Here is a 57671-nt window from a genome sequence, read left to right on the forward strand (position 1 = left end):
TTTTTTTATTTTTGGTTCGACCTTCCGAGCCCTTTAATTATCTACATCGTTTTTCCACACATGTTTTGTGAATAAAACTTACCGAACTATTGATACATCTTCAACCATAATAATGCATTGGGGCTGGGATACCCGCAGAACAGCTTGTGATGATGAGAGTACACAAAGACCGTGAAATGTTTTTAGGATATGTAAGGGCAGATAGTCTGTCCAACGCGATCTCTGCCTTAAAAAGGAAGTTTTTAATGAAATTCCCAATATAGAATGAAGTATATTTTAAGATTTCTAAAGGTATTCTATATAATATACTAATTTGCATAATCAAAACAATTCCACCGTGATCGTACCCCTTAATATTACGAGTGATCTAATGATCCACATTTTTAAAGCAATTATTCCTACTTTTTCTGAATCCACAAAAGCAAAATTGCCCTCAGAATCTGAGATTCTCACTAAGTTTATCAAGCCAGGAGCTGACTCAATAGCCTGGGATGAGTTAGTGTCCATTGATACCAAGGAGGATGTCTATTTTGATACTATCAAGCATAGAGTTGCCGCTGTTAGTTTAGTTCTTGCTGATTACAATAGAGATTCCGAATGTGAATCACTTGCAATTGACAACAAAGCAGTTTGGCCTCATATTTATGAATCTATTATTAATTTGAAACCAGCTGATATAATAGCTACTATCGGTTCTCAGGGTTTTCTTTCAATCCCATTATTCCATAGTGATGACAAGAATGGCCATTTTGAGTTTTTACGCTTACATATTTGGGATCAATCATTTGCTGGATATATCGATAAAGAGAAGACTCATATGTTTTCTATACATTGTCATCAATTTCATGCACAGAGTCACATACTTCTAGGTGAGCTAAAGAATTGTAGATTTAGCGTTATTGAATCAGCAAGTCCTACTGATCACAGTTTTTTTGAAATAGTTTGGAATAGCATTGAAAAGGTTAATCAGAAAACTTCAAATGCTATAAATACTGGTACCTTTGTTTTAGTGAATGAGACGGCAAAGGAAATGTATGCAGCAAATGATCAATATGAAATAGAAGCCGGTGAGTTTCATACATCAACGGTTTCAGATGATTGTACAACTGCAACTTTATTTCTATTCACGGGAAAAAAGGGAAAAGTTGAGCGATCTTATGTTGTAGGACCTAGCGAAATCGAAAATTCAATCGTTAACAGAAAAGAAACTATTGACCCAAAAGATATTTTAATAAAAATCAATAAAAAGCTTAGCCAAAATGAATGAGCAGACAAGGAAGTTGATATTGGATTGGATGAGAAAGATCCACATCTTGGAATATGCAAATAGATCTGAATCTATCCGGTGGAAAAACATCCATTTTTGGCTAGGGGTACCAGCTTTAGTATTGGGTGTATTGATAGCTGCGGTACCAAAACTTGACTTTTTTGCAGACGCGGTAAGTACAGTTTTAACATTAGGAGGGCTATTAATTGCTATTTTGACAGGGCTACAGACCTTTTTGAAATCCTCTGAAAAGTCCGAATCATTCCGAAAAATGTCCGTTAGATATGAAGAGTTGAGGCATAAAATTGAAGTTTTGTTACAAACTGACACCGAGAAGGAGGCTCAAGCTGGCCTTGAAAAGATTAGAAAGGAATGGGCTGCGATTGATTCGATTAATGTTTCACAAAATCATTTTAATCGTGCGAAGGGAAAAGTAAAAAAATTCGGTAAGTACCCCGAAGAGCTTAGCTTTTTGGAAAATATTTAGGTATGACGTAATGATCCTGTAAAATAATAATCGATACTTAAAAACACCAGCCATAATCATCAAGGTGTATGAGATTCCAATGGGCCATGCCATTTAGAACCTCAATAGAATAATGAATCTATTGAATGATGATCGTTTTCTTGATGTTCAAGCTCACTTATAAGCTGTTCTAGAAAGCAATTAAATTGTGAATATACAGAGGCGACCTAATACTACACAGGGTCATTAGGTTGCCTAATTCGTACTATTTCTACCTGCAATGTTAACTGGCCGTATCAAAAGCCTATAAGCTTAAGTAAACCTATTCACAAAAATTATTTCACTATAAAATTCATAATTTTAGATAATTCATCTCTAAAAAGGTTCGAAAACTGTCCCTCGTGGCCCGCAGAAAAATTAAAAAAGCCTTCAAGTCTCTGGATTTGAAGGCTTTTTTAGTTCGAATGATTTTCATGCGATTACCCCCCTTCTTGAATTAAACTTTGACTATCAAATAATTAGTGGGTTCGAAGTATTATAAGTAATAAGCTTGATACGACAGGGATCATTCTAAATTGTAGGCAACATTGCTTGTCCTTCCCGGCAACCACTGCTGAATTTAGAAAATAAAAGTTAATCATTAATTCTTAATCCAAAGTTGTTTGTCAAGCCCGAACCACTGCTGCACAAAGCTACAAATGATGCGACACAGCTTCCGTCTGCCAGGCTTTTGCCAATACCGCTGTTGGCGGTTCGTTGTTTTCTTTGCTGTCAGTTTTTATCGTTAAATAATTTTCTTGTCAAGTCAAGGTCGGTCGTGTTGTCGAATTTTATTGTTACGAAATATTTGGTCTGCCAACTTTGAGTTTTCTCTGCTTGTTTATTTGTCACAGTGTCCCATAAGGGATAAACCCTAATTCCACGTTTCCCGTCTTTTCCGTGTTGTGAGATAATTCCTTTGTCAACCAAAACTTCCTTTGGAAAAACAAACTGTCCTCACAATGATCGCCAACAATATATTTCCGCTATTATACGCTACATTTAACTGAAAACAAATTTTCATAAGATGTTATTTTAAACCTACTTAGCAAAAAAAATGATTATAACCGGGTTGCGCAAATGCGACTCTCCATATCTACTTCTTTAGATGCAGATGTTTTGCTGTATGACAGAGCTGGTTATGGAAAATCAGGATTTAATACTGAACCCGGAAATATAAGTAATTCAACGAGAGATCTTGAAACAGTGGTGGATAAAAATCCGGACATTTTATTCAACTTGAGGAGCCGCAGAAAATTAAAAGCCTTTAGCATCTAGCTAAAGGCGTGGTATATGTTTTTTAATTTTTATCACTACCCGCTTAGACGCAGGCATATTACTTTCATCTACCACATTGTTGATAGATACCAATACATTAGTCTCAGGGAAGTAAGTGACAGTATCTTTCTCCGGAATGCTATATGGCACCACCACAAACAGACGGGCTACACGTTCTACGCCATCATCATAGTTAAAGAGATCTACTTTATCTCCTTCCACTAACCCTGCTTTCTTCATATCCACAGGATTCATGAATACAACACGGCGCTCATTTTTGATACCACGATAGCGGTCTTCCAGTCCATAGATAGTAGTATTGAACTGATCATGGGTACGGGTGGTAGCCATAGCATATTCATCGTCAGCCAATTCATTCAACGGAACATCTGTTAAAGAAAATTCCGCACGGCTTTCAGATCGTGTGCTCTTGAATTTGCCTTCTCTGGGGCCATTAGGAAGATAAAATCCACCAGGATGACGTACTTTCAGATTATAGTCTTCAAAACCCGGAATACAGGCTGCTATGGCATCACGAACAGCATCATAGTTATTCTCAAAGAGATCCCAGTTCACCACCGAACGTTTGCCTAATGTAGCTTTCGCCATTCTGCAGGCGATATGCGTTTCATTCAGCAGATTATCAGATATAGGTTTTAGCATGCCACGGGAAGACTGGACAACTCCCATGGAATTCTCAGTACTGATAAATTGTGCTTCTCCGTTGACAAGATCTATATCACTACGTGATAATGTTGGCAATATCAATGCCTCTTCTCCATGCACCAGATGCCCGCGATTCAGTTTTGTAGAAACGTATACACTGAGTTTTAACTTTCTCATAGCCGCTGCCGTAAAAGTAGTATCTGGTGTGGCAGAAAGGAAGTTCCCTCCCATCCCGAAGAACACTTTCACTTTTCCTTCGTGCATGGCTTTGATAGATTTCACCACATCATAACCATGATCTCTCGGAGGATTGAATCCAAAATGCGCCTGCAGCCGGTCTAACTGTTCATTCGTAGGCTTTTCGTCGATCAGCATAGTACGATTGCCCTGCACATTGCTATGTCCGCGTACGGGACATACACCACCTCCCTGTATGCCAATACTACCTTTCAATAAAAGGAGGTTCACAATTTCCTTGAGCATGTCAACCCCATTCTTTTGCTGTGTAAGCCCCATTCCCCAACACACGATAATACGTTTTTTATCCTGCATCATTTCAGCGGCTTCGCGGATCTCATTGACGGAGACAGCTGATGCCGCCGCCAGATCTTCCATACGGTATGTCTTCAGTCGCCTGATGAATTCATCGTAGCCAACGGTATGTTTTGCAATAAAATCCCGATCGAATACCCATCCCGGCGATTTCTGCTCTGCCTCGTATAATGCCAGCTCAATGGCTTTCAGCAGTGCCATATCACCGTTGATCCTTACCTGCAGGAACAGGTCGGCCAGTTTAGCGCCATGCCCTAATACACCGTCCATATGCTGCGGATTACGGAAACCCATCAATCCCGCCTCCGGCAGCGGATTGATGGCGATGATCTGCGCGCCTTTCCGCTTCCCCTTTTCAAGAGCACTCATCATACGGGGGGCATTAGTACCAGGATTATGCCCGATGATAATGATCACATCTGTATCATAAAAATCCTCTAATGTTACGGAGCCTTTGCCCAGGCCGATCACATCCCCAAGCGCTACACCGGAAGTTTCATGACACATATTAGAGCAATCAGGCATATTGTTGGTGCCGAACTCTCTTACAAAGAGCTGGTATACAAAAGACGCTTCGTTACTGGTGCGGCCGGAGGTATAGAAGGCCGCTTCATTGGGAGAACCGAGCGCATTAAGATGCCCGGCTATTTTTTCGAAGGCATCATCCCAGCTGATAGGTTGGTAATGGGTGCCCCCCTTAGGCATGTACATAGGCTCTGTCAGACGCCCTTTTTTCCCTATCTCGTAGTCGGTAAGGGCTGCCAGTCCGGCTACAGAATTTTCGGCAAAGAAAGCGGCCGTCAGCTTTTTGGCAGTGGCTTCTTCCGCCAGGGCTTTAGCACCATTTTCACAATATTCGCCAACGGGAGACCGTTCGTCATCAGGATCGGGCCAGGCGCAGCTCGGACAGTCAAAGCCTCCTTTCTGATTCATCTTCAGTAAGGCCTTCATTCCCCTGAAGGGAATATGTTCTTCTTTAAGATCACTGAGTGCCGCCATTACGGCTGGTATACCAGCTGCCCATTGTTTGGCTGGCTTTACTTCCAGATTTAACAACTTTTCCGGATTCTCGGCTGATGGTTGTTGTTCGTGTTCCTCTTCCATGGCATGTGTAATTACATAGATTTAACACCCTGGAAGATAGATTGTTTAATGGGTTATTTTGCCGGAAATGCCTACTATAGCGATTTATTTTTCTTATTTTTCGCTGTATTAAAACTGTCAAAAGTCCCGGGGGGCGAATCCCTCTTTCTCCGCAAACAAAAGCCTTCAAATCTTTCGACTTGAAGGCTTTTGTTTCTGAGGATCAGTGATACGCGGTCTCTTCCTGAATGATTTTGACCGTAACAGGTCCGACCTCTTTATTACTTTATTTAAAACAAATATTACTTCACAGTAATCTTTGCTACCGCTAGTTTGGTTTTTCCAAACACACGGTCTGTTTTACCTATCAGATACATCTCATTATTGATAATAGACCCTAAACGAGGCATCGCTGTAGGCACATCCGCATTGGAAAAGAACTGTTTTCTTCCAAGTTTACCGGAGACTGCATCGATATTCAGCAAATAGCAATCAGACTTGGCATAACGGATGATCTTTTTTGTCTTCTGCCCGGCCTGTGTAACGCCGGCATTTTTAGGACTATCATTAAAGATGACCTGGATATTACCATCTATTTGCATAGCACCAAAACCGGAATAAAAAGGCATGTTTCCTTCATCAAAGTATCCAGTATAACTATAGCTGAGACCAAGGCCCAAACCGCCAAAACCCATACCCATACCGGAAGAAGCGCTTGTCATCGATATTACTTCCCGCTGATCCTTAGGCAGGATTTCCAGCCAGCCGATATTACCTCCGGCATCGATCTTACACATCATCAGATCGCCGGAATTGTAATGATATGTAGTAGTGGTACTTCCGCCTCCCATTATAGCACCAGCGCCTGCTGAACTTGTATTTTGTGAGACCGTTACATATTCTTTATATTGTTCTGCCAGAATAACCAGTCCATTGTCGGGGGTATAAAAAATATTTCTGAACTGCATATATCTGGAGAACCCTTCTCCTTCATCTTTCAGTTTATTCAGTCTTTCTCTTTCCTTTCTTTCCTCTTTGTCTTCATCCTTATCATCATCATCTTTATCATCATCATCATTGTCTGCAGTTAAAAGGGAATTATTAATCGCTTTATCACTGGTAGAGAGAACTGTGCCGTCATTTATATTGATCCTTTGCACCAACAAACCATCAATGGTCTTACCCTTTTTGGTATTGCTGTAGAACGCAGCCAGTACAAGGTCTTTGTTCTTTTCCTGTACCACTTTGGTACTGTTCAGCCATTTACCATTGACAGTGGTGTTGATCTCTGCCTGTTGCTTTCCTTTTTCGTCATACAAGCGGATATTATAATTGGTAAAATCCAGGAATTTCGCTTTTTTCTTTTTACCTTCTTCATATTCATAGACGCGTCCAACGAGCAAAATCTTATTATTGCCCAGGTATAGTAAGTCCTGAAGCTGATATTTCTTTGCTTCAAATTCATTTGTAAGGACTATAGGTTTACCGATTTTTTTGAAATTTTTATCAAATTCCTGCACTGCGTATTCATTTCTTTCCTTTCCTTTTATACTACTCACCAATATGATCTTGGTACTGTCTGCATTGTAGGTAATTTTGAAATCAATATCATCCCTCTTTTCTTCTTTCTGAAAGATGGCTACTTCTTTGAATTCTCCCGTCAGTTCTCCGGTGCTTTTGTTTACTCCAGAAGCGTAAACAGCCTTTGTTTTGTCGCGACGGCTGTAATCAGATGAAATCAGAAATAGTTTATCTCCAAATGGAAAGAACTGTTCGAACTCCTTGCCTTTCAATTCCTTGTTAAAGTCATTCCGGAATACTTCGGTTAAATTCTTGTCCACTTTTATAAGAGAAGCGGATTCACGCATGGTGGCGCCAACTACAAAATAACTTTTCAGGGCCTGGTGACTTTCCTGCAGATAGGCTCCGGATTTATCTACCGATATTACTTCAAGGTCGCTACTGCCTTTATGTAATTTAAATTCTTCCCCCCATTTAATAGTTGGCTTCTGGGCAAAACAGGTCATACTAAGACCGATGGAGGCCAACAAAAGACTGAATGTTTTCATTTGTGATTTAGGTATATGATAAATAATGATCTGCTACGGCTATAGGCGGCACGTATTTATTTCATGGTATATTGTCCCATTATGTTATGTTTCGGAGAACAAGATAGGAACGGAGAAGTTGAAAAGCAAATATACTATGTAGTTAGAATCAATAAATGAGCATCCAGATACACTACCGTGGCTCCCATAGTCGATTGTTTTCATTTTGGGTTTCCTGTTCACGCCCTGTATTATCCGGCTCGCCCCCCAATACGTCCACCTGGACAGATTGCCTATTTACCTGGCGCTTCCCTACGCATAATTTCGTTGCACAATAGCACCCAAATCTTAAAATCTAAATTAAAAGCAATGAAAACAAAAATTTATACCGTCCTGTTAGCAGCAACCTTCTCTCTAAGTATTCCTGCAATTGCTAATGCACAGACGACCGGAACAAAAACGGTCACATCAGCATCCGATACAAGTATCAGACCTTTCAAGATCAACATTCCCCAGGCAAAACTCAATGAACTTAAAAGACGTATCGCTGAAACCCGCTTTCCGGATAAGGAAACTGTAAAAGATGAATCTCAGGGTATCCAACTCGCACAATTAAAAGAACTCATAGACTATTGGGGAAATGGTTATGACTGGAGAAAGCTGGAAAAGAAGTTAAATGCCCTGCCTCAGTTTGTGACAACAATTGATGGTTTAAATATCCAGTTCATCCATGTACGTTCAAAAGAACCCAATGCACTGCCTGTAATCCTTACCCACGGCTGGCCGGGTTCTCCCCTGGAATTCATTGATGCCATAGGCCCCTTAACTGATCCGGTAAAATATGGTGGTAAAGCGGAAGATGCATTTGATGTAATCATACCTGCAATCCCGGGATATGGTTTTTCAGAAATACCCAAAGAAGTGGGCTGGAATCCTGACCGCGTTGCCAAAGCATGGGACGTTCTGGTAAAACGTCTTGGTTACAAAAAATATGTTTCCGAAGGTGGCGACCATGGTTCAGTGATCTCCGACGCCCTGGCGAGACAAGCATCTTCAGGACTTTTAGGTATACATCTTACTATGCCTGCAACAATTCCTGCTGAACTTGTAAAACCAATTTTTTCAGGAGATCCTGCACCATCAGGGCTTTCTGAATCCGAAACTAAGGCATATAATGCTTTAAGTACCTTCTTTGGAAGAAATGCGGCTTATGGAGGAATGATGGTGACCCGTCCACAGACTACCGGCTATTTACTTTCCGATTCTCCAGGTGCATTAGCAGCATTCCTGTACGAAAAAATTGCAGAATGGACAGAAAGTGACTTAAAACCCGAAAAGGTAATCAGCAGAGACGCCATCCTTGATGATATTACGCTCTATTGGTTGACCAATACAGGAGCTTCCTCTTCCCGGTTCTATTGGGAAAACAATAACAATAATTTCAGTGCTGAACATCAGAAAACAAAGGATATAAAAGTTCCCGTAGCCATTTCTGTTTTTCCACATGAAATTTACGAGGCTCCTGAAAGCTGGTCAAAAAAGGCATATCCTTCATTGTATTACTATCATAAAGCACCTAAAGGTGGGCACTTTGCAGCATGGGAGCAGCCACAAATCTTCACTGAAGAACTCAGGGCTGCCTTCAGATCTCTGCGATAAGAGAATGAGCAGGCGGTATTCAAGCATATTCGCGATTAGACTATCAAAAAAGCCTTCAGACATCATCTGAAGGCTTTTTTGGCAGCTGGGTGAGGAAGCAAATGGGAATTACCTGTCTACTTATTATATTCATGGTGCAAAACGCTATAATGATCCGTTCCTAATCTTAAACAGTCCATGAAAAAGCTCCTGCCAATATTACTTTCCATCATTTTACTGTGTTCATTCAGGAAGAAAGAATTAACCTGGGTAGCTATTGGCGACTCCATCACCTATCTCAACGACCATCTGGATGAAACGGTTTTAACTATCGGACGCTATGAACACATTCCGGTTGTCGACCTATATCATCATCCGTTGCGTTGCTTAAGCTGGAAAACATGGTAAAGTTCAAACGTTTGAAAAATCCCCAAAACGGTAAATATGTTAATTATACTTACCCGGCATTTGTAAACATACCATTCGATCCTGAAAATGATGAATATCCCTATCCACTGGATGCGGTAAACCTTACGTACGACGGATTACATCCATCAGATAAAGGAAATGCCATCATCGCATCTGCACTTGCAAGCGTATTCAGGCAACTTGGTTTGTCTTCCCGTTAGGGCCTTTGAGATAAACATTTGATTCTAACTTGTTCCCCGCAGCACTTACCGGAGCTAAAGCCGCCGTTTCAAATGCGCTTGCCCCTGATCCTCCCACCAAAAAAGATTTGTTAAAATTTGCAAATAACATGTTATAATCCGTTTATGGTAAACCTCAACTCTTGAGTAAGTTAGCGTATTATATTAAAAGACTACTGTCAACCAAAAACCTATTAGTAGAAAACTAACTAGTATTAAGAATATATCCCTGGATTATACACTTGTGGCATTTCGATTTCAAAGTTTTACTTAAATATTATCACTCAATGTAAGGGTATTATTCCCTTGCGCGTCCAGCTGGCCACCATTGTAGTAGTTATTGAAAACCATTTCTGCCTGTTTACTGCAGTTACTGTGTAGACGGAGGTGGCTGTGGTATGCTTAAGAGTGAGTGTGCGTGAAGATTACTGCATTCATATTCAGACTATGTATTTACCTCAATTCATATTATGAAAACACATGTAATCAATCTGTACATCTCAACGTTGCTATGCGTTTGTTTTAGCGCTTACAGTGGACATTTACAGGCACAGGACCAACCTGCAACAGACACAGGCTTTGTAACGGGTAAAGTTGTCACTGACGAAAGTGTGCCTATACCCGGTGCCACTATTCAATTGGTGAATAGCAAGCATATCACCAATACAAATGTAAACGGAGTATTCCGTATCCGCCGTACGAATAACGATTCTGCTATCCAGGTTTCCCATATTGGCTATCTCACGCTGGTAGTGCCTGTCAGTGGGGCCGGGAGCATTGTTCTCAAGACAGCTTCAAGTGATATGAATGAAGTAGTCGTTGTGGGATACGGCAAACAAAAGAAAATTTCCCTGACAGGAGCCATTGCTACTGTAGGCACAAAAGAACTGAAACAAAGTCCTGTAGCCAACTTAAGTAATGCGCTTGCCGGGCGTTTACCCGGTCTCGTAACCTTACAAAACAGCGGGGAACCCGGCTATGATGCATCATCACTCTGGATCAGAGGCATGGCTACCTTTACTGGTAGCCAGAGTCCACTTATCCTGGTGGATGGGGTAGAACGTGCATTCTCTGGTATTGATGCCAATGAAGTAGAGAGTATTTCTATATTAAAAGATGCATCTTCTACTGCCGTGTATGGGGTACGGGGCGCTAACGGGGTAATATTAGTCACCACCAAAAGGGGCATGAAGTCAAAGCCACAGATCAACTTTACCCTTCAGGGAGGCATCCAGGAACCAACAAGATTGCCTGAATATCTCGACTCCTATGATGCGCTGAAATTATACCGCGAGGCGCTGATCAACGATGGTCAGAATTATGCCATGTACACGGATGATTATCTGAATAAATTCAGGGACAGATCACACCCGGCCTACAAGTATCTATATCCGAATGTAAACTGGCTGCATGAACTGCTGAAACCAACTGCCCCTATGTATTCCAGTAACTTAAACGTATCTGGGGGTAATGACTTTGTACGCTATTTTACCTCCATCTCTTACCTTAGGCAAAGTGGGTTATACAAATACGCCAACTTATCTGATTATAATATTCAGGCACTTAATAACAAGTATAACTTCCGTTCCAATATTGACCTGAACATTAGCAAAGATCTGACAATGGAATTGAACCTCGGCCAGATCGTATATGACAATAACTACCCCAACGTAGGTGCTTCCGCACTTTTCGCAGATATGCAGGCCATTCCCCCGTACCTGTACCCAATGCAAAATCCGGATGGATCTGTCGCCTATCAATCTGCCAAACCTTACAACCCGTTTGGCCGTTTAACCCAGGGAGGCTATCAGCGCAATTTCCAAAATACACTGCAGGCCACCACCGGGTTCAAGCTCAATCTGCCCTGGATCACCAAAGGTTTAAGTACCCGGGTAAGACTCTCATTTGACTCCTACAATTACAGGAATATAACCCGATCTAAATCCTACTACACATATAAATGGTCTATAGCTGATGATCAGGCTACCGACCTGTCTACCGGCACCTACACAAAGGTGACCGATGGTTCCAACAACCTGAGCTATGATGTGGCAGCTAACAGTAATCGCCGTACACAGCTGGAAGCTTATCTTAACTATGACCGCACTTTTGGTAAACATGCCGTTACCGCCATGGCGCTTTACCAGCAACAAACATTTTTCGATGCGGTGGGCTCCAATGATGCCATCAACGGTCTTCCTTATAAGTATAACGGGTTAATAGGCAGGGTAACATACGCATATAACAGTAAAATATTCGGTGAGGTAAACTTTGGCTATAACGGGTCTGAAAATTTTCCGGCAGGTAGACGTTATGATCTCTTCCCGGCCGTTTCTGCGAGTTATGTTATTTCCGAAGAACCTTTCTTTAAAAACCACTTGCCACTCGTCAACCTGTTGAAGATCCGTGCATCTGCAGGTAGTGTAGGTAATGACAAGATCGGTGGTCAGCGCTTCCTGTACCAAAGCACCTGGGCACTGGGCGGCACCGGTTATCAGTTCGGCCGCAATCACGATGGATCCTCATATGGTGGGGTATTGGAAGACAGAACGGGTAACATGGCAGTGACCTGGGAAAAAGCGAACAAATACAATGCGGGTATAGACCTCGAAATGTTTGGCAGCGCTCTCTCTATATCAGGGGATGCGTTTTATGAATTAAGAAGTAATATCCTGGCTACTCCCGGAACCATTCCAAGTATGATCGGTATCGCCAATTTACCCTATGTAAACCTGGGTAAGGTACAAAACAAAGGTTTTGAGATCACCATTGAATACCGTAAGAACTACCGCAAATACGGCTACTTCCTGAAAGCCAATTTCTCGTACAACGTGAACCGTATTATTGCCATGGACGAGCCTTCTTTTAACGGACATACTTATCAACGGCATACCGGGCGTGCTATCGATGATCAATATGGATATGTAGCACTTGGCCTGTTCCAGTCACAGGATGATATTAATAAAAGTCCAGACCAGTCTTCCTTTGGCGCCATTCAACCAGGTGACCTGAAATACAAGGATGTGAATGAAGACGGCGTGGTTAACTCGCTTGACCAGACCTACCTGGGTAAGCGCTCAGTACCCTACCAGATTGCAGGTATTGCATTGGGTGGTAATTTTCATTCCTTTGACGTGAGCCTGCTTTTCCAGGGTGGATTTGGTGGTCATACCTGGTTTACCGGACCACGTATGTGGCCATTCTCAGGCGATGCGGGTGTATTGTCGGATATGAAAGGCAACTACTGGACACCTGAACATACAAATGCAAAGTATCCAAGATTGTCGTACGCAGCGAATCAGAACAATGATCAGAATTCAAGCTGGTGGCTATACAACTCAAACTACCTGCGACTGAAAAATTTAGAAATTGGTTATACCCTTCCTAACACCACTTCGCGCCTGGTGGGCATCCGGAATTTAAGGCTTTTTGTAAATGGCCTGAACCTGGTTACCTGGGATAAGATCAAAATTTTCGATCCGGAAACACCTAATGATTCAGGAAACTATCCCCAGATGCGCGTTTTCAACGCAGGCTTGACCGTGGGATTATAATGCTGTATGACCTAAAACATTAAAAAATGAACAGACTAACATATATATACAGGAGTCTTGCGACAGTGGCCATAGTTAGCACATTTCTAGCCGCGTCTTCCTGCAAAAAATTCCTCGATGTGGTTCCTTCCGAACTAGTCACTTCAGACCAGGTATGGGGCAATATTAATAATGCCAATGGTGTATTGGCGAATTTATACTCCAAAATGCCGGGATCCCTTGCCGACGGCTGGACGGATGAGATCTGTGCAGCAACGGATGAATGTTATCATCACTGGGGAGCCGGTTTTTATCCTCTTTATTACAATAGCGGTGCATGGAATGCAGCGAATAACCCATACGATATATGGGCGGATGCTTACCAGAAAATCCGTCAATGCAATCTGTTCCTGGAGAATATAGACAAAGTGCCTGTACCGGAGAATCAGCAATCCTATTACGCCACAGTATTGCCCCGGTATAAAGCGGAGACAAGGGTGTTACGTGCATTTTTCTATTTTGATCTCCTCAGGCGCTATGGTGCGGTACCAGTCCTCACCCGCTCTTATGCTGCATCAGAAACAGGGGAGATGCAGATGCCCAGGTTGCCGGTAGATTCCATAGTGAATTTCATTACAAGAGAATGTGAGCAGGCCGCAGAAATATTGCCTGTTAGCTATGCAGACGGCGACCTGGGACGAATCAGCAAAGGTGGTGCGTTGGCATTGGCAACCCGCACACTGGCATATGCCGCCAGCCCTTTATTTAATGGTAATCCTTTGTATAAGGATATCAAAAACCCCGATGGTACAGCGCTGTTTAGCCAAATGGCAGATAAGGAGAAATGGAAACGCGCGGCAGATGAAGCACTGAAGGTCCTTAACCTGAACCTTTATACGTTAAATACAGTAGCTGGTGATCCGATTAACAGTTACTCCAGGGTGTTTAATACCCGTAACTGGGACGAAATAATTGTAGCCAAACAACAGAATAACAGTAAGAATATAGAAAATGAATGCTTGCCATATGGTGGCTGGTTTGGTGGCTGGGGAAAGTATAGCATACTGCAGGAGTTTGTGGATGCTTACGAGATGAACAATGGATATCCAATACATGACCCGGCTTCAGGATATGATTCTGTAGGTACCTGGTCAGGCGATATCTTTGGCGCTGATGGCTATAGCGAAAATGTGCATTTCGATAATATTTCAAAAATGTACAGAGATCGTGATCCGAGATTTTATGCGACCGTTACTTTCCAGGGTAGTAAATGGGCGATTCGTCATACGGCGAATACTCCGGTATGGATGTCATGGTGGGGATCTAATGGTGGTACATCACAGGGCTGGCCAAAATCAACCGGCACCTATCCTGTGTCTGGTTATAATCCCCGTAAATGGATTTCCCCTGATGTGGATATGCTCAATTACTGGACATCTCCTGATGCTAAACGCAATGATCCTGTGATACGCCTCCCGGAAATTTATCTCATTTATGCAGAAGCATTGAACGAATATAACCAGGGGCCAACAGCTGAAGCCTTCAACGCCATCAATAAAGTACGCGCACGGGTCAATATGCCTGCATTGCCTATCATTGCTGACGACAATACCGTTGCTGGCTTTAGAGCGCGCGTGCAAAACGAAAACCGGGTTGAGTTTGCCTTTGAGTCACACAGATTCTGGGATGTAAGACGCTGGATGATCGGTACAATTGTAGACAATGGACCTGTCCACGGCTTAAATGCACGTCCCACTACACAGGAATTACAATCCTCTGGTTTCGACGTAAACAGTAAAGAAGCAGGGTTGTCTGTATTTTACAAACGCACCGTTATACAAACACGGGTATTTCAACCTAAACATTATCTCTTTCCAATACCTCAGACGGAGATAGAAGTAAATCATCAATTAGTACAAAACTATGGATGGTAAAGATGACATAATGATTCTGTTTACATTTTGATATTAAAGAACGGCCGGTACATGTCTTGCACCGGCCGTTCTTTATTTGCAGTTGTCTTGAAAGTATAATAAATACTCGCCCAACTACCTTTCTGTTTTTAAAGATTTAATACGCTCATTTCAGCAATCATCTCCAAATTTGGTACAAGACAAGAATATAAATGCTCCCACAAACTGTACATTAAACTAATCTGGTGTTTTCATTGTACTGGCAAATAAGATTCCTATCTTTAGCGAATGAGCTTCGATGTTTTCTTTCAGAAAATAAAAACGTACGCTGAACTCTCTCCGCAAGCCGAAACGGCGTGGGCTGCTTTGCTCCGTGAAAACAACTACAATAAGGGTGACTATTTTATTGCCGAAGGTCAGACACCTAAAAAAGTGGCCTTTGTTGTAAGTGGCTTAATGTATCAATATTACGCTGCCGAAAACGGCGACATGGTGATTAAATATTTCTTCCCCGAGAACCGGATTGCAGGTTCCATAACAGCCACGCTCACACAGTCTCCGAGTAATTTTACGATAAAAGCACTGGAGGATACGGCTGTGCTGGAATACAATTTCATAGAATTTAAAAAACTTGTTAGCATTTATCCTGATATCGCCGCATTTTATATTCGCTATATGGAGCAGCATTGGATAATCGAGAAGGAACCCTATGAAGTATCACTGCGATATGAATCAGCTAAAGCCAACTACGATAATTTTCTTCGCAAATACCCTGGTTTAGTGAAACGGCTAAAGAAACAACACATTGCCGCCTATCTCGGCATCACGCCCACGCAGCTAAGCCGGATATTTTTTGCAAATAAGTAAAGATTTTTGCTTTTCTCAACATATGTAAAATTTTCGGAAAAATGGTTGCCGCAACTTTGTGCCATCAATAACAACTGAAAAACTCAAATCATGGCAACAAAAATTTTCATCAACTTACCAGTGAAAGACTTAGAGCGGTCAACGACATTTTTCAGCGGACTTGGCTACAGCTTTAATCCACAATTTACCGACGATAAGGCCGCCTGCATGGTGGTAAGCGAACACATTTACGTAATGATGCTGGTAGAAAGCTATTTTAAAACATTCACCAAAAAAGAGGTAGGCGATGCACGTCTGTCAACAGAAGTATTGCTGGCCCTTGATGCAGCCTCGCGTGAAGAAGTGCAGCAAACCATAACAAAAGCAACTGAACTTGGGGGCTCCATTTATGCTGAACCGCAAGACCACGGATGGATGTACCAACACAGCTTTGCAGACCCTGATGGACATCAATGGGAAATTGTTTATATGGACGCAGCGAACATGCCGAATTGTGGTGAGGCTGAATGATAAATACGCTCACACATACGGTAAAGAAACAGCGTACATGGGCGATTTTGACCATTGCCCATTTCTATTATCATAAACTTATTCACCTCGAAAAACAATAAAATGGCAAAACAAGTATTTATCAATTTACCGGTAAAAGACCTTCAGAAATCATTGGACTTTTATACTGCATTAGGATTTACTAACAATCCTCAATTTTCAGATGACACAGCAAAATGTATGGTCTGGAGTGAAAACATTTTTGTGATGATAATGACACACGAAAAGTTTAAAACTTTTGCAACCAAACCATTAGCAGACACAAAATCAAATTTAGCAGGGCTTTTTTCATTATCGTTAGACAGTCTAGACGAAGTGAATAATGTAGTAACTAATGGCCTTAAAGCTGGCGGAACCGAACCTAACGAACTGAGAGATTTTGGTTTTATGCAACAACGAACTATTGAAGATTTAGACGGGCACACCTGGGAAGTTTTCTATATGGACATTAGTAAATTCCCAGCCCAATAACCAAATGGCTGAACATCCTCCATAAACTGGTAGCACTTATAGCCTGTTAATAGCCAAAGGACACTTTAAATGAAAGTATCCTTTGGTCTATTAATTCACATTTTAGAATGGCGAAACAGTATCCTTATACCAGTATTTATTTTACACTTGTTTGCGTTGATCCATCATCAAATAACCTTGTAAAACCAGTTACCACACCATCCTTCCTATCAAACCGAATCCTCAGGTAATCCTTATCTTCAAAAGAAAATATGTCCTTATCCATTGGAATCAAACGGCTTTTAGCGCCACCGGTTTTAGCATAGAACAGCTGACCATTCTCAAGGGAGATGGTTCTTTCTCCGTAGGTACCGACATAGGCTTTCAGGCTTTCTTCAGATAAAGTGACAGGTGTGAGCTGGGCTTTTATTGCCATCAGGGCCCATTTTGCAGGAAAGTTGTTTTCAGGTGCTTTACTTAGGGCCTTCACCTGGGCTGTTAACAAAGCTTCTTTTGCAGATACCTGAACATCAGGCTTTACGCCGGTACCTTCCCAGTCGGTTTTGGTAAAAGAGCTGATAGAGCGACCTTCCGGAATGGTAATAATGAAATGATCACTGGCTGCTGCCTGCTCTACAGGATGGGCGCCACCACCAGTGGTTTCACCTATAATAGTAACACGCTTCAGGTTCTGCAGACTGTAACAGAAGTCTTCTGCAGCAGAAAAGGTCCTTTCGCTGGTAAGGAGATAGACATCTGTGTGCGGCATGCGTTTGCCGGGCACATAAGGAAGGGTCCTGTATTGAGTAAGGCTATTGGTAGGCCGCCAGAAAATATCAGTAAGTGGCTGAGGCTCGCCTTCAAAGAAATAGCTGGCCAGTAGCTGTACCATTTCTGTAGAGCCACCGCCATTGTTGCGGAGATCTATGATAATAGCATCAGTATTGCTGAGGAAGTTCATGGCCGCTGTGGCAGTAGCACCACCTTTTGGCAGGTCTTCGAAGTAGCTGAGGTTCAGGTAGCCGATGTTGCCATCAAGGATCTTCAGCTCTTTAAAACCGTAGTTCCGGGACCTGGCCAGCGCAGAGTCTTCTTCCATTGCCGGTTGATTCCCAATCGGGCGGGGATCAAAATGTATCCCCAGGTGTTTGTCGTGAGCAACCGCCAACAAATCGGAAGTAAGGCGGCCTGCAAATTCATTCGGGTCTTTTATATTGGCATATTGCCCCTTTTCTGCATTAGTATGCAGCTGTTTGGACATTTGTTCTGCGACCTCAGGGTACACATATAATGTCGTTAACTTATGAGAGATAGAGTCAATAATCCTGGATTTTTCACTGTCCCCAAGATGCTGTGCTATTGCGGGTGTTGCCGCTAATAATAAGATGTATACTAAAGCCTTCATAATGTATTTAATTCGAGGACAATGTTAGCCCTATATGACATATATTTGTTTGTACAAATCGGCCATTCTTGTTTTATGGGTATTGTAAAAACCAGGCCCCTATTCCTGGAAAAGTATGTGCAATGTTTTTATTCAGTAATCGAAAATGAAGCGACTAATATCATTCACCGTCGCCTTCCCGACGGCACGTTGGACCTGGTTTTTAATTTAGGTGAAGCCGTGAGCTTATCCCGCGATGAGGTACAATTCCTTCCTATGCCGGCAGTATCCTTAACCGGACTTTATCCCAACAGGAATTTTATTTGCTATGCCGAGAAAGTACATCTCGTAGGAGTTGTTTTTCAACCAGGCACAGCACATCTTTTTATAAAAGATAGCCTGGAGCATATAAAGGCGTCTACTATAGATGCTGCGGATATATTCGGACGTGATATCTACTTATTACGTGAACAGCTGGCAAGCCTCCCTTCAGAGCCCGCCAGACATCATTTTCTGGAAAAGCTGCTAATGAAATATATAGGGCAATTTCAGGAAGAATACCATATGCATAATATAATGCAGGCAGTGAGAAATATTCATGTTGCTGAAGGCAACCTTGACATAGGCATACTGCACCATGAACATCTAATGAGTGAGCGGAATTTCAGAAGAAAATTTGTTGATTTTGTAGGAATGGGTCCAAAGCAATATGCAGGTATTATCAGGATCAAATCGTTTAGTAAACGATATAAGTCCTCTCAGATGAACTACAATAACATATTGTATGACCTCGGGTACAGCGATCAGGCACATTTTAATAAAGATTTCAGGAAGATAGTGGGCTCCTCTCCTGGTATGTATTTTAAGGAGATGAATCCTTTGGCGGAGAATTTCATACACCTTATCTGACCAGTTTGCAAACAACCTAGACTATGGCAGACAATCGCTCTGGCAACCTGTTCCTTTAATTATAAAAGAATGAGTGAGGGCGTACACCACTCACTCATTTCCATATAGATGACTATTCAGGATTTGCTATGAAAGAAATCTCTAAGTTCTTTTGCATATAGAGCAGGTGCACTCAACGCAGCAAAATGACTGCCTTTTTCTATAACATTAAATCGTTGCACATTCACTTTCCTGTTGACCCATTCTATTGGAAAAGGAGCTTCCCCTGGGAACAAGGATACGCCGGTGGGAACTTCTACCTTCATTGCCGATTTAAGCCCCACAGACCAGGCTGCCCTGCCTTCCTCAGCATACATACAGATCGAGGTATTGATGGTTTGCGTAATCCAATATATCATGATATTGGTGATAAGCTCGTCTTTCGAGTAGTAATCATCCAGATTTTCGGGCTTACCGGACCAACCATGGAACTTTTCAATTATCCAGGATGCCAGCCCTACAGGGGAATCATTCAGGCCGTAACCTAATGTCTGAGGTTTTGTTGTCTGAATAAGGTTAAAAGCTCCTTCGGCAAAGAACCATTGTTGGATAAAGCGGCCAAACTCCTGCTCCGGCGCTGACATCGTCGACCAATCCTCCTGTCCGTTTGGATAGCCAACATCCGTTATATGAATAGCAGAGACCTGTGAGGGATATTGATTGGCCAATGACTTGCTGATGGTTGAGCCAACATCTCCTCCCGCCGCTAAGAAGGTTTGGTATCCCAATACTTCTGTCATCAGCTTAGCCCATAAACGGGCAGTTTGGTCACTGTTTTGGGGAACTTTATCCGAAAAACCAAAACCGGGTATTGAGGGAATGACGATGTCAAAAGCCTCCTCTGCGTTCCCGCCATGGCTTTCGGGATCAGTAAGCATAGGGATTACCTTATGAAACCTGTAGAAGCTATCGGGCCAGCCATGGGTTAATATCAGAGGTTTGGCATTCTTAGATTTTCCTTTGACATATATAAAATGTACAGTGATACCATCTATTTCTGACTTAAACTGAGGGAATTTATTCAGATAGGTTTCCTGTGTTCTCCAATCATACTTATGCTGCCAATGATCTACCAGTTCACGTAAATAAGTGGGGTTGGTACCATAATTCCAGCCGGCGTTTTCTGGTTCATCTGTCCAACGTGTCTGTTGTAATCTTACAGATAGATCGTTCAAAACTTCCTGGGGGACTTCTATTTTAAAAGGTGTCATCTGGGTTATCTTTTTGTTTACACAAATGTAGCGGCCTCCCGCCTAACCCAATTGTAAAAAATTTACCTATCCACAATCTAGGGATTAGCAGGAGGTTGTAGAATCATATCTGCTACAAGATAATTTTCTTCCATTTCCATTTGTGATAGTAAATACTGTGTTGGTTTGATGCCGGTAAACTGGATAAACTCTTTGACAAAATGCGCCTGATCATAATAATCATACTCATTAACAAGTGTCAACCAGTCTGTCTTTCCCTTAAGGGTTTGAATATCCCTGATCACCTTTTGAAATCTATGGAGCCTTTGCAGGTATTTGGTTGAAAAACCAGTATGTTGCTTGACGATATGTATAACATGTTTTTGGGAATAACCGGACTTCGTTATTAACCAATCAATGGGCTTTTCAATATTCCTGTCAATAAATTTCACCAGGGAATCTTCGAAACGGAGATCGCTGCTGTATCGCAGGAAATAACTCTCAATGTGCCCAAACAACTGCAGGACATCTTCAGTATTAATAAGCTTTTCGTATAAATTTTTAAAGGAATTACCTAAAAGCAATTCGGCCTCCAGGCAAACAGTCTGAATAGCTGTTATTGGGATCTTCGTTAGTGCGTAAAAACCGCCGGTTGTAAAGCGTACACTGAGAATACTCGAATCCTGTTTGTTTTGATACAAAAGAGCCTGTGTTTGCATACCTGATATCCAGGCATTTTTCATAACCCTTTTCTCTTTGAGATCAGCATCGAGGAATGCAGTATTGATGTTTTTTTCCTGCAGTTCAATGACCAGATTAACACCTCTATCCGGCAGCTCCTTGATATATGGGATGGAAGACGTTGATCCACTAACATACACCATATGCTGAATGTAATCAGATAAAGGATAAGCCGGTATATGTTTATGGAACTTCATAATCTACGGATGATTGCTGTCTGAAATTTCCCCTTTTGAACATGGATACAATTTCGACATATATTTCTGGGCACCTGACCTTAAATATACTTCATTTGTCCAGGTCCTTATGCAAAAGTTTTAAAACAAGATAGCAGCCTGGCAGAATATATGAATGCCGGCAGTATTAATTAACCTGGGTGAATGAATAGAAAACCGGACAGGGCGATCTTTGCTTAAACAAATAACTAAAGCAAATGAAAACTCAAACAATGAACTCCTGGGGGCCACGTTCAGCCTCATACTGGCTCACTGCTCTGGTAGCCATAGGTATCATTTTTCTGGGCATAAGGTTTATGCTAGCACCTGGTGCCGGCGCCGAGGGATTTGGTATTCCGCTGGCCGATACGAAAGAAGCCATCGCCTACGGATGGATCAAAGGCATCAAGGATATATTTTCGGGTATTGTAGTGCTCATATTCCTCATCACCCGCATGCCCCGGGCTACGGCTTTCGTGTTTGGCGCAGCCATCATTATCCCCGTATCCGATTGCCTTACTGTCCTGGCTGTCAACGGCACTAAAGATATAACCCATTTACTGATCCATGGCATTACAGCGGTGTATATGGCGGTTACCACTATCCTGCTATTTAAAGCAAATCCTAAAAGCTAATATCATGAACACTTTAGTATTACATATTTTAAATGGTACAGCGATAGTCGCTACTGCCATTATCTTCGGTACCGATGCATTTTTTGCCCTTGTAGGTAAAAAAGCCGCTGCCAAAAGTAAAGACGCATCCATCGCCGATGTGATGGGCCATTTTCATGCAGTGGCAGATGCGCGCATGCCCCTCATCGGTGTTATGGCCCTCTTCACGACCTTATTGCAGGTGATTGTTACCGGTTTACACACCATCCAGGGACAACTGGCCGTCCTGTCATTAGCAGCCTTGCTGCTACATCTTACCATATATCTCACCGTGGCTAAGCCGGTGAATAATATCATGGTAGATGGCGTAAAATTCGGCCGGCTGGTGAATAATATCAGAGAGTTACAACAACGCTGGGATAAAGTGATCAGCCTGCGGGCAGCGTTGCTATTTGTAGCGATCATAAGTCTTATTCTGGTAAACTATTGCTGATGAATACGATAAGCGTGGGGTGACGGAAATGCCGCCTCCGCTTTAAGGCTGGCCTTCAAAGTATCACGCTCAATATCACTACATCTGAGGGAAATATCAATCGCACGGAATTAAAAATAAAATAGAAAAGCGCATAAATTGTGTAGGTTACTTATAAGCAGTAAATTAAAGAGGTATTAGACATACCGACACCAGTTTTCTTTATAAGAAAATCAGTAAGATGAAAAAACAAATAAATAATCCTTTTATTCTGGCACTAAAGGCACACAACCTTACTGTTGAAATTCATCATCATTCAGCTTATCAAATCGTTTTATCGAACGACACGCCGTTTACTTCAACCATAAACGGCCAGTTGTGTGAACGCATTCATGGCTTTTTGATCAAACCACAGGTACCGCATTTTTGTGTCGCTGAAAAAGGGAGTATAAACGTCCTGAACATAGAACCTTACTCCAATGTTGGTTTGGAGCTTTCAGGCAGGTTTGGCCCAAACGAGGATCATATTGTTTTCCATTCCCCAACCGAAACAAATACGTTTTTTCAAACCGGCAAAGACACCTTTGATATATATACCATCATAGACGCGCTACTCTCAACGCTACAAACTGCCTCCTATGACGAAAGAATAACAAGAATAGTTGAGTACATCAAAGCCAATTATTTTCAGCAGGATATAACGCCACAAACATTTGTTGATATGGTATTCCTTTCCCCTTCCCGTCTGGCTGCACTTTTCAAACAACAAACCGGCAGCAGCATATCCAAATATTTATTGTGGACAAGGCTTCGCCAGGTCATTTATCTTACACTTTCCCAAAAAGACAGGAGCCTCACAGATATTGCTTACGAGACGGGCTTTTATGACCTGCCTCAACTGAACAAGTACATGTATGAGATGTTCGGTATGCCACCAAAAGCGTTAAAACACAATAGTGATCTGATACAAGTTTATTAGGGCTGTTCTTTTCAACTTTGTGCTATCAAACAAACAATTTAAAAGATAGCACCATGAAAGCAATAGCGTATCAAAAGTTTGGCAATACAGACGTTTTGCAAACCGTAGAAGAACCCAAACCTGTTATTCGGGCACATGAAGTTTTGATAAAAGTAAAAGCCGTTTCTATCAACCCGATGGACTGGAAGATCAGGAAAGGCGAAATGAAATTGATGTCCGGCTCAACGTTTCCCAGGCATACCGGAGTTGATTTTGCAGGCGTTATTGAAGACGCAGGACCTTCTGTAACGAATTTCAAAAAAGGAGACGAAGTCTTCGGCGTTGTAAAGAATAACATGAAAGACGGCGCATTAGCCGAGTATGTTGCCGTACCAGCCACACATGTCTGGAAGAAACCAGCAGCTCTCACTTTCGCCCAGGCCGCTTCTGTTCCCATTGTTGGCGCCGCCGCTGTTACTGCATTAGAAAAAATGGGTAACATAAATACAAACAGTCAGATTCTGGTAAATGGCGCAAGCGGTGGTTTTGGCATGTTTTTACTCCAATTATTAAAACAAAAAGGAGCAAGCGTAACAGCTGTTGCCAGCCCTGCAGCAGTAAATTTTGCCAAAAAATGGGGAGCAGATGCCGTAATTGATTACACTAAAGAAAATGTACTTGCTCAGCAGAAAACTTATGACATCGTTATTGATTTGTCAGGTAGAATGGGTTATGCCAACGCCAAACAAATCATGAAGCCCAAATCATTATTCTTAAATCCCACCCCACAGCCCATTGAAATTCCTACCTCACTCTTCAAAAATTTATTTACCGGCAAAAAACACACTGTAATCCTCTCTCAGCCAACTTCAAAAAATATGGTCCTGCTGCTGAATGCAATCAGCAACGGATTGCAAATTGAAGTAAACAAGGTCTTTCCATTCGCTCAGTCCGTCGAAGCGTACCGTTACGCTGAAAGCGGAGGCATCATAGGTAAAGTTGTCGTAGAAATTAACTAAGCCGTCGTTGAATAAATAATTCAAGCACTATGTTAACAAAGATTGATACCGCCATAAAGTATGGCAAACAGCATGGCGGTTTTGGCATACAGATATTGTATCCGGGGCTTGTTTTGCCACAACTAAACGATACCGGATTGGCTACAATAGGCAGGATAGACCATGCCAGGATTAAAGCCGGCACGCTTATTCCCATGCATCCACACAGGGATGACGAGATCCTTACCTATTTACGGACCGGCAGCGTACAGCACCGGGACTCGGAAGGCCTGACAGACGTTATATCGAATCAAAAACTGATGATGATGAATGCCGGGGCAAATTTTTACCACGAAGAACTGGTGCTGGAAGAGGGCGGTGTTTTGGAGGGTCTGCAAATTTTTATCAGGCCGGAAACAGCGGGCTTAAAACCGCAGGTGCAGTTTCATCAATTACAAGAAATATACAGTATAAACCAATGGCGAAGAATAGCAGGCAAAGGAGATGATTACCCTTTGCAAATAAGAAGTAATACCTGGATAATGGATATCCGTCTTGAAGCAGGCAGCAAAACTTTCCTACCCGAAATAGTCGCGGAAAATACAGTCTTTCTCTTTTATATCTTTAACGGAGAAATACAGGTAAATGGAGACATGCTCCTCAATAGCGGAGAAAGTGTATTGATAGGAACAGCATATCCGGCATTCACTGCACTTAAGACAAGTGACATCGTATTATTTATTACGCAGACAAACACTGCCCATTTTGATGGCGGCATGTATAGTGGCAACCTCCAGTAGTTACAAATAGTATTAAGAACAGTGATTTGATACAAGTTTTCCACCTCAATTCAAAAGACCTTTGTACTGTAAATAGTCGGTAACAATTAAAGAACATCAGGGAACAAATTAATCATTCAAAAAAGCAAAACATGGCAAACAACGCAAGGCAAATAAATAACAACCAGGGAAGCCATCTTTCCATAGTTGGCGATACCTATCGCATTATTATCTCCGGAGAACAAACCAATGGGGAATTTGCAATGATCGATATGCTGGTACCTCCAGGTGGCGGCCCCGGCCCCCACGCTCATGCATCTTTCCACGAATCATTTTATGTAGTGGACGGGGAGGTCGAATTTAAAACGGAAACAGGGAAGACCATTGCCCAGAAAGGAGATGTCATCACCATCCCGAAAGGTGGCGCCATCCATAGTTTTAAAAATGTCAGCGATAGCATGGCCCACCTGTTATGCACGGTTGTTCCGGCAGGGTTAGATGCCTTTTTTGAAGAAATAGGTACGCCGGTAAAACCAGGTGAATTCTTACCACACCCGCACCTCGATAAAGATGCAATAGAAAAACTTATGGCTATTGCAAAGAAATATGGACAGGAAGTTTACCCTCCTGACTATTTAGACAAATAGAGAAAACATTCAACTCAAGTCGCAATTCATTCACAAGCAACATATTACAGAACCACCACTCACAGTCCGCATCGAAAGGACAAATTATCAAGAGATGATTTGTCCTTTTTTCATTTGGGTTGGGAATTGTATATCTTTATTAACCATTCACCATCATTCCCAACGAATCTAAGCTATATGAAAAACTGGCTCTTACTATCCGTTTTCCTGGTTTCTTTTGTTGCCTGTCAACCAGGAGTACACGAGAAACCCTTTATTGCCATTGAAGGTATCGACTCAACCATCAAGCCGGGCGATAATTTTTATAATTATGTAAATCTAAAATGGTATGATACCGCACAAATACCACCCAGTCAGTCGGGCGTAGGTGCATACCGGTTTATGAACTATCAGCAACGTCTCAAGTTACAGGGCATCCTTGATAGCGTATCAAAAAGTACTAATTCCCCTGGCAGCCTTGAACAAAAAATCGGTGATTTCTTTGCTGCTGGAATGGATACCAACGTTATCAACCAACGTGGCTTTGAGCCACTCAAAACCGGGTTATCTCGGATCAATGCCATTACCAGTATTGCTGATATGCTTACATTCATAGCAGAAGAAACCAAATTGTCAAATGTATCCCTTATTGATTTTCAGGTCTCTCCCGATCAGGAAAACAGTAGCATAAATATGGGGCATATTTATCAAACAGGTATCGGCATGCCTGACAGGGACTATTACTTTAAGACCGATACCACCACCGTTGCTATACAGCAAGCATATAAAAAATATCTCACAGATCTTTTTGCGTTGACTGGAAGCGATACTACGTTAGCGCAAAAAAATGCAGCACTTGTTTACACTATCCAAAAGCAATTGGCAACATCACATAAAACAAATGTTGAATTGCGGGATATAAAGAGCAATTTCCATAAAGTAGCGCTGGCCGATTTAAATAAGCAGCATCCCAATATAGGTTGGACGACTTACTTCCAACATCTGGGAGCTACCATGGATTCGCTGGATATAGCCCAACCAGGTTATTATGACAAATTGAATACACTCCTCAAATCAATCCCGCTCGAGGACTGGAAAACCTACCTGAGAGTGAATTACATCAGTAGTTATGCAGATTACCTCAGCAAACCCTTTGTAAATGCCTCCTTTGAATATAATAAAGCCCTTACAGGACAGGCTATGCAAAAAACACGCGGCGAGACCATGTCGGGTGTAGTAGATGCCTATCTTGGTATGGCATTGGGACAGTTATATACGAAGCTATATTTCCCCGAGTCAGCCAAAGCACGGATGCTGGAGCTTGTGAATAACCTGCAGAAAGCGTTCTCCAATAGAGTGGATCACCTGGACTGGATGAGTGACAGCACCAAACAAAAAGCTAAGGAGAAATTATTCGCCATCACCAAGAAGATCGGATACCCTGATAAGTGGCGCGAATACAACAATGTAAATGTTGTGAGAAGTAAGTATTTTGAAAACGTGGTATCGGCCGCCGCGAACAACTTCCAATATAACCTGGCCAAACTTGGGAAGCCGGTTGACAAAACCGAGTGGTTCACTACACCGTCCACAGTTACTGCTTATAACAATCCTTACGCCAATGAGATTGTATTCCCCGCTGGAATTCTACAGCCTCCTTACTTTGATAATAATGCTGATGACGCGCTTAACTATGGTGGTATTGGCATGGTGATCGGACATGAAATGACGCATACGTTTGATGACCAGGGTGCCCAGTTTGATAAAAACGGTAACGTAAAAAGCTGGTGGACGTCTCAGGATTATGAGAAATTTAAGGCTAAAACACAACAGGTTATTGACCTGTATAGTAAGTTCACCGTACTGGATAGCATTCATATAAAAGGTGCGCTGACAGTAGGAGAAAACACGGCGGATCTCAGCGGGATTGCTGTAGCATATGATGCTTTTAAAATGACTAAACAAGGTCAGGATACAACGAGGATCGGCGGCTTTACACCCGATCAGCGATTTTTCTTCTCAATAGCCAGGATCTGGCGGGTGAAAATGAAAGACGAATACCTGCGTTACTGGGTTAATAACGATCCTCATTCTCCACCCATATGGCGTGTAAATGGTCCATTGATGAATACTCCGGCTTTTTACACAGCTTTTAATGTAAAACCTGGAGAGAAGATGTACCAGGAAGAAGATAAGCGGATCAAGATCTGGTAAACTTGTCACGCTTATTCAAACTAAGAAGCCTTCAATCGAAAGATCTGGAGGCTTTTTAGTTTGAATAACGGTTGCTTTATTTGTCTAGCTCCGTTGCCTTCTCGCGTCAAGGTTAAATTGATTGCTCCTTATTGCTTAAAGCCCTCTAAGACCCACATTTCTTCCTCAAATTGTAACCGCGACTTGCCCCTTTTTCATTTCAGGAAAATAAAGCAGTAAAATAAAGGTACCTATACCCCTTTGATAACAGTATGATCAGTATCATGCATTATACACTATAGAGTTGACACTTTTCACAATATAACATGATTCAAATCATATAACAGTAAGGCGAGCGCCCCGACTTTTGTACTGTGAAGTTCTTGATTCACCAAAAATCTTTCCTTTATGAAACTTAAACTCTTCTGTATTGCCTTTTGTGCAATATCCGTGGTGCTTTACAGCTGCGGGAGCTCCGAACAAAAATCGCCTTCGAATGAAACGGCTGAAACATCTCAGGCAGAACCGGCATCAGCAGCTACACCAGCACCTGTGCCCGCGGGAGATCCAAAAGGCGTCGGAAAATTTACGAATGTTCAATTGACACATCCCCTGGATGAAAAAATGGTCGCCGCAGGACAACAGACCTACGACGTAAAATGCGCCTCCTGTCACAAAACGACAGCCGAAAAACTGGTAGGTCCCGGCTGGAAAGGAGTAACCGATCGCAGAACACCTGAGTGGATCATGAATTTCATCACCAACACTGAGGAGATGCTGAACAAAGATGCTGAAGCACAGGCGATGCTCGAAATCTGTATGGTCAGAATGCCGAATCAGAACTTAAAAGATGAAGACGCACGCGCCATACTTGAGTTCATGCGTAAAACCGATGGTAAAAATTAATTGAATGTTTCTCTCAATTATATAAACAAACTTTATGAAAAGGCTTTCTTTTCTTTTGATTAGCTGCGCCGTTTTAGGTAGCATGCAAAGTTGTAAAATGAAGAATACTGAATCAGCCGTAAGTGGTGATGCCGCATCCAAAGTATACGTGGCGCCCGGCAAGTATGATGAGTTTTACAATTTCGTCTCCGGCGGTTTTAATGGCCAGGTGACAGTATATGGCCTGCCCTCCGGCAGGTTATTAAAAATGATCCCCGTATTCTCGCTGAATCCGGAGAATGGATACGGATATAGCGAAGAAACAAAAGATATGTTGAAAACAACCGCCGGTTATGTTCCCTGGGATGATCAGCACCACCTGGAGTTGTCTCAGACCAACGGAGAACATGACGGTCGCTGGTTGTTCGCGAATGCCAACAACACACCCCGCATTGCCCGTATCGATCTCACAACCTTTAAGACAATGGAGATCCTGGAAATTCCGAACAGTGCAGGTAACCACTCTTCTCCCTTCATTACCGAGAATACAGAATATGTGGTAGCCGGTACCCGATTTGCCGTACCTATGGGCAACGAAGATGTTCCTATTAATTCCTTCAAGCAAAACTTCAAAAGTACCGCCACTTTCGTAAGCGTAGATAAAAATACCGGCAATATGGATATCGCTTTCCAGATCATGCTGCCAGGTATGAACCTTGACCTGAGTCACGCGGGTAAAGGCCCTTCTCACGACTGGTTCTTCTTCTCCACCTATAACACTGAACAAGCCAACACACTGCTGGAGGTAAACGCTTCACAGAAAGACAAGGACTTCATTGTAGCCGTGAACTGGAAAAAGGCGGAAGAATATGCCCATGCAGGCAAAGGAAAGAAAATGCCTGCTGGATACATACATAACACATTCGACGAGCATACACAAAACACCATTTCTACACTACAGAAAGATGTACTGGTGCTCGATCCAAAAGATTGTCCTGACATGCTGTATATGATCCCATGTCCTAAATCTCCACACGGATGTGACATAGATCCTACCGGTGAATACATAGTGGGCAGCGGAAAGCTGGCGGCATTGATCCCTGTGTTCTCCTTCACCAAACTGCAGACGGCCATTCAGAACAAAAAATATGAAGGCGACTACTATGGTATCCCTGTAGTTAAATACGAAGAAGCACTGTACGGCGAAGTGAAAAAGCCCGGCTTAGGCCCATTACATACCGAGTTTGATGCAGAAGGCAATGCTTATACCTCCTTCTTTATTTCATCTGAAGTGGTGAAATGGAATATTAAAGATTTGAAGGTAATCGACAGATCACCTACTTTCTATTCTGTAGGTCACCTGATGGTACCAGGTGGGGACACAAAGAAACCTTACGGTAAATACCTTGTTGCGTATAACAAGATCACTAAAGACCGCTTCCTGCCAACAGGACCCGAACTGGCGCAATCTGCACAACTCTACTCCATTGAAGGTGAAAAATTAAAGCTGCTACTGGACTTCCCAACCTTTGGCGAACCACACTACGCACAGGCGCTACCTGCTGCGAAGATAAAGGATAAGAGCACGAAGTTCTACGACATCATGCAGAACAAACATCCGTTCATATCACTCGGTGAAAAGAATACAAAAGTGATCCGCCAGGGCAATAGGGTTGATATTTACATGACCGCTATCCGGTCCCACTTAACACCTGATAATATCGAAGGAGTGTTTGTCGGTGACGAGATCTATTTCCATGTAACCAATCTTGAACAGGACTGGGATGTTCCACATGGCTTTGCCATTAAGAACAATCCGAATGCTGAATTACTGATCATGCCTGGTGAGACATCCACGCTGAAATTTGTTCCGGATAAACAGGGTATTTATCCTTTCTACTGTACAGACTTCTGTTCTGCACTGCATCAGGAAATGCAGGGTTACCTGAGAGTTTCTGCTAAAGGAAGCAATGTACCGCTGAAATTTGGTACAAATGCCACCGATACAGCAAGTACACTAACTGCACAAAAATAAACCTGTTCCTTTACTAATGGCAGTACCTGTGTACTGCCATTATTTATCTTTTGATGTATGAAAAAATTAACCGCATTAGGGAAAGTGAATATCATCCTGGTAATGCTCTTTCTCGCCTCCCTATGGGTATTTCCTATGTGGCAGATCGACCTGCGGGCACCTCAGTATCCCGGAGGACTTTCTATGAAGATCTGGATCAATAATATTACAGGAGATGTGGATATCATTAATGGCCTGAATCACTATATCGGGATGAAGACCATTCACAAACAGGACTTCCGTGAATTCGTCTATCTGCCGGTAGCCATTCTTTCTTTCATAGGATTGGGAGTAGTGGTATTGCTGCTTAACCGGAAAATTGCCTATTACCTGTGGACTATTCTTTTCCTGATACTCGGACTGCTTTCATTCTATGACTTCTATAAATGGGAATATGACTACGGCCACAACCTCGATCCCAATGCACCTATAAAAGTGCCCGGCATGGCGTACCAACCACCACTTTTAGGGTATAAGAAGATGTTGAACTTTGAAGCCCTGTCTCAGCCACATATTGGCGGATGGTGCTTTATCCTTGCCGGTGTATTGCTCTTGGCAGGCTGTTATTATCAAAGTAGAAAATCTATACGACCATGAACAGATTATTGTTTTTAACGACGCTCTTCTCTACACTGCTCCTTACTTCCTGTAAGCGCAGCTTCCAGCCAATCGACTATGGGAAAGAGGCCTGCGCTCATTGCAGGATGATGATCATGGATAAAAAATTCGCCTGCGAAATCGTAGATAAAAAAGGAAAGACATACAAATTTGATGATCTGATATGCATGAGAAAATTTGCCCATGAACAATCGCTGCAAGAGAATGAGTTACTACTTTTTGTTGCTGCCTTTAATGAACCAGACAAATTCATCGATGCTAAAAAGGCGATCCTGTTAAAAGCAGACGTATTCAAAAGCCCGATGAATGGAGGACTCATTGCTGTCGAAACAGCGGAAAGCGCAGCACATATTCAACATTCAGTAAACGATGCTCAAACAATGGCATGGCACGATCTAAAATAGCAGTTATGTTGCCTTACAAGCTGATTATAGTATTACTAATGTTCCTGCCTGGGTTATCCTGGGCAAAATCCATAAAGGTGTATCCCGGCCGAAATAGCTTTCAGAAGGCTATTAACGCAGCGAAGCGGAATGATACGCTCTTGCTGCAGCCAGGTGTATATAAGGAACATGATATTCTTATCAATAAAAAGCTCGTGGTAATTGGTGTGCACTATCCTGTGATTGACGGAGAACATACATCGCAGATTATTTTCATTACAGCTGACTCTGTCATACTACAAGGACTCCAGGTGCAAAACACAGGCCGCTCCAGTATGACAGACATGGCAGCCATCAGGGTACAGAATGCCAATCATGTCATCGTTCGTAACAACAAGGCATTTAACAATACCTACGGTATTTATTTACAAAACGCTGGCTTTACCGTTGTACAGAACAATATCATTCAAGCCAACTCAGAAGATGAACTGAACAGCGGTAACGGCATTCACGCATGGAAATGCCATGACCTGATAATTACAGGTAATGACGTATCAGGACATCGTGACGGTATTTACTTTGAGTTTGTTACTACTTCTGCTATTACAGGGAATGTGTCGCACGCCAATGTGCGTTATGGACTACATTTCATGTTCTCCCATAATGATACCTATACCAACAACCGCTTCTCTGATAATGGTTCGGGAGTGGCTGTTATGTACTCTAAAGGAGTAACCATGACCGGTAATATCTTCCTGCACAATTGGGGTGATGCGGCCTATGGGATCTTACTAAAGGAAATCGCAGACAGTAAGATCAACCACAACCAGTTCCTGAAGAACACGGTTGGCTTATACATGGAGAGCACCACCAACATTGCAGTCGGCGACAACCAATTCAATGAAAATGGCTGGGGTATTAAAGTAATGGCAAGTTGCTCCGGGAGTAATTTCACCAGGAATAATTTCACCGGCAATTCATTTGATGTGGCCACGAATGGCACCACTATGTTAAATCACTTCAGTGAAAACTTCTGGGATAAATATGATGGTTATGACCTGGATAAAAATGGAACCGGCGATGTACCTTATTACCCGGTAAGCGTTTACTCCGTCGTTTCCGAACGTGTGCCAACAGCAATGATCCTGTACAGGAGTTTTCTGACAGGCATCATGGAACAGGTGGAGAAAGTAATGCCAAGCATCATCCCAGATCAACTCAAAGATGATACACCAAGAATGAAAAAGTGGAAATTATGATTAAGATCGAACATCTCAGCAAGTCTTTCGGCAAATTTGCTGCACTGAAAGATATCAATGTCCATATGCGGCAGGGGCAGGCTATTTCACTACTTGGGCCAAATGGATCAGGTAAAACCACGCTGATAAAATCTATCCTCGGCCTTGTAATACCTGAAAAAGGTAATATCACCATCAACGGTCAGTCGGTAAAGCGTGACTGGTCTTATCGCTCATTGATCGGGTATATGCCGCAGATAGGGCACTATCCTGATAACATGACCATCGACCAGGTATTTGCCTTGATAAAGGAAATGAGGAAAGACACACACGACTATGATGAGGAACTGATCCGTGGATTTCAGTTAAATAAGCTCGGTAATAAAACAATGCGCAGCCTCTCGGGAGGAACAAGGCAGAAGGTAAGTGCTTCACTGGCTTTCCTGTTTTCTCCCAGTGTGTATATCCTCGACGAACCTACTGCAGGCCTCGACCCTGTGTCAAGTGAACTGCTCAAGGAGAAGATCCTGAAGGAGCGGGAAGCAGGTAAACTCATACTGATCACATCTCACGTGCTGAGCGACCTCGAAGGCATTGCCAGTCACATTATCTATTTGCAGGATGGTGACCTTCGTTTTTACAGCGCTGTTGAAGAGTTACAGGCAGCTACAGGTGAAGAAAAACTAAACAAGGTGATTGCACATATCATGAAAAATGAATCACGCGTTGCTAAAACTATACAGTAATGAAAACAATTATCAAATACGTTCTGCTCGATCTGTTGCGAAACAGGGTCATACTATTTTATACCATTATCCTAGCCGTACTAGCAGTGAGCGTTTTAGGGATTGACGATAATCCAACAAAGGGGTTATTAAGCTTACTGAATATCACCCTGCTATTCGTCCCGCTTATTACGATCCTGTTTTCTACTATCTATTTTTTTAATGCTATCGAATTTACTGAACTACTGTTATCTCAACCCATTAAACGAAATAAGGTGCTCCTGGCCGAGTATTCAGCACTGACAGTGTCCTTGTCTACCGCTTATGCTGTTGGCATTGGAATCCCACTGTTGCTGCTTGTATCAGGTATCGAATCATTCATTCTGACGCTGATAGGTATACTGCTTACTTTTGTATTCTCCTCACTTGCCCTGCTGATCTTTGTAAAATTCCGGGATAAAACGAAGGGAATAGGGATCGCCATTGCCATCGCATTGTTCTTTACCCTACTGTTCGATGGATTCCTGCTTGCATTTATATATTCTTTCAGTGATTATCCGATAGATCAGGCAGTAGTTGGTATTATTGCCTTCAATCCTATTGATCTTGCACGGGTACTGATGTTACTGCATCTGGATGTAGCTGTATTGATGGGTTATTCCGGTGCACTCTTTAAAAAGTTTCTGGGTTCAGCCACAGGCAGTATTTTCTCTATTGCCTGTATTATGCTATGGATTATAGTTCCACTATTACTTTCAGTCAGAATATTTAACAGGAAGGATCTTTAAGCGACCATCAGTATCAATAACAGGAACGCGCCGGTATATGTTCCGCCTGTTCTGAATGGCCATTACCAAGGCTCCGAGGAACAGGCAAACGGTAGCGGTAAGTATGAGCCAGTCCAGTATTGGAGTGCTTATCATGAAGATGTATCCGAGTCCCTGGGAAAAGAGCACCAGTTCATTCAGGATAATGCCTGTTATAAATGTCCATAGCGCTATCGCTGTTACCTTGTTATAGTTGAACAGCCTGTTCTCTATGAGGTAAGCAAGTATAAACAGCGAAACAAATCCCAGTAATACCAGATGTAGAAAGCCTATTATGATTGGCCGGTTTGAAAAGGAAAGTACACCAAGTGAAGGAATAATGGTCAGCGATTGAAAGATCATTTTAAGTACAAAAGCGATCATCGCAAGGCCAGCCACCTTCTTAGTAAGCGGCCTCGTTTTCCGGCTGCCTGCCTGCAAACCCGGAAGCATTAGCAGAAAACTGAGCAGGGTAATCAACAGTAAAATACTTCCTTCAAGGGCGATGATATGAAATAAGCTACTAACGTTATGCCAGAGATAACATAGAAACATGGAGGGCAATACAGAGGCGGTTAAAGACCATGTAAACCACTTTGTATACCTGTTATCTATCTTCAGATAATGTAACAGCAGGGCGAAGACAGACAAAGAAAAGAAGCCACAGTATTGCAGGTGTAGGTAACTATAAATAGCATCCCGGTACAAATATGCCTGCTGTGATTTTGTTGCCATCAGGTATGCTAATGTAAAAGCCCCCGCAGAAGAAAGGGACATATATATAACAGCCCCAATGGAGAGCACCTTTACAGAATTGTTCACAGCAGACTTCCAGATATCTCTAATAAAGACGATAGTGAATGCGTAAGAGGAAAAAATAAACAGGGTTGAAAACGTAATACTGTACAACCCATATCCCTGAAACGGAAAGGTGAACAACATACCATAAGAGTTGATTAGAATAGCGGCCAGCATCCATTTATATACCGCCTTTCCTACCCGTTCCGGAGGTAAAATGAGATACGTCATCAACGACAACAGCGCAATTGTAATCCAACCTCCAAAAGCAAAATGCGAGTGCGCATGCAGCAGGTACTTGAAATCAAAGAAAGGAATGTCAAAAAGGATTTTACTCCGCAGTATCAGTCCCAGGAAAGCTACTACCGCCAGATTTACCAAAGCTATTTTTATCCAGAATGACAGACTGGTATTCGCCATTCGTTGGGTAAGACCTCTTATCATCCGCCGCCACCAACCGGATTCATGGCCCGCAGATAACGGCGCCAGCTGCTCATTTCTCATTCCTGACTTCCTTGACCCCATAGCGATATCAAAATTAGTAAAGTTGTCAATAAAAGACAAATTTATCCTTTTTTACTTGTACTATCATTTTCTTTCAACAATAGCCGTGTCATGTTTGGGTAGAATTTGAGATTATGCACAAGCTTCTTATTTTGTGGCCAGATTTTAAAAAATCCATACCCTGCCCTATGACATCTCTTAAAATGATTGAAAAAGTCTTTAATACGACGCTACCCAAAGCCTTTACTGAATCCTGGGAAGGACTATTGAAAGACAAACTGTGCTTATTAAAAGCATACAACTTCGGGGACTTCTACCTCCTGAATGAGGCAGCTATTACAGCACTGAATACAGAAAAGAAACCAGACGTCACGCTCAGTAGTGAACTGGAAACTGTACGGAAGTTGATTGAGACGCGACCTTTTTTACGTGACTATGTGCCCGTCGCCATAGAAAGTTTATACCATTATTTCTATTGTTTCATTGGGTTTAAGAAGACGAATGGGGTCATTGAGGATGATAGCCTTTACTGGGTGCTTTCTTTCATAGACAGCATCCCCGAAAAATTTAACTTTAAGAAAATTGCTTCAAAACATACTGATATACTCGGCGACCAGCGCTATGCCGAGCTCGCAGCTATTGTTCATGCAAAAGATAGTCAGCTAACCATCAGTGCATCCGATCATATATACAGTCATCTTTTTGAAAGGTATACTTTTCTGGATAGTTACCTGGATGCAACTGCAAAACAATTAAATAAGCTGTTCAGCATCTTCAATGGCGTGAAATTTTTTGATGAAGGAGGGCATACTTTATACTGCGAATCCGGAGGAGTAAAATCAGTCATTTTTGATACAGGAGATAAGGTAATGCAGCCTATTGAAAACACGAATGTGCCAGAGCCTTATGTGGTAATATACGACAACCTGAAACGTGCCCTGGCCGACAAATTAGGCCCATATACACTGTATGTATTTCACTGGAGGTTCTTTTCGCAGGAAATTGCTGAAACCGGGCTTGGCCTCTCAAAGAATAATAACATGGGTCCATTGATTGATCAATATGGAATGATGTTAAGGAACTTTTAAATAAGGAAGTCTGTGCGCCATATGTGTACAGACTTCCTTATCATCGGTTCTTAATGTGCCACTACTAACTTCTGCGTTACACTATTTCCCTGCTGTTCAACCTTCAAAAAATACATGCCGGAATGCAGGTCATCTACCGGCAGACTTGCCCTTCCTCCTTCAATATTGATCATCCGCTGGCCAGCGGCAGATCCATTCACATGGAGGATGGTCACCAGTCCATTTCCTTTCCAGCCATTTCTGAATTTCAGGATAGCCGTATTAATAGCGGGCTGTGGATATACCTGCAACAAACCGGACAACTTGTTTTCATCTATCGGTGCTGGAGCAATATGTTCCGCTACACCTGGCAGTTTCAACGCACTGTTTACAGTGATCGTATCACTGATGATAATATCTTCTATATAAGTTTTAAAATTGCCGGTTTCCACTCCATGATCATAAGCAATCATGATCCGGTCAACGGTCTTTCCATTGAGCCAGTTACCAATATTACAGAAGATGCGGCGCCAGTTATTTGCCACTCCATGGCCTGCACCGGGATGCATGGAAATCCCGTTCTGGTCGGTAGCGCCTATATCGCGTAGGGTAGTACCGTCTGTCATTACCAGGTCGACTGTAACATAGCGGGAAAGGTTATTGGTAGGATAGGTCCAGAAGCTCAGTTTCGTAGCCGCATTCACCGGGATGTTCACATCAAATGCCCGAAAGTAATAGTAGGAGCTGGTAGCTGAATTGTCTGTGCCACTTACCCGTATGGATGAAGGGCCGGTATGACTGGTTTCTCCGCTCACTACACCACATAGGGGAGTGCTCACATTCTGCGGAACAGAACTTGGGTCGGCGCTGTTTGTCCAGCTTAACATGGCATCATATCCGGTTTCCACGCTTGTACGGAACCAGAGGGGCGCCACTGAATAAGGAATAGTTACATTGGTGGTCAGCGGTTGGGTACCTTTCAGTACCTGTGTGGCCCTGCCGGCAAGGCGCAGGTAAAAGTCGGAACCGATATAAGTACCATCAGCACTGCTGGTCAGGAAGTACTGGTTATTGGGCAATGCAAAATAGCTGTCGGCCATCTTCATGATATTGGTACCTTCATCATATTCATCAAACATCGCGATATAAGCCGTGTTCATTCCCAGGTTCTTGATGTTGTATAGCTGCCGCCAGAAGAACTCACCTTTATTACGGGGAATTTCATTGACCGGTCCACCGTTCCAGTTGCTCCAGGCAAAGCCGGAGAAGATCACTGGCTGATAATCGATATTGTGTGAATTACAATAAGCCAGATCAGGTACCAGCTGGTTATTCTTGAAATTATCTGCACCGGTAAGATCCTTAAAACGACCTACCGACCACGGAGAGATCATATCAAATGCATCATATACCGCACCATAGCCGGCATAGGAATCGTCAGTACCGGTGAGCCAGTGGGTCGGTACACCTCCGATTACATAGTAGCCTTTTCCTTTTAACCAGTTGATGATAGCCAGGCTGTTGGCTGGGGAATTCGTACGGCCGGTCAGGCCAAAGCCCCAGATACAGATCACAGGTTTACCGTTCTGATGGGCATAATAAGGTGAATTGACCACCTGCAGGTCGTTCTCGATATGTAACCAGTCACTCTTTAAATAAGCAGTATCATCTGCGCTCATATCGTACATGATATAGAAAATGCGCTGGTATTTCTCAGCGGCCCGACGCAGGCGGGTGGTTACGCTATCGCGGTTGGTCCGGAATACGCCATCCCGGGTCTCTCCCAGGAAACGTTGCAGGGCTACGCCGTCAATACCGTTGTCCTGCATCCACTTGCAATGACGGTCAATCACTTCCGGAAACCAGGAGGAGAACAACTTCGAAGACTGTCCATTATTCAGATTGCCAAGATTCGTTTGAAACAACTGACCTGCACCATATTCGGTCACGTCGGGGTATGCCTCAAAGGTAATGGCACCCGGAGCAGGAGCGCCGTTGTTGGTCTGGTACTGTCCGGCCGACCAGTGCCGCCAGCGGGCCACTGGTGAACCATCTCCAAAAGCATTGAACCAGGCCTGATAACCGCAGATCACCTTGCCTGTAACAGATTGGGCGGCAGGCGCCACCTGGGCCAACGAAAATAAAGGGCTGCAGCATGGAGCTGCCATCAATAGGAATTGTAACAATATTTTCCGCATATACGTGGAGTTTGGTTGACTACAATTTAATAGGCAGACGCTTAATAGAGAGGTTAATAACCCGCTTAATCAACAGTTAATTGTAAAATAATTCTAAAAAGAACGAATATTCGTTTATATTTGCATCATGAGAGTTAAAGATGAAAACAAGGAACTGATCATCCGGGAAAAAGCGATTGAGATGATTGTAAAGGAAGGGTTTGATGGGCTGAGTATGCAGAAACTGGCCAAAGAGGCTAATATCTCGGCCTCAACCATTTACATCTATTTCAAAAACCGTGAGGATTTGCTGAACCAGCTTTATCTGAGCGTCTGGGAGAAATTCGAGAGAGACGCCCTGACCAATTTTTCCCCTGATATGCCATTTGAGGACGGGCTGTGGTTACAATGGAAGAACCGTTTCAGGAATATCTGTCAGAATCCCCTGGAGTATCAGTTTGCTGAGCAATTCCGCAACTCTCCGCTCATTAATCACAAGGATATAAAACCCAGTGTTTTCAGAAAGATCATGAACGACTTTGTTGACAATGCTGTTAAGAAAGGAGAGCTTGTTGATCTACCTGTTGATCAGTATTGGGCGATTGCCTATGGTCCGTTTTATACCCTGGTAAAGTTTCATTTTGACCAACGCAATATAGCGGGTAAAGCATTTACCCTGACAGAGCAAAAACTGAAACAGGTGTTCACCTTAGTAATAAAATCCCTAAATCCTTAAAATTTTTTGACCTCATTAAAGAACGAACATTCATTTATTATTAACACATTAACCTTTAGAGCAATGACGATTAACCACCTCAACTTACCCGTGTCCAATGTCGCGGAAACAATTACCTTCTTTGAATCCTATTTTGATTTCAAATGCCTGGAGACCAAAGGAGATAATATGATTGCCGTATTGAGAAACCCGGCTGATTTCATCCTTGTATTGATGTCTTCGAAAATGAGCAAGACTGATAATACAACCTATCCTGATGCATTTCATCTTGGGTTTATATTGGATAGTAGTGAAAAAGTGAATGAACTTTTTTCAAAGCTAAAAGCCGGTGGGATACAGCTTGAGCGGGAGCCGCAGAAAATAAGGAATAGCTTTGGTTTCTATTTTTATTTTGGGGAATTGTTTATTGAAGTGGCGCATTATCTGGAGCAATCCTGATTTTGTTCAAGCCGTTTCGCAATCACCTCTCTCAACCGTTCTGCATTCCCGTCTCCCCAATTGCCTAACGCAGTAATAACCGGTATCAGACTTTTACCAAACTCAGTTAAACTGTATTCAACCTTTGGCGGCGCCTGAGGATATATCACTTTTGATATCAACTCATGCGCCTCCAGTTCATTCAACTGGATATTAAGCACTCTTCTGGATGCATCAGGGATCTTCCGTTGCAGTTCACTCGGGCGTTGATATCCTTCGTTGATAAACCACAACAAACGGATCTTCCACTTGCCGTATAACACTTCGGCTACGAGATCCAGCCCGCAATGCAGGTTCGGAGAAATTTTTCTTTCATACATGATAGCAAAATTAGCCCAATGCGGTAAATGTGACAATATGGGAAGAATTTCTCCCTATGCAATTCGGTTTTCCGTACTTGTCAGAGACTGGCGCGAGTTTCAACTTTGTGTTTAAAATTATTCGACACATGGAACAGCAATTCAGTTTCAACGATGAACTTCAGGGTAAAATAGCACTTGTCACCGGCGGTACAAAAGGAGCAGGGAAAGCCATTGCCGACCGTTTATCACAGGCAGGAGCGACTGTCATCATTACGGCAAGGAATCAGCCGGAAGAGGCAAATAAGAGGCTCTATTTCATTTCCGCAGACCTCAGCACTGCTGAAGGCACACAAAAGGTGGTTAGTGAGGTTTTAAACAGGTTCAGCAAACTTGATATCCTGGTAAATAATCTAGGCGGCTCTGAAACCCCTGGCGGCGGTTTTAAGGCACTAACAGACCAGGACTGGATAAATACCTTTCAGGCAAATTTGCTGGCGCCTGTGAGGCTGGATAGGGGATTTGCACCTGGTATGATAGAAAGAGGAACAGGGGTTATCATCCACATCGCTTCTATTCAGGGCAAACTGCCCTTGTATGATGCTACTTTACCCTATGCGGCAGCTAAAGCCGGGCTTATCAATTATAGTAAAAGTTTATCAAATGAGATTTCTCCCAAAGGTGTCCGCGTATTAACAGTATCTCCTGGATGGATAATGACCACTGCAGCCAACAGAATGATGGAACGTATTGCTGAAAGCTCCAATACCTCCGTAGAACAAGCTGCACAAAGTGTAATGGATGCATTGGGTGGTATACCAATCGGCCGGCCGGCGAAGCCGGAAGAAGTGGCAGAATTGGTGGGATTCCTTGTTTCACCAAGGGCCGGTTATCTTACAGGTACGGAATATGTCATCGATGGTGGGACAATTCCGACAATTTAACATGATAATTCTAGCTGGGAAAGGCTTTTGAAAAGGTATGTATTCGCTCAAGGTATACCCGAAGTTCAGTGAAGGCTATATCCTATAGGCGCTCTACTATAGCATTATAGGCACTTCCTATAGCGATCGCTATAGAAAAGTGCCTGTAATGTAGGACTGGAGAGCCTATAGGATATAGCCTCTACCGAACCTCTACCGAACCACGAGCGAATTCAGATTTCAGATTACGGAAGATCGAATTCGGAAAACCAAAAGTTCTTTGATTTATTGACCTCAAAATATGCTCACTTCTGCCGCGATTTACGCTGCGAGGGCATAAAACTATGCATAAAGAAAGCCCTATCTGCCTTGATAACCCATTCAGCATATAGCCACTGTATAATGGGCATAAGAACAGATAAACCGTTTTAGCTTAAACGGCTGCGTCAATTGTTAATATTCCTGTAGCGTGCCAGGTTTAATTTCCCCGTGTACTTCTCCTCATGATCAATCGTCTGGTACATTACATTACTATTCGGTAATGACTCAATAAACCGGATAATTTCCTCAATAGTGAATGGAGATTCCAAATGCACTTCCACTGCGGAAGATCCTTCTTTAACGGGTGATATCTCATAATCACCTCCCAGAATGCGCTGTAACTTCAAGACATCCTGCTTGTTGTTGGCTCTAAAGCGATATGTATTTTTCATTGTCCCAGGTATAAGAATATCTGTTTGCAATCGTTTCCAAATATAGGAAAACACAAGCAATTGGTAATCAACCTCAGCCATAAGGAAAAAGGGTGACTGAAACGATCTTTCATGACCAAACGGCTCCCCTTTCGAAAGGGAAAAGCCGGCTTTTGCACTATATTGTGGGATATATACTTTTTTCACATGATATCCGGTAGGAATATTAGGATTTAGTGCATATTTTAATAAAGTGTGAAATTGACATGAATATGATATTATATCGCGAACTCGAAGACTATATTTATGAATATTGTAAAGAATACATGACGCAGGACGAATTCATGGCCCATAAGGTACTACTCTATAAAACGCCAAATACATCCGAAGCTATGATTGCAAAAATGCGTGAACGAGGATGGTTCAATGATGAACCACATATCCTTGATATGATAGCAGATGGCTTTCCAGAATTCAAACGCAGAGTCGTAGCAAGGATCTGGCGGGAACACAAGGATATATTGCCATTGAACCTCTGTCCTAAATGTAACCTGATCGCCCGGACACCGGAGGCACACCAGTGCCGCTTTTGCAAGCATGACTGGCATTCCGCCGATGCAGCAGCAAAGTAGTTCGTCAATATAACTCAAGTATCCGCTCCACATTTATCTGCTCCAGGAAATACTCATCATGCGACACCACGATAAGTGTCCCCTTATACTCATTCACCGCCACCGTAAGGATCTCTATATTCTGGATATCCAGGTTATTAGTCGGCTCGTCCAGCACTATAATATCGGGCGTTTTATCACTAATAGTCAGACAGCAAAGCATTAAACGCATTTTCTCACCACCACTGAGCGCACTGCAGGGCTTATCCCAATAATCTTTGGTAAACAGGAAACGCGTAAGACGCGTCTTTATCTCATGCTCCTGTAAGGCTGCATCATTAAATCGCTGCGCCTGTTCATATACCTGTAGATTATTATCGATCAAAGAATAATCCTGGTCAATATACACCGTCCTGTTATCAGCCCTGCTGGCTATTCCAGACGTAGGTTCCAGACTCCCCAGTATGATATTGATCAGCGTTGTTTTACCCGAACCATTCAACCCTTTCAAGGCAATCCGTTCTCCACTCGTGATCTGAAATGTCAGCGGCTCTTTCCAGAGTAAGTGTTCACCGTACTGATAATTGATATCATTCGCAGTAAATAATATCTTTCCCTTATGAAGTGTAGAATTGTCGAAGCCTAACTTCATTTTATCCATATCAGGCAACTCCTTTCGTAGTTCATTCAGACCCTGGGAAATAGCATCGACCTTTTCTGCATGAACGCCCTTCATACGTGCAGTACTCTTCTCTGCATTATTCCTGAAGGTATTCATAGATATAGTGGGTAGTCCTGCTTTCTCCTGCTTTTTCTTACCGCGGGCGTCCAGCTTCTGCTGCTTTTCCGCCGTTTCCCGCTCTGTCTCTCTGGCTTTCCTTAATGCTTTTTCCTTACTTCTGATATCCTGGTCCAGTGCATTACTTTCGATCATTTTCTGTTCCCGGTAGAAATCATAATTGCCGCCGTAAACAGTGATGCCACGTTTGCTTAATTCACAAACAGTATCCAGCAGGTTTAACAATTTCCTGTCATGACTGACTACAATCAAAGTACAGGAAGCAGACGCAATGAACTCATACAACAGTTCTCTGCCTGCTCTGTCGAGATGATTACTCGGTTCGTCTAACAAGACTATTTCGGGCTGATGAATGGCAATCCCTGCCAGAAAAACCTTCGTTTTCTGTCCGCCGCTAAGCGTATCCATCTTCCGGTGAAGGTCCAGCGCTTCCAGCCCCCAATGGATCAGCGCGTCCATACTTCTCTCCTCAATGGTCCAATCATCATTTAACACCGTTAGATTCTCTTCTGTTACATTACCATCTAGAATCTCGTGCAGCGCTTTTAATCTTTTCTCAATCTGCAAGGCCTGTGCAACGGTAATATCGTTGTACTGACCAAAAAGCTGTGGTATGTAATATGGTACAGTATCGACCTGCATAGCGCCGCCTGATGGCTGCAGCACACCAGCCATAATTTTCAGCAGGGTAGATTTACCTGCGCCATTATTGCCAATAAGTGCAATCTTATCTTGCCTGTTAATAGTCAGATTGATATTGTCGAATAATAAATCTTTGTTGGGATGGGTATACGTGAGATTTTGCAGAAATAACATAATTCCTTTCTTTTTAAAGCCAATAAATCCAGCTCCTCCCTCAGCGGGAAGCGCTACTTATCTTTTTTGAAAGAAATTATATCTCACATTGATGGGTCTCGTTCGTTAATTTCTGCAAACTTAAATACTTTTTTTTACTTTTTTTCATTTCGCGTAGGGGTAATCCTTTCTCTGCATTGTCTACCTTCGACGACAAATTATAAGCGCGAGGCCTTGGAAGTGGTAAAAGAGTCAAAAAAAGACAACGGGCTATTGGAACAGTACTTCTTTGAGTATTTTGAAGTATTGCATACCTATGCCTATACCATACTGAAAGACAATGACGAGGCGAAAGATGTAGTACAGTCCGTTTTTATGCAACTATGGCAGAAAAGAGATGTCCTGACCATCAAACAGTCTGTTCGTTCCTACCTGTATGTCGCTACCCACAACCATTGCCTGAATTATATAAAAAGCAGGAAAATACGGCAACAACATTATGATCAGTTTGCCTCCGGCGAACAGGACGTTACCACCACACTGGAAGAACATATCGCACTGGCAGACCTGAAAAAGGAAGTCCTGGCAGCTATGAAAACACTACCGGATAAATGCCGGGAAATATTCTACAAGAGCAGATTTGAAGAGAAAAGTTATACCGAAATCGCTGAAGAACTCAATATATCTGTTAAAACTGTCGAAGCACAAATGGGCAAAGCACTGCGTATTTTACGGACTATCCTATCCGGCAAGACGTTCTTCTGGCTCATGATAAGCTGTCACTTATTGACTGGAATAAACAAACTTATTCAATAGTTATGGCACAGAGAGCTAAAAATATTATTGTAAATGACGACTTGCTATCAAAATATTTCTCCGGTGAAGCGTCACCGGAAGAAGCCATGGCCATTGATGACTGGAAACTCAGCAATGAGAACAACCGGCAGGAATTTGCCGCATTGTGGTCTGCCTGGAATCAGACTTCACTACGCTCTCATACAATAGGTGATATACAAACTGCCTGGCAGGAATTGTTGCCGCTTCCTAAAAAGTTACCGTCCAGACGTACCATATTGCTCAGATGGACAGCAGCTGCATCCGTGCTTCTCTTCATAGCTATTTCAGGCGTATTATTTTTTAAGACAAATAATACGCCAAAGCAAAATACAGTCACGGCCGCTCTGCATACAACTATACAACAGGCACTTCCATGCGGGTCGCAGGTAACTATTTCCCCCGGTAGCAGCATCACTTACCCTGTGTCACTTGCAGGTAATGAAAGACATGTAATACTGAAGGGCAGTGGTTATTTCGATGTGAAGCCCTTGCCGGATAAGCCATTCATTATAACTGCAGGCCCCGTAAATATAAAAGTACTGGGTACTGCCTTTCATGTAACTGACACAGATACTGCGATCACGATAAAAGTAATCAGCGGTAAGGTACTCGTGTCCGCTGCAGCACAACAAATCATCATTTCCGGTGGAGAAACAGGCAGCTATCTGAAGAAAGAGAAACAGCTGGCACGTGAACCGGAACAACGCAGCTTTCATTTCGATAATGAAGACCTGTCAGTAGTGATAGCAACATTGTCTAAGGCTTATCATAAGAAAATAATCATCCGGGATCCTGAGATTGCCTCCCTCAAGATTTCCAGCAATTTTGACAACAAACCACTTGGCTATATACTGGAGGTAATTGCCATCACACTTAATGTAAAATATACTTCCAATCTAAACAACGATGAGATCTATTTCGAGAAAGCGAACTAACCTGCTTTTGTTCTGTATTCTATTGCTCACATTCACCGGTAACCTATATGCACAACAGTATGAAAAAGCCATTGTAAAAATATCACAAACGCCTGTTGACATTACATCCCTGGCAAAAACAATTGCGAAACAAACCGGCTTGCAGTATTCCCTGAATATGCAAAATGCATCGCTACGGAAACATATTACTTTAAAAACAGGCAACTGGCATTTGTCCGATATATTAAAGCAGGTACAGCAACAGGCAGGACTTAATTACAGGATACTTGGTGACCATATTCTTTTCATGGACTATCAGCCACCTGTGAACAAAAGCATTACCACCAGCACAACAGGTGTTCCATCGCTACCATCAAATGCCATAAACCAGTCATTAAAAGCAGGCAACGATAAGGCTTCCAAAGCAGTGAAGTCATCAACATCATCTGCCAGTCAATTAAAAAGTACCGCTAAAACTACTACGGTAACAAACGTTACGAAAAATACATCCTCAGAGAAAACAAACATATCCAAAGCAACTGCAAAAACAGTTCCTGCTACAAAAGCGAGTCAGACAGCAGACAGCTCCGATGCCGGAGCTACCAGCAACACTACCACGCCTGCCAGGAAACAGGACTCCATCACTTCTTCATCAAAGGGGATAAGCGCTGTTGGAAGCCAGGCCATTGATAATAAGGGTAGTCTATTACTACCCTTGCCACCCGCATATACCGTGTCCAGCTATACCCCAAAAATGTTTTCGCTGACACTATTTGACAATACAGATAATACCAACAATAAAACAACACCCGTTATCAGGAATACCGTTCAACCGCTTATGAAAAGCATCGCCATGGCAAAAGAGAAAAAGCAAAAAGAGCATAATGGCAGACAGCGGAACAGATCATCCGGGGCTGAAAGAATAAACGCTGATGATGTAGCATGGTATCAACCAACTGTGAAAACAGGATTCAGCACAGATGAGATATTATATCTCAATGCATCACTCATGGCAGGCATAAAATATGTTTATGGTATCATTTCTTACGGTTACGCATTTCCCGGCGGACGTTTCCGCTGGGGAGCAGGTATTCCCCTCAGATTGAATGAAACACAACAATTGAGTGTCATTTTTACCACAGGCACATTGAACAGAAGAACTTCGCCTGATTCTGCCATCATCTATGGGGTGAAGGAACAACTGACACGTTACGGTGCAGGATGGTCTAAAACAGTGAGTCCACGTATAACCTTCCAGGCACAGTTCCATTACAACATACTCAAAAAAACATCCGACTCCACCTCGGTGTATGCACAGACCAAGGCGGGCGATTATCAGCATTTCGGCTATGGCAAAGCCCCTTATACACTCAGCGAAAGCTACGGTGCCTATTCATATGGGCAAAACTATAGTACAGCAGGCGACTTCAAGCGATGGATCGGTATACAGCTTTCCTTGTTCTACAAAATATTCTAAGCATTATTTAATGCCGGAAATGACTGTATAAGCCATTATCCGGCATTCCTACAGGGTGGTCAGGATCTTAATTTGTTGTAAGCATGCATCAACACCGGCGGCACGAAGTCTTTCAGACCTAATCTAATCCCTTTCTTAAAATCTTCTGTGCGGTGTCTCCTGATCTTAAACAATGTTGTATGACTTCCCAAAGTAGGATCTATCTCCTCTTCAGGGCGCCCATTTGTGTAATAATATAACGCAATAGATTTCCTTGTACGGTCTTCAGGACAATTCAGGGCATCCGGATGTCCATGATAGGAATAGGACGTAGTACTGAAAATAGCCATCCTGTTAAACAGCGGCAATATCTTCACTTCTGCCTTTTCCATATTTCTGTCCCACAGTTCAAAATGACCACCATAACTCTCCTCCCAATCCTTGTTCAGGTATATCAGTACATTTAAACGGCGGTCAAGATTTGTAATGGGATGTTTGTTGAAATCGGCATGTATCTTCAGTAATCCACCTCTGACAATCTGATGCAAACCGCCGCCTTCCAGGTAAGGATCGGGTATTAATCCCCTTATACCTGTCAGCTCTTCCAGAAAATTAAGGAAGGGACGGGAGTTCAATGAATAGATAAAATGTCGCGTGAATGCACCGTAATTACTTTCATCTTTTAATGCCAGCTTCAATTCCTGCGCATTACTGTATCGCTGCCAGTGCGCACCATTCGCTCCGGGAAATTCATCCAGTACGTTATTCAGCGCCTCCTCCGGAAAAACATTATCCAGGTATATATGCGGGAAAGGGTTTCCTTCTGCATATCTCTGCTTGTTGCTACTGGCAAGCGTCTGCAGTGTAGGAACATCTGGTATGTAGTAATTCATAGAATGATAGGTGACATTGGTTAGAACAATGCCACCTATACGACAATTCAATTTATCAACTACCCTTACTCAGATGAAATTTATTTTTTATTTACCTTCGTCAGACTATTTAAATCCCCATGGCTTACAAAAGAAAAGGACATCTTACTGTGGTAATGGAATATTGCACACATCTGCGCAGTTTTTTGCATAGAAGGTACTGGAAAGGAGAAAGAAAAGCCGGTAAGAAATTAATAAGAAAGGAACTAATGGAATACAGGAAACCGGCAGCTTAACTCAACCATTTCCTCAAGGCATTTGATTTTTCCCTGCTCACCATCACTTCCTCCGTTGGAGGAAACAGGTCCAGTTTCAACTTACCATTAAATACCTGGTGGATCTTTTGTATAGCCCCGGCAGATACAATGTATTGCCTGGTTGCCCTGAAGAAATCCCTGGGGTTCAATTCCTGTTCCAGCTCTTCCAGGGTCTGATCGATTGTATAACGGTCTCCCTGGTTAGTGACCAGGTACACCAGTTTGTGTTCAGAAAAGAAATAAGCGATATTGGGTACCATGACCGGTATCAGCATATCCCGGTAAGATACCAGAAAACGGGAACGGTATACCACTTCCCGGTGCTGCATTTTCTTAATCACCTCCAGGAGGTCAGGAGTATCTGCGTTCTTAACCAGCCCCTTGATCCTTGTGATGCTTTTTTCGAGTTGGGCTTCTTCCAATGGTTTCAGTAGATAATCAATACCATTCACTTCAAAGGCCTTCAGTGCATATTCATCATAAGCTGTAATAAAAATTACATGCGACCGGATCTGCACATGATCGAAGATCTCGAAGCTCAATCCATCTGTCAGTTTAATATCCATGCAGATAATATCAGGATGTTCATGCTTTTCCAACCATTCTATGCTCGCCTGAACGGTTTGCAGCTCGCCAATGATCTCAATCTGCTTATCGATCTGCCATAACAGCTTTTTCAACCTCGCCGCATTAGGTAACTCGTCTTCAATGATCAGTATGCTCAACATGTTCCTTTTCATTTTTCTTCATCAATGGTATCTTCACTTCAAAATAGTTGTCAGTATTGCTAATGACAGGTTTATTACCACTTAGCAGCAGATAACGCTGGGTGATGTTTTTTAGTCCCAGCTGTGCTCCTGGTTCCTGTATGCGCTTCGGATTCTTGTTATTACGAACCACAAGCCACTTATTATCTGCCATGTAAATATCGATAATCAGCGGCGAATCATTCGTAAACTGATTATGCTTAATCGCATTTTCAATGAGTAATTGTAAAGTCAGCGGAGCAATATCGCTTTGCAGATGCTCTACTTCCTGTGATATATTGATGCGAATAGCCTGACCATACCTGATCTGGTGCAGGAAAAGGATATTCCTGATAAAATCGAGTTCTACCGCTATAGAGATAGTATTCTGTGTCCGGTTAGTCAGCATATAACGATAGATGGAAGATAACTTCACCACATAGTTAACAGATAAGGAAGGATTTTCCTCTATCAGGGAAGTGAGTGCGCTCAGGTTATTAAACAGGAAGTGCGGGTCCAGTTGCAGTTTCAGGGCGTCCAGCTGTGCCTGAACAGCCAGCTCGTTCAATTTAAATGCCTCCAGGCGTGCATTATTCAGTTTGTTGATAAGATGTTCTGCCGCAAAGATGGAGGTGATCACCAGGCAATAGATCATCCCGGTAATCGAAGACTGGCGGTAGAGTAGCTGGTTAAATGCGAACTTCTCCGGGAAAGGGACATGGAAAAAAAGGTAAAGCACAAGGAGGATGATACCCATGTGAGATATTAGCTGTACCATGAAACGCATTCTCATGTTCCGTTCCCATGGCAACCTGCGATGCAGCACATAGGTCAGCCAGATACCGGTTTCTATCACCAGCAGGGGGAACAACCAGGATACCAGTGTGTTGACGATAAAATCAAATACTGTGAATTGTCTCCAGGCGTTGAAGGTTCGCTCGTAGGGGTTGATCAGGAAAAATATCAGGTTGGTAAGCAAACAAAAAATAGGATAGCCATAAAGTCTTAAGAATTTATAGTTGGATGTAGCCATAATATGTGAGACTTTTACCAGGCTACACTATCCTATTGTTATAATATGTTTATTTGAATGACACGCGGCGAACAGGTCTTGTCAGCAAATCCCATATTATATATAGTATGCCTAATGATAAAACAGATAAAACGATTTTAATAATACTCAGCAATTTACCTATTTTATACAGCTGTGACGCGTAGTGCAATGTATTTGTCATGACTGTTTCCTTTATTTGACAGCAATTTGCCCCAAATACCAGAAAATTACCGGTCAATCTGACTGAACTTACAAAAATCACTACTGAACTTAAATTATCGCATACTGAAGTGAACAGGTAATTATTCCGGCAGGGCAAAAGCCACATATGTATCGCCCGATGGACTGCCTATTTTCCCTCCCCCACAGGCAATAACCACATATTGCCGACCATTTAGGGAATAAACAGCCGGGGTGGCATACCCTGCTGCCGGCAACTGCCCTTCCCATAACTGACGACCCGTCTTTTTGTCGAAAGCCCTGATCTTTTCGTCTTGCGTGGAAGCTACGAATATCAGCCCGCCTTTGGTAACGACAGGACCACCATACACCTGTGTCCCTGTTGGAGGTATTCCCCTCTTTTTAAGGGCTTCAAACTCGCCCAGAGGTACTTTCCATAACAGCTTACCGGAATTCAGGTCTACGGCATTTAAAGTGCCCCAGGGTGGCTTTATGCCTGGATACCCATCCTTATCCAGGAAACGAACGTAACCCGTCATGGTATAGGGCACCTCATCGAGAATGCTTTTCTTTCCTGAGGTATTAGCGCTTGTACGGGCGCCCGGTTCTTCTTTACCGGCGGTTGCTGTGTGTAACAGGAAATCAATCAGTGCTGCCCTTTCCTCATCCGGGATCTGTTTAAACGATGGCATCATATTCCTCCCGCTTGTTATTATTTTCCCAATCTGATCTGCCTGATATTTCCTGCCAATATTCACCAGGGAAGGATAGGAGGTCCCATTCCCTTTCAGTTCGGGACCATGACAACTGATACAGTATTTATTATAGGTGTTGTGCCCGGTAGCGGCACTACTTTTGCCAGCTTTAGGTACGTCGATCATGGTCAGTGACCAGGGCAATTCGCTACTGTTCACGTACAGGGCCTGCGTTTCCGGATCAACAGCAGCACCACCCCATTCTCCACCGCCGTCAAAACCGGGGAATATCCAGCTGCTTTCTTTTGAGGGTGGCGTAAACATGGTGGTGTACTTTACTTTCCGGAACTTCTCCAGCATCTCCTGGTGTACTTCGGGGCTCAGGTCAGTCAGGTCTTCCTCACCAAACTGCTGCCGGGCAAAAGGCTCCGGTAATACAGGAATCGGCTGTGTAGGCCAGGGGGCTTCCCCTGGCAGCGCTTCCTGGGGAACAGCTTTTTCTTCTATCGGGAAGATGGGCTTACCATTCGTTCTGTCAAACAGGAATATATAACCATGCTTTGTGATCTGTGCTACCGCGTCAATTGTCTTTCCGTCTTTATGCAGGGTGACCAGGTTCGGATTGGCCGCCAGGTCGCGGTCCCAGAGATCGTGGTGCACCACCTGGTAATGCCATAAATATTTCCCGGTGGCAGCATCCAGGGCTATCAGTGAATTGGCGAACAGGTTCGTGCCTTTGCGGAAACCACCGTAAAAATCACCACCTACACTGCCTGTAGGTACATATACGATCCCTCTTTGTTCATCCAGCGACATGCCCGCCCAGCTATTGGCTCCCCCTAATTTCTTCCAGGCATCCTTGTCAGGCCAGGTATCATACCCCGTCTCCCCGGGATGAGGAATGGTGTGGAAGATCCAGCGGCGCTCACCGGTATGTACATCAAAAGCACGGATATGCCCGGGAGCCGCATCCGCCGATTCAGCTACCCTGACACCGACGATCAGCAGGTCTTTGTAAATAATACCAGGCGTATTACCCGATACATAGGCGTCTCCGTCAGTCATTCTATCGAGCCCGGCTGCCAGGTCAATATACCCTCCTTTCCCAAAACTCCTGACAGGCTTTCCGTCCAGGGCATTAATAGCATAAGTACGGTTACCCGCATTGTAAAAGATCCGCTTATCCTTTCCATCTTCACGCTGCCAATATACCACGCCGCGGCTGACCTTCATCAGGACAGCGGGATCATTCTTAGCAGCAGTGTCTTCAGAAGCAGGATCGAACAACCAGTGTTGCTGTCCGGTAGCTGCGTCCAGGGCAAAAAGTTTTAAGCGGGGAGAAAGACCGTATAAAATACCATCCACCATCACAGGATTACACTGATTCTGTGAACGGCCGGCAGTATCCTTGTCGTGCGTGCTATATGTCCAGGCTATCTGTAGCCGGGATACATTATTCGGATTGATCTGGGTATTGGCAGAGTAGCGGATGCCATCTTTGGAGCCGGCATAGGTTGCCCAGCTATTATAATCATTTGTGGCAGCAGGATTTTTACAGGACGCTAATAACAATAACGTGGACAATGATACTAACCAAACAATGTTTGTCATTCAACAACTGGTTTATGTATCTCCCAAGATAATAAAACGGGTTGTTCTCTTTTTTACAATTTTACTTTCACGGGGTATACTTTCTTTGCTGTTAGTAAACGGGGGAATAAATACCGCCATTCTAAACTAAGGGGCAACCGGCTTCAATGCCAGCTGCCCCTTCCCCAATTTATACCGGATAAGGACCATCTTCGAATGCTTCTGCATGATAGCCCTTGGATCCTACGGTTTTAGTGAGCGGACTACGTAATTCTTCTCCGGCCTTCAGGCGTTCAATCACATACCTGAAATCATACACCGGTTGCCAGCCTAACTCTCTCCGCGCTTTTTCATTCACATATATCCTGTCGATTCCCTGGAACATTTGCCAGCCGCGACGCTCATACTCTTCCACATACTCCGGAACAAGCCCCTGTACTACCCACAATGCATTATTCCGGAGATAGGTGGCATGCCCGCGCATAAAAGGAGTAGTAGCGCTGATGATGTATTTACCAAAGCCGATCTCCTTTGCCCGTTTAGCGGCCAATATATGTGCATTCACAGCATCTTCCAGCTCTACACGACGGAACAGGAATTCATTTGCCTTCAGATTCTCATCCACATAGGCGTTTCTTGCTTTGCGGTTATCATCTTCTTCCGGGAAAAAGCGGGAAGTTCTGAGCACAATACAAGGCAGACCATGGTTCCTGAAAAACAGCTGGCACAGATCTTCCGCCGCGGCTTTTGTAACACCATAAATATTCTTGGGTACAGGTATCACATCTTCTGTGATCCATGCCGCCGGCGATCCTGCTTTGGGTTCCAGCGCATCTCCGAAAACGCTGGTGGTACTGGTGAAGATAAAAGCGCCTACACCTGCGGCAACAGATTCCTGCAGCAGGTTCAGTGTGCCGGTAATGTTGGTATCAACAAACTCCTGCATGCTATGCGTAGCCACATGTGGTTTATGTAATGTGGCGGTATGAAATACGGCCTCCACACCATCAAGACAACTTTTTACAAAGTCTCTGTCTGTGATAGAACCTACATGTGTTGTAAACGAAGAGGCAAGTATATCTATGCCAATCACTTCATAACGCTGTGCCTTCAGTATACGGGCCAGCCCTTCACCAAGATGTCCGGCGCTTCCGGTAACTAAAACTTTCATATGTTAGAGGTATCTTAATGTTCTGTCACCCCGAAGGTAAGGGGTGTTAACTCAAATTTCGGGACATTTGTCCCACTTACAGGTATGATCACAACAAATCTGCAACTGCGGAATTTAATGGAAGAGCTGACAGGCAACGATAGCACCAGCAGTGCTATCACACTGCGAACCCTTCAGCCTAAACAGAGACTGATTGTACAGGATCAGGCGCTTCAGAGTGTATATATTATCAGGTCCGGTGTAACCAAGTGTTTTATTACAGAAAACAATGAGAAAGATTATATCCTGGCTTTCCTGGGAGAAGGTGAAATCCTTGGGGAGGTTGAAGCGATCAGGCATACCAGGGCAACATGTACGATAGAGGCCATCACGCCAACGACTGTTTATACCATCAGCAGCACACAGTTTCATCATTTTTTCAAAACGCTGCCTGCCTTTAGCAGCGTGGTGCTGGAACTGATAGCTACCCGGCTGGCCCGGATCTCTGAGAAAGCAGCAAGGCAACAACTGTATACCTTATCAGAAACGTTGCCACAACTGCTGTCTGCATTGGAATCCCAGCAGATCACCTTTACCAAACAGGACCTTGCCGAATACCTGGGCATTTCCGTCAGAAGCCTGAACAGGTTACTGAAAGATGCCGGTGATACTACTGTTTGAGCGTCGCCATAAATTTCCTGGTTTCTTCCCTGTAGATAGCAATCAGGTGTGTACGCATGGAATCGGGCGTAGGACTGGTTTGTCCGTTCGTCAGCATAGTGATGCTCCGGGAAGCTAATGCCGGCATATGACAGTCAATACAATTCTTCGAAAGCATCGCTGCCGGCAGCGCAGTCATTTTACAGAAAGTGTGATCTTCTGTTTTATGACAATTCATACAGCGTTGGGAAAAGGCCTGTAACTGGTCTCTTTCATTACTATGCGGATTATGACAGGAAGAACAGTTCATCTCCTCGCTTTTTATAAAACACTTACTGGCAGTAAATAACTGGTATTGCTTCCCGTGTACGTCCATCTCTGCGGTCTTCTCCGGACGGGTGAAATCGGGGAAGAAATAATCCGATAGATTGTCTCCCGGCTTGAAATCAAACGCAGACCTTTGCGGGGTACCCAGTCCGGAATGGCAAAGTGCACACATATCCAGCTTCTGCTGATTCTTTAGAGCACCGATCTTCGTAATGTGCATAGCATTTTTTTCCTGCGGATGATCTTTGTGAAAAGCTACATGTTCCGCCGCAGGACCATGGCATCGTTCACAATCAATACCATACACCAGCTGATTCTTCTCAAACTCCTCAGACAACTGCAGGCCCTCCATACTGACATTCTTAATACCCACGGCAGAGCTATGACAACCGAAACAGGTACCAGGTATCATCCTGTCAAATTTGGGATAGGAAGGCGGGAAACCGGGACTATTGGCCCAGCTATGCGCGGAGATAAAATAAGACAGTGGTAGCTGGAAATACTTCCCGTTTTGCCAGGAGAGGAAGGTCTGTGCCTTTCTGCCTGATCCTATACTGATATCAAACCGGTGTAGCTCCTCTAAAGTGCTGTCCGATAAGGCCACCTGGAAGAGACCACTATCCCTGGCCTCCATTATGACCTTCGTTCCATTGCTGTAGGAAAAGACGTTATGAGGACTTACAAAACTGCCCTTAACAGATGCCCGAGAGGCCGGGCTGGAAGTTTTATAATGCCCGGTAGTTACATAGCTATCGTAGATATTCTTATGACAGCTGATACAGGCTGCCGATCCTGCAAATTGCCTGCCTCGCAGATCCTCTTCTTCCTTAGACCGCTTACCGACACATTGTGAAAAGATGATAATACAGGAAATGATCAGCAGGGATATACATAGCAGTCGTTTGTTCATAACGTTGGAATAATGGCCTCAAGATATATATTTATAGTATGAAACAAAAGATCGCCCATATCACCCTTGTCGTTGACAACTACGACGATGCTATCCGGTTCTATACCGAAAAGCTCCATTTTACCCTTGTGGAAGACACCCCGCTGGGCGATGGCAAACGATGGGTGCTGATAGCCCCGCCAGGATCGGAGGGAAGCTGCCTGTTGTTAGCCGAGGCAGTTGGTGAAGAACAGAAAAGCAGGGTAGGCAATCAGACAGGAGGAAGAGTATTCCTGTTTCTTTATACAGACGATTTTGAAAGAGACTTCCGGAACCTGCTGAATAAAGGGGTAAAGATTGTAAGACAACCCCTTGAACAACCTTATGGAATAGTAGCTGTTTTTGAAGATCTGTATGGCAATATGTGGGATCTGATACAGCCTGCCAGACAATAATAAATCTTTTGTTAAAACGCACAGGGGCAACATTTACCATTGCTTTTTTCTCTAACTTCAATATACTTTCCCCTGTTATATGCCTTACCATAAAGCGCTGCTACTACTGCTGCTCCCCTTGTACTTTTCATGTAATACCCGTACATCAAAAGCAGAACATTCATTTTACTATTGGAAATCAAGCTATGACTGGGGGACCGATTGGGACCATGACAAGCCACAATGGCCGGATAGTATGAAAAAGGTCCTCGGCGTACAACACTTTTACCTGCATTACTTTGATGTTGATTGGAGTGAGAATCTATCTATGCCCGTTCCGGAAGCGGAATTCAACATTTATAGCGATATCGATAAGCTGCTGAAAGATTGCAACTACACACCTGTCGTTTTTATTACCAACCGTACTTTTGAACACATGCCCGACAGCTCCTGTGAATGGCTGGCCAAACGCGTAGCAGCCAAGATCAATGCTTTCTCAGATAAGATTGAAGCATACATCATTTACAGCAAGACGCTGCATATCTATAGTCGGTTGCCGTCTCCTACATACCTGCAGCGGGATTCCATTCAAAAGGTAATCACCGCAGCCAGAAAAGGGTTTATCACTGAAATCCAGATAGATTGCGATTGGACAGCCAACACCAGGGATAAGTATTTTCATTTCCTGAAAGCACTTAGACTACATTATCCTGATAAGGTGCTTTCTGCCACTATCCGGCTATATCCTTATAAATATCCTAAAAAGATGGGTGTTCCACCGGTAGACCGGGGTATGCTGATGTGCTATAACCTGGGCAATATTAAAGAT

52 protein-coding genes and 1 pseudogene (1 of these 53 running past the window's edge) are annotated in these 57671 nt (G+C 43.1%); 36 read left to right on the top strand and 17 right to left on the bottom strand.

Going from position 1 to position 57671, the window contains the following annotated elements:
• Positions 1-370 precede the first annotated feature (370 nt).
• Both CLV42_RS31430 and CLV42_RS31435 read left to right on the top strand, forming a co-directional pair.
• Positions 371-1267 carry a hypothetical protein gene (locus CLV42_RS31430; RefSeq protein WP_106605912.1) on the top strand — a complete coding sequence of 299 codons (897 nt, stop codon included), beginning with the start codon at positions 371-373 and terminating at the stop codon, positions 1265-1267.
• Positions 1260-1754 carry an SLATT domain-containing protein gene (locus CLV42_RS31435; protein WP_106605913.1) on the top strand — a complete coding sequence of 165 codons (495 nt, stop codon included), beginning with the start codon at positions 1260-1262 and terminating at the stop codon, positions 1752-1754. The genes CLV42_RS31430 and CLV42_RS31435 overlap by 8 nt, the downstream gene beginning before the upstream one ends.
• 750 nt (positions 1755-2504) lie before the next feature.
• Here the strand turns inward: CLV42_RS31435 and CLV42_RS34650 are convergent.
• The 3 genes and pseudogenes from CLV42_RS34650 to CLV42_RS31455 all read right to left on the bottom strand — a co-directional run.
• Positions 2505-2717 (bottom strand): annotated as a pseudogene (locus CLV42_RS34650) (MepB family protein); the annotation flags it as partial.
• A 333-nt stretch (positions 2718-3050) separates the two neighbouring features.
• The gene (locus tag CLV42_RS31450; protein ID WP_106605915.1) at positions 3051-5372 is read right to left on the bottom strand and encodes an FdhF/YdeP family oxidoreductase; all 2322 of its coding nucleotides are present in this window, start codon (positions 5370-5372) and stop codon (positions 3051-3053) included.
• A gap of 281 nt (positions 5373-5653) precedes the next feature.
• Positions 5654-7420 (bottom strand): hypothetical protein, encoded by a 1767-nt coding sequence (locus CLV42_RS31455; RefSeq protein WP_106605916.1) that lies wholly within the window; start codon positions 7418-7420, stop codon positions 5654-5656.
• Positions 7421-7597: 177 nt separating this feature from the next.
• Here CLV42_RS31455 and CLV42_RS31460 point away from each other — a divergent pair, with 177 nt between their 5' ends.
• From CLV42_RS31460 to CLV42_RS31490, 8 genes are all read left to right on the top strand, one after another.
• Positions 7598-9058: an epoxide hydrolase family protein gene (locus CLV42_RS31460; protein WP_245901784.1), complete on the top strand. Its 1461-nt coding sequence runs from the start codon at positions 7598-7600 to the stop codon at positions 9056-9058.
• A 177-nt stretch (positions 9059-9235) separates the two neighbouring features.
• A complete protein-coding gene (locus CLV42_RS34370; protein WP_245901785.1) occupies positions 9236-9445 on the top strand; it encodes a hypothetical protein in 210 nt (69 codons plus the stop codon).
• Positions 9439-9666 (top strand): SGNH/GDSL hydrolase family protein, encoded by a 228-nt coding sequence (locus CLV42_RS34375; RefSeq protein ID WP_245901786.1) that lies wholly within the window; start codon positions 9439-9441, stop codon positions 9664-9666. The genes CLV42_RS34370 and CLV42_RS34375 overlap by 7 nt, the downstream gene beginning before the upstream one ends.
• A 488-nt stretch (positions 9667-10154) precedes the next feature.
• A complete protein-coding gene (locus tag CLV42_RS31470; RefSeq protein WP_106605918.1) occupies positions 10155-13238 on the top strand; it encodes a SusC/RagA family TonB-linked outer membrane protein in 3084 nt (1027 codons plus the stop codon).
• Positions 13239-13264: 26 nt separating this feature from the next.
• Positions 13265-15151 (top strand): RagB/SusD family nutrient uptake outer membrane protein, encoded by a 1887-nt coding sequence (locus CLV42_RS31475; RefSeq protein WP_106605919.1) that lies wholly within the window; start codon positions 13265-13267, stop codon positions 15149-15151.
• Positions 15152-15418: 267 nt separating this feature from the next.
• Complete coding sequence (locus CLV42_RS31480) at positions 15419-15997, top strand: Crp/Fnr family transcriptional regulator (RefSeq protein ID WP_106605920.1); 579 nt, start codon at positions 15419-15421, stop codon at positions 15995-15997.
• Between the two features lie 90 nt (positions 15998-16087).
• Positions 16088-16507, top strand: a complete 420-nt coding sequence (locus CLV42_RS31485) for a VOC family protein (protein WP_106605921.1) — start codon at positions 16088-16090, stop codon at positions 16505-16507.
• 102 nt (positions 16508-16609) lie between these two features.
• The gene (locus CLV42_RS31490) at positions 16610-17017 is read left to right on the top strand and encodes a VOC family protein (protein WP_106605922.1); all 408 of its coding nucleotides are present in this window, start codon (positions 16610-16612) and stop codon (positions 17015-17017) included.
• A 136-nt stretch (positions 17018-17153) separates the two neighbouring features.
• Here CLV42_RS31490 and CLV42_RS31495 read toward each other — a convergent pair whose 3' ends face one another.
• Entirely contained in the window at positions 17154-18401 is a 1248-nt protein-coding gene (locus CLV42_RS31495) for a S41 family peptidase (protein WP_106605923.1), read from the bottom strand.
• A 75-nt stretch (positions 18402-18476) separates the two neighbouring features.
• Between CLV42_RS31495 and CLV42_RS31500 the strand changes: the two genes are divergently transcribed.
• The gene (locus CLV42_RS31500) at positions 18477-19289 is read left to right on the top strand and encodes a helix-turn-helix domain-containing protein (protein WP_170117720.1); all 813 of its coding nucleotides are present in this window, start codon (positions 18477-18479) and stop codon (positions 19287-19289) included.
• A gap of 116 nt (positions 19290-19405) precedes the next feature.
• Here CLV42_RS31500 and CLV42_RS31505 read toward each other — a convergent pair whose 3' ends face one another.
• Positions 19406-20539: an epoxide hydrolase family protein gene (locus CLV42_RS31505; RefSeq protein WP_106605925.1), complete on the bottom strand. Its 1134-nt coding sequence runs from the start codon at positions 20537-20539 to the stop codon at positions 19406-19408.
• Between the two features lie 77 nt (positions 20540-20616).
• On the bottom strand, positions 20617-21456 hold the full coding sequence (locus CLV42_RS31510) for a helix-turn-helix domain-containing protein (RefSeq protein WP_106605926.1): 840 nt from the start codon (positions 21454-21456) through the stop codon (positions 20617-20619).
• A 236-nt stretch (positions 21457-21692) separates the two neighbouring features.
• Between CLV42_RS31510 and CLV42_RS31515 the strand changes: the two genes are divergently transcribed.
• The 14 genes from CLV42_RS31515 to CLV42_RS31580 all read left to right on the top strand — a co-directional run bounded on the left by CLV42_RS31515 (position 21693) and on the right by CLV42_RS31580 (position 34825).
• The gene (locus CLV42_RS31515; RefSeq protein ID WP_106605927.1) at positions 21693-22109 is read left to right on the top strand and encodes a DUF4267 domain-containing protein; all 417 of its coding nucleotides are present in this window, start codon (positions 21693-21695) and stop codon (positions 22107-22109) included.
• Positions 22110-22113: 4 nt separating this feature from the next.
• Positions 22114-22581, top strand: coding sequence for a DUF1772 domain-containing protein (locus tag CLV42_RS31520; RefSeq protein WP_170117721.1), 468 nt, complete (start codon positions 22114-22116; stop codon positions 22579-22581).
• Between the two features lie 220 nt (positions 22582-22801).
• Positions 22802-23539 (top strand): AraC family transcriptional regulator, encoded by a 738-nt coding sequence (locus CLV42_RS31525; RefSeq protein ID WP_106605929.1) that lies wholly within the window; start codon positions 22802-22804, stop codon positions 23537-23539.
• A 53-nt stretch (positions 23540-23592) separates the two neighbouring features.
• Positions 23593-24537 carry an NADP-dependent oxidoreductase gene (locus CLV42_RS31530; RefSeq protein WP_106605930.1) on the top strand — a complete coding sequence of 315 codons (945 nt, stop codon included), beginning with the start codon at positions 23593-23595 and terminating at the stop codon, positions 24535-24537.
• A gap of 29 nt (positions 24538-24566) precedes the next feature.
• A complete protein-coding gene (locus CLV42_RS31535; RefSeq protein ID WP_106605931.1) occupies positions 24567-25316 on the top strand; it encodes a pirin family protein in 750 nt (249 codons plus the stop codon).
• Positions 25317-25447: 131 nt separating this feature from the next.
• Positions 25448-25942, top strand: coding sequence for a cupin domain-containing protein (locus CLV42_RS31540; RefSeq protein ID WP_106605932.1), 495 nt, complete (start codon positions 25448-25450; stop codon positions 25940-25942).
• 177 nt (positions 25943-26119) lie between these two features.
• Positions 26120-28135 (top strand): M13 family metallopeptidase, encoded by a 2016-nt coding sequence (locus CLV42_RS31545; RefSeq protein ID WP_106605933.1) that lies wholly within the window; start codon positions 26120-26122, stop codon positions 28133-28135.
• Positions 28136-28522: 387 nt separating this feature from the next.
• A complete protein-coding gene (locus tag CLV42_RS31550; RefSeq protein ID WP_106605934.1) occupies positions 28523-29020 on the top strand; it encodes a c-type cytochrome in 498 nt (165 codons plus the stop codon).
• Between the two features lie 97 nt (positions 29021-29117).
• Positions 29118-31034 (top strand): Sec-dependent nitrous-oxide reductase, encoded by a 1917-nt coding sequence (gene nosZ, locus CLV42_RS31555; protein ID WP_245901787.1) that lies wholly within the window; start codon positions 29118-29120, stop codon positions 31032-31034.
• Between the two features lie 57 nt (positions 31035-31091).
• On the top strand, positions 31092-31670 hold the full coding sequence (locus CLV42_RS31560; protein ID WP_106605936.1) for a hypothetical protein: 579 nt from the start codon (positions 31092-31094) through the stop codon (positions 31668-31670).
• Positions 31667-32095, top strand: coding sequence for a nitrous oxide reductase accessory protein NosL (locus CLV42_RS31565; protein ID WP_106605937.1), 429 nt, complete (start codon positions 31667-31669; stop codon positions 32093-32095). The genes CLV42_RS31560 and CLV42_RS31565 overlap by 4 nt, the downstream gene beginning before the upstream one ends.
• Positions 32077-33333: a nitrous oxide reductase family maturation protein NosD gene (gene nosD, locus CLV42_RS31570; RefSeq protein ID WP_245901788.1), complete on the top strand. Its 1257-nt coding sequence runs from the start codon at positions 32077-32079 to the stop codon at positions 33331-33333. The genes CLV42_RS31565 and nosD overlap by 19 nt, the downstream gene beginning before the upstream one ends.
• Positions 33330-34058 (top strand): ABC transporter ATP-binding protein, encoded by a 729-nt coding sequence (locus CLV42_RS31575; RefSeq protein ID WP_106605939.1) that lies wholly within the window; start codon positions 33330-33332, stop codon positions 34056-34058. Before nosD ends, CLV42_RS31575 begins: the two co-directional genes overlap by 4 nt.
• Positions 34058-34825: an ABC transporter permease subunit gene (locus CLV42_RS31580; protein ID WP_106605940.1), complete on the top strand. Its 768-nt coding sequence runs from the start codon at positions 34058-34060 to the stop codon at positions 34823-34825. Before CLV42_RS31575 ends, CLV42_RS31580 begins: the two co-directional genes overlap by 1 nt.
• On the opposite strand, the gene CLV42_RS31585 is transcribed toward CLV42_RS31580, so the two are convergent.
• The gene (locus tag CLV42_RS31585; RefSeq protein ID WP_146154534.1) at positions 34793-36145 is read right to left on the bottom strand and encodes a hypothetical protein; all 1353 of its coding nucleotides are present in this window, start codon (positions 36143-36145) and stop codon (positions 34793-34795) included. The genes CLV42_RS31580 and CLV42_RS31585 overlap by 33 nt on opposite strands.
• A 188-nt stretch (positions 36146-36333) precedes the next feature.
• Here CLV42_RS31585 and CLV42_RS31590 point away from each other — a divergent pair, with 188 nt between their 5' ends.
• A complete protein-coding gene (locus tag CLV42_RS31590; protein ID WP_146154535.1) occupies positions 36334-37233 on the top strand; it encodes a hypothetical protein in 900 nt (299 codons plus the stop codon).
• A gap of 50 nt (positions 37234-37283) precedes the next feature.
• Here CLV42_RS31590 and CLV42_RS31595 read toward each other — a convergent pair whose 3' ends face one another.
• A complete protein-coding gene (locus CLV42_RS31595; RefSeq protein ID WP_106605943.1) occupies positions 37284-39410 on the bottom strand; it encodes a T9SS type A sorting domain-containing protein in 2127 nt (708 codons plus the stop codon).
• Positions 39411-39537: 127 nt separating this feature from the next.
• Here CLV42_RS31595 and CLV42_RS31600 point away from each other — a divergent pair, with 127 nt between their 5' ends.
• Both CLV42_RS31600 and CLV42_RS31605 read left to right on the top strand, forming a co-directional pair.
• Entirely contained in the window at positions 39538-40125 is a 588-nt protein-coding gene (locus tag CLV42_RS31600) for a TetR/AcrR family transcriptional regulator (protein ID WP_106605944.1), read from the top strand.
• A gap of 63 nt (positions 40126-40188) precedes the next feature.
• A complete protein-coding gene (locus CLV42_RS31605; protein WP_106605945.1) occupies positions 40189-40563 on the top strand; it encodes a VOC family protein in 375 nt (124 codons plus the stop codon).
• Here the strand turns inward: CLV42_RS31605 and CLV42_RS31610 are convergent.
• Positions 40545-40922 (bottom strand): winged helix-turn-helix transcriptional regulator, encoded by a 378-nt coding sequence (locus CLV42_RS31610; protein WP_106605946.1) that lies wholly within the window; start codon positions 40920-40922, stop codon positions 40545-40547. The genes CLV42_RS31605 and CLV42_RS31610 overlap by 19 nt on opposite strands.
• 128 nt (positions 40923-41050) lie before the next feature.
• On the opposite strand from CLV42_RS31610, the gene CLV42_RS31615 reads away from it, so the two are divergent.
• Positions 41051-41845 carry an SDR family oxidoreductase gene (locus tag CLV42_RS31615; protein ID WP_106605947.1) on the top strand — a complete coding sequence of 265 codons (795 nt, stop codon included), beginning with the start codon at positions 41051-41053 and terminating at the stop codon, positions 41843-41845.
• Positions 41846-42270: 425 nt separating this feature from the next.
• Here CLV42_RS31615 and CLV42_RS33775 read toward each other — a convergent pair whose 3' ends face one another.
• Complete coding sequence (locus tag CLV42_RS33775) at positions 42271-42537, bottom strand: hypothetical protein (protein ID WP_146154536.1); 267 nt, start codon at positions 42535-42537, stop codon at positions 42271-42273.
• Positions 42538-42782: 245 nt separating this feature from the next.
• Here CLV42_RS33775 and CLV42_RS31625 point away from each other — a divergent pair, with 245 nt between their 5' ends.
• Complete coding sequence (locus CLV42_RS31625) at positions 42783-43148, top strand: hypothetical protein (RefSeq protein ID WP_245901789.1); 366 nt, start codon at positions 42783-42785, stop codon at positions 43146-43148.
• Between the two features lie 4 nt (positions 43149-43152).
• Here CLV42_RS31625 and abc-f read toward each other — a convergent pair whose 3' ends face one another.
• Entirely contained in the window at positions 43153-44742 is a 1590-nt protein-coding gene (abc-f, locus tag CLV42_RS31630; protein ID WP_106605949.1) for a ribosomal protection-like ABC-F family protein, read from the bottom strand.
• Between the two features lie 219 nt (positions 44743-44961).
• Here abc-f and CLV42_RS31635 point away from each other — a divergent pair, with 219 nt between their 5' ends.
• The 3 genes from CLV42_RS31635 to CLV42_RS31645 are packed head-to-tail and all read left to right on the top strand — an operon-like array spanning position 44962 to position 47949.
• Positions 44962-45537, top strand: coding sequence for an RNA polymerase sigma-70 factor (locus tag CLV42_RS31635; RefSeq protein ID WP_245901792.1), 576 nt, complete (start codon positions 44962-44964; stop codon positions 45535-45537).
• Between the two features lie 2 nt (positions 45538-45539).
• The gene (locus tag CLV42_RS31640; protein WP_106605951.1) at positions 45540-46493 is read left to right on the top strand and encodes a FecR family protein; all 954 of its coding nucleotides are present in this window, start codon (positions 45540-45542) and stop codon (positions 46491-46493) included.
• Positions 46465-47949, top strand: coding sequence for a hypothetical protein (locus CLV42_RS31645; protein WP_146154537.1), 1485 nt, complete (start codon positions 46465-46467; stop codon positions 47947-47949). The genes CLV42_RS31640 and CLV42_RS31645 overlap by 29 nt, the downstream gene beginning before the upstream one ends.
• A gap of 59 nt (positions 47950-48008) precedes the next feature.
• Here the strand turns inward: CLV42_RS31645 and CLV42_RS31650 are convergent, their stop codons facing one another.
• From CLV42_RS31650 to CLV42_RS31670, 5 genes are all read right to left on the bottom strand, one after another.
• The gene (locus CLV42_RS31650) at positions 48009-48821 is read right to left on the bottom strand and encodes a 2OG-Fe(II) oxygenase (protein WP_106605953.1); all 813 of its coding nucleotides are present in this window, start codon (positions 48819-48821) and stop codon (positions 48009-48011) included.
• A gap of 271 nt (positions 48822-49092) precedes the next feature.
• A complete protein-coding gene (locus CLV42_RS31655; protein WP_106605954.1) occupies positions 49093-49845 on the bottom strand; it encodes a LytR/AlgR family response regulator transcription factor in 753 nt (250 codons plus the stop codon).
• The gene (locus CLV42_RS31660) at positions 49823-50896 is read right to left on the bottom strand and encodes a sensor histidine kinase (RefSeq protein WP_106605955.1); all 1074 of its coding nucleotides are present in this window, start codon (positions 50894-50896) and stop codon (positions 49823-49825) included. The genes CLV42_RS31655 and CLV42_RS31660 overlap by 23 nt, the downstream gene beginning before the upstream one ends.
• Positions 50897-51219: 323 nt before the next feature.
• The gene (locus CLV42_RS31665; RefSeq protein WP_106605956.1) at positions 51220-53403 is read right to left on the bottom strand and encodes an outer membrane protein assembly factor BamB family protein; all 2184 of its coding nucleotides are present in this window, start codon (positions 53401-53403) and stop codon (positions 51220-51222) included.
• Positions 53404-53572: 169 nt separating this feature from the next.
• Entirely contained in the window at positions 53573-54553 is a 981-nt protein-coding gene (locus tag CLV42_RS31670; protein ID WP_106605957.1) for an NAD-dependent epimerase/dehydratase family protein, read from the bottom strand.
• Positions 54554-54637: 84 nt separating this feature from the next.
• On the opposite strand from CLV42_RS31670, the gene CLV42_RS31675 reads away from it, so the two are divergent.
• The gene (locus CLV42_RS31675) at positions 54638-55213 is read left to right on the top strand and encodes a Crp/Fnr family transcriptional regulator (protein ID WP_106605958.1); all 576 of its coding nucleotides are present in this window, start codon (positions 54638-54640) and stop codon (positions 55211-55213) included.
• On the opposite strand, the gene CLV42_RS31680 is transcribed toward CLV42_RS31675, so the two are convergent.
• Positions 55203-56429, bottom strand: a complete 1227-nt coding sequence (locus CLV42_RS31680) for a multiheme c-type cytochrome (RefSeq protein WP_106605959.1) — start codon at positions 56427-56429, stop codon at positions 55203-55205. The two genes, CLV42_RS31675 and CLV42_RS31680, sit on opposite strands and share 11 nt — an antisense overlap.
• A gap of 38 nt (positions 56430-56467) precedes the next feature.
• On the opposite strand from CLV42_RS31680, the gene CLV42_RS31685 reads away from it, so the two are divergent.
• Positions 56468-56863: a VOC family protein gene (locus tag CLV42_RS31685; RefSeq protein ID WP_106605960.1), complete on the top strand. Its 396-nt coding sequence runs from the start codon at positions 56468-56470 to the stop codon at positions 56861-56863.
• 79 nt (positions 56864-56942) lie between these two features.
• Positions 56943-57671 carry the 5' portion of a hypothetical protein gene (locus CLV42_RS31690; protein ID WP_106605961.1) on the top strand. Its footprint extends 420 nt past the window's final position, so the window shows 729 of its 1149 coding nt (coding positions 1-729); its start codon is at positions 56943-56945; its stop codon lies off the right edge, out of view.

Origin of the sequence: Chitinophaga ginsengisoli, from assembly GCF_003014595.1 — a bacterium.
GTDB lineage: Bacteria > Bacteroidota > Bacteroidia > Chitinophagales > Chitinophagaceae > Chitinophaga > Chitinophaga ginsengisoli.

What these genes read in the sequence shown, in the direction of transcription:
- CLV42_RS31680 (WP_106605959.1), bottom strand. Translation starts at nt 56,429, where the DNA reads ATGAACAAACGACTGCTATGTATATCCCTGCTGATCATTTCCTGTATT.
- CLV42_RS31505 (WP_106605925.1), bottom strand. Translation starts at nt 20,539, where the DNA reads ATGACACCTTTTAAAATAGAAGTCCCCCAGGAAGTTTTGAACGATCTA.
- CLV42_RS31475 (WP_106605919.1), top strand. Translation starts at nt 13,265, where the DNA reads ATGAACAGACTAACATATATATACAGGAGTCTTGCGACAGTGGCCATA.
- CLV42_RS31450 (WP_106605915.1), bottom strand. Translation starts at nt 5,372, where the DNA reads ATGGAAGAGGAACACGAACAACAACCATCAGCCGAGAATCCGGAAAAG.
- CLV42_RS31480 (WP_106605920.1), top strand. Translation starts at nt 15,419, where the DNA reads ATGAGCTTCGATGTTTTCTTTCAGAAAATAAAAACGTACGCTGAACTC.
- CLV42_RS31495 (WP_106605923.1), bottom strand. Translation starts at nt 18,401, where the DNA reads ATGAAGGCTTTAGTATACATCTTATTATTAGCGGCAACACCCGCAATA.
- CLV42_RS31595 (WP_106605943.1), bottom strand. Translation starts at nt 39,410, where the DNA reads ATGCGGAAAATATTGTTACAATTCCTATTGATGGCAGCTCCATGCTGC.
- CLV42_RS31500 (WP_170117720.1), top strand. Translation starts at nt 18,477, where the DNA reads ATGGGTATTGTAAAAACCAGGCCCCTATTCCTGGAAAAGTATGTGCAA.
- CLV42_RS31455 (WP_106605916.1), bottom strand. Translation starts at nt 7,420, where the DNA reads ATGAAAACATTCAGTCTTTTGTTGGCCTCCATCGGTCTTAGTATGACC.
- CLV42_RS31560 (WP_106605936.1), top strand. Translation starts at nt 31,092, where the DNA reads ATGAAAAAATTAACCGCATTAGGGAAAGTGAATATCATCCTGGTAATG.
- nosZ (WP_245901787.1), top strand. Translation starts at nt 29,118, where the DNA reads ATGAAGAATACTGAATCAGCCGTAAGTGGTGATGCCGCATCCAAAGTA.
- CLV42_RS31670 (WP_106605957.1), bottom strand. Translation starts at nt 54,553, where the DNA reads ATGAAAGTTTTAGTTACCGGAAGCGCCGGACATCTTGGTGAAGGGCTG.
- CLV42_RS31590 (WP_146154535.1), top strand. Translation starts at nt 36,334, where the DNA reads ATGACATCTCTTAAAATGATTGAAAAAGTCTTTAATACGACGCTACCC.
- abc-f (WP_106605949.1), bottom strand. Translation starts at nt 44,742, where the DNA reads ATGTTATTTCTGCAAAATCTCACGTATACCCATCCCAACAAAGATTTA.
- CLV42_RS31580 (WP_106605940.1), top strand. Translation starts at nt 34,058, where the DNA reads ATGAAAACAATTATCAAATACGTTCTGCTCGATCTGTTGCGAAACAGG.
- CLV42_RS31640 (WP_106605951.1), top strand. Translation starts at nt 45,540, where the DNA reads ATGGCACAGAGAGCTAAAAATATTATTGTAAATGACGACTTGCTATCA.
- CLV42_RS31610 (WP_106605946.1), bottom strand. Translation starts at nt 40,922, where the DNA reads ATGTATGAAAGAAAAATTTCTCCGAACCTGCATTGCGGGCTGGATCTC.
- CLV42_RS31470 (WP_106605918.1), top strand. Translation starts at nt 10,155, where the DNA reads ATGAAAACACATGTAATCAATCTGTACATCTCAACGTTGCTATGCGTT.
- CLV42_RS31515 (WP_106605927.1), top strand. Translation starts at nt 21,693, where the DNA reads ATGAAAACTCAAACAATGAACTCCTGGGGGCCACGTTCAGCCTCATAC.
- CLV42_RS31645 (WP_146154537.1), top strand. Translation starts at nt 46,465, where the DNA reads ATGAGATCTATTTCGAGAAAGCGAACTAACCTGCTTTTGTTCTGTATT.
- CLV42_RS31615 (WP_106605947.1), top strand. Translation starts at nt 41,051, where the DNA reads ATGGAACAGCAATTCAGTTTCAACGATGAACTTCAGGGTAAAATAGCA.
- CLV42_RS31600 (WP_106605944.1), top strand. Translation starts at nt 39,538, where the DNA reads ATGAGAGTTAAAGATGAAAACAAGGAACTGATCATCCGGGAAAAAGCG.
- CLV42_RS31675 (WP_106605958.1), top strand. Translation starts at nt 54,638, where the DNA reads ATGATCACAACAAATCTGCAACTGCGGAATTTAATGGAAGAGCTGACA.
- CLV42_RS31485 (WP_106605921.1), top strand. Translation starts at nt 16,088, where the DNA reads ATGGCAACAAAAATTTTCATCAACTTACCAGTGAAAGACTTAGAGCGG.
- CLV42_RS31535 (WP_106605931.1), top strand. Translation starts at nt 24,567, where the DNA reads ATGTTAACAAAGATTGATACCGCCATAAAGTATGGCAAACAGCATGGC.
- CLV42_RS31655 (WP_106605954.1), bottom strand. Translation starts at nt 49,845, where the DNA reads ATGTTGAGCATACTGATCATTGAAGACGAGTTACCTAATGCGGCGAGG.
- nosD (WP_245901788.1), top strand. Translation starts at nt 32,077, where the DNA reads ATGGCACGATCTAAAATAGCAGTTATGTTGCCTTACAAGCTGATTATA.
- CLV42_RS31575 (WP_106605939.1), top strand. Translation starts at nt 33,330, where the DNA reads ATGATTAAGATCGAACATCTCAGCAAGTCTTTCGGCAAATTTGCTGCA.
- CLV42_RS31490 (WP_106605922.1), top strand. Translation starts at nt 16,610, where the DNA reads ATGGCAAAACAAGTATTTATCAATTTACCGGTAAAAGACCTTCAGAAA.
- CLV42_RS31510 (WP_106605926.1), bottom strand. Translation starts at nt 21,456, where the DNA reads ATGAAGTTCCATAAACATATACCGGCTTATCCTTTATCTGATTACATT.
- CLV42_RS31520 (WP_170117721.1), top strand. Translation starts at nt 22,114, where the DNA reads ATGAACACTTTAGTATTACATATTTTAAATGGTACAGCGATAGTCGCT.
- CLV42_RS34370 (WP_245901785.1), top strand. Translation starts at nt 9,236, where the DNA reads ATGAAAAAGCTCCTGCCAATATTACTTTCCATCATTTTACTGTGTTCA.
- CLV42_RS31650 (WP_106605953.1), bottom strand. Translation starts at nt 48,821, where the DNA reads ATGAATTACTACATACCAGATGTTCCTACACTGCAGACGCTTGCCAGT.
- CLV42_RS31530 (WP_106605930.1), top strand. Translation starts at nt 23,593, where the DNA reads ATGAAAGCAATAGCGTATCAAAAGTTTGGCAATACAGACGTTTTGCAA.
- CLV42_RS31435 (WP_106605913.1), top strand. Translation starts at nt 1,260, where the DNA reads ATGAATGAGCAGACAAGGAAGTTGATATTGGATTGGATGAGAAAGATC.
- CLV42_RS31545 (WP_106605933.1), top strand. Translation starts at nt 26,120, where the DNA reads ATGAAAAACTGGCTCTTACTATCCGTTTTCCTGGTTTCTTTTGTTGCC.
- CLV42_RS31525 (WP_106605929.1), top strand. Translation starts at nt 22,802, where the DNA reads ATGAAAAAACAAATAAATAATCCTTTTATTCTGGCACTAAAGGCACAC.
- CLV42_RS31585 (WP_146154534.1), bottom strand. Translation starts at nt 36,145, where the DNA reads ATGAGAAATGAGCAGCTGGCGCCGTTATCTGCGGGCCATGAATCCGGT.
- CLV42_RS31665 (WP_106605956.1), bottom strand. Translation starts at nt 53,403, where the DNA reads ATGACAAACATTGTTTGGTTAGTATCATTGTCCACGTTATTGTTATTA.
- CLV42_RS31685 (WP_106605960.1), top strand. Translation starts at nt 56,468, where the DNA reads ATGAAACAAAAGATCGCCCATATCACCCTTGTCGTTGACAACTACGAC.
- CLV42_RS31540 (WP_106605932.1), top strand. Translation starts at nt 25,448, where the DNA reads ATGGCAAACAACGCAAGGCAAATAAATAACAACCAGGGAAGCCATCTT.
- CLV42_RS31605 (WP_106605945.1), top strand. Translation starts at nt 40,189, where the DNA reads ATGACGATTAACCACCTCAACTTACCCGTGTCCAATGTCGCGGAAACA.
- CLV42_RS31430 (WP_106605912.1), top strand. Translation starts at nt 371, where the DNA reads ATGATCCACATTTTTAAAGCAATTATTCCTACTTTTTCTGAATCCACA.
- CLV42_RS31565 (WP_106605937.1), top strand. Translation starts at nt 31,667, where the DNA reads ATGAACAGATTATTGTTTTTAACGACGCTCTTCTCTACACTGCTCCTT.
- CLV42_RS31660 (WP_106605955.1), bottom strand. Translation starts at nt 50,896, where the DNA reads ATGGCTACATCCAACTATAAATTCTTAAGACTTTATGGCTATCCTATT.
- CLV42_RS34375 (WP_245901786.1), top strand. Translation starts at nt 9,439, where the DNA reads ATGGTAAAGTTCAAACGTTTGAAAAATCCCCAAAACGGTAAATATGTT.
- CLV42_RS33775 (WP_146154536.1), bottom strand. Translation starts at nt 42,537, where the DNA reads ATGAAAAATACATATCGCTTTAGAGCCAACAACAAGCAGGATGTCTTG.
- CLV42_RS31625 (WP_245901789.1), top strand. Translation starts at nt 42,783, where the DNA reads ATGAATATGATATTATATCGCGAACTCGAAGACTATATTTATGAATAT.
- CLV42_RS31550 (WP_106605934.1), top strand. Translation starts at nt 28,523, where the DNA reads ATGAAACTTAAACTCTTCTGTATTGCCTTTTGTGCAATATCCGTGGTG.